We start from the raw sequence: 57,671 nt of genomic DNA, 5'->3' as shown, positions 1-57,671 counted from the left end.
ACCGTTAGTTGCTTTGCTGTTTTCAGCTTCACCTGTATAGGGATTAGGGAGTTGGCAACCCGATAATAAAAGCGCACCTGATGCGAATACAACTTTAACAACATTGCTCATTACTTTATGACTCATTATTTACTCTCTTTTTAAAACATTTAGCGGCTATTAACACCACTTTTTAACATCACCTGTAAACTTAGTACGTGGCAATGTTCGAAATGAAGGTGATTGTAACGATTACTCGCTTCTTTACTATCTTTATTACTTATGATTTTTTAGAGACATCACCTGTCTGCTGAATAAGCCTGCAAATAGTAGTAATAATACGCCCCATGACAGACTTCCCCCCTCAACTATCACCACTTCTTCAACGATGACTTCTTGATAAATTACATCACGATCACTGCTTTCTAATGCCAAGGCATATAACCCATCAGATTGATCTGCACTTAAGGTTGCAACCACATCGGTATAACCGTACTCATATAAATCGATTAGCACATCGTAATAATCAGTTTTATACCCTTGGCTCAATGTGGTCAGCACTTCAAAATCATCATCTTCTGATTCACCATAAATGGTAAATACATCGGTAGTATAATAATACTCCCAAGGCCCTCCGTTACGGCTTAAATACATTTCCGCATACACATTGGCCGGTTCATTAAGGGTATAACCATACACGTCAGCATCGAATGTCACGCTAAAGGTTTGGTAGAATCCGTCTTGATCAATATCGTCAAACAAGCGGCTATGGGCTTGATAGACAGAGAAATCGCGATAACCAACATAGGTTTGCTGTTGCTGCTGAACCTGTAATTGAGTTACCTGATTCAGTTTAGTTGCATTCTTAGTTAGGGCGGGCTTTTGCTCAGATAACTTCAGCTCAGGTAGCGCGATTGTTCCTTGTTGATATGCTGCAATACGTGCATCACGGTCTATCAATAATGGTTTACTTACACTTTGGTTGTTATTGAGTCGCTTTGCGCTTTGCTTAAGCTTTTCAATTTGATTTTTTCTGTCTTCATTAACAAAAGTCGCAGCTTGATTGTTAACCACTCGACCTTCACTTACGGCATGCGGCGTAGATATATTATTATCGGCGATAACCGATGACGATGCGCATAAACTGCCCATAATCATGCTACCAATAAGAACACCCTTTACTTGTGTCGCTAATCTTGAGTAATTCGACTGCATAATAATTCCTTAATGACTTCTCGCTTAAGTGCATTAAAGACTATTCAAAATGAATCGAAGCTGAACAAATAGAAAAATTTTATATTCAGTCTGTATTCATTTTCATTATTCGATAATCAATCTTATAGTTTGTTAACTGTTTCTAAACTGAAGAGGATCTTTTACACTGATGATTGATTTTGCAGAAAATGACTCACCATTATTGTGATCGCAGTGAATACTTCAACCGCGTACTAATTTGGCTAAATGGAATAACACATGAATCTGGCTCCCTTAAAATGCGTAATGATATTGGTATCCCTGCTGTGTAGCTTGCTATGCATTAGCTTGCCAAGTTCCGCTCAAATATCGTCAGTTGTGCTTAACCTTGCCGTGTTGCAGCAACCCGGACCACAAAATAATAAGCAGCAAAATTTAGTGATAAGAAGCCCTCAACAAGCCTCAAGTCGTGCTCAAAGCCAATTTGGTGGCAAAGTGTTGCGGGTACAGTCAAGCCAAGTGAATGGCAACCCAGGGTATAGTGTTAAATTACTCAGCAATGATGGCGTAGTGTTTTATGCTAGCGTAAATGCCGTTACCGGCGCAGTGTCGAGGAATTAACAATGCGCATATTATTAGTTGAAGATGACTTAAGCTTACAAGCCAATCTAGTCCAGCATTTACAACAGGCTAATTACAGTGTTGATGTAGCATCTGATGGTGAGGACGGCTTATTTCAAGCCCAAGAAACTCTATTTGATGCGGCGATTATCGATGTCGGTTTACCAAAAATTGACGGCATTAGCTTAATTGAACAATTACGTCAGCAAGGGATCAGCTACCCTATTTTAATTTTAACGGCTAGAGATGGTTGGCAAGACAAAGTAAAAGGTTTAGATGCTGGCGCTGATGACTACTTAACCAAGCCTTTTCAAGTAGAAGAATTATCCGCTCGTTTAAATGCACTGATTCGTCGCTCTGCAGGGCAAGCCAGCCCTGTTATCAATAACGGCCCTTTGCAATTAAATACCCGAACATTAGCGTTAAGCCTTCTGCAACAGCCAATCACCCTAAGCAGTTCTGAATTTAAACTGTTTGAATATTTGATGTTGCATCAAGGTGAAGTCATTTCAAAATCGACCTTAATTGAACATATTTACGACCAAGACTTTGATTTAGATTCTAATGTTATTGAAGTGTTTATTCGCAGGCTTAGAAAAAAACTCGACCCCGACAATCAATATCAATTGATTGAAACCTTGCGTGGCCAAGGTTATCGCCTGCGTTCTTTGCAAGATTAATCACCATGACAGCAACTAGGCATTGGCGACATTCACTCAAAGCCCGCTTTGTATTAAGTGGCTTGTTACTGATAGTGGTTTTATTGCCAGCTATTGGTTTTACGGTCAATAAAGCCTTCGAGAGACAAATCGCCTTATCGATAGAAAACCAGCTAAATGCCTATATGTATAGCATATTGGCGGTCACAGAAGTCGACAATGGCGACGTCAACATGCCTCCTCATTTGGTCGAAAATCAATTCAATGTTATTGGCTCAGGTTTATATGCATTGGTCAGTAATGTACAACATAAAGTGGTGTGGTCTTCAGGGTCTTTTTTCGGCCTTAAAACCCCAACGCTACAACAACCACCGGTCGGTGAAAGCCAGTTTTACCGAATTAAAATAGATAAAACTAAACATGTTGTGTTTAGTTTTACCGTTAGCTTTGCCCTTAACAAGCAACTTATTCCCATAACAATCCACATCATTAAAGATGAATCAGATTATCAATTACAGGCCCGTGAGTTTAATCGTACTCTGTGGAGTTGGATTGGTATATTGATGCTAGTTTTAGTGGCAATTCAAGCTATTTGGCTGGCATGGACACTTAAGCCTTTACGCCAGTTCAGCGATGAAATAACCCTGGTTGAACAAGGTAAACTGACTGAACTTAATCAACAATATCCCAATGAATTAAGCATTTTAGCAAAGCAGCTCAATGTGTTGCTGCATACTGAACAACAACAACGTAAACGCTATCGTAATGCCTTATCAGATTTAGCCCACAGCTTAAAAACCCCATTAGCAGTAATTAAATCTCAACCAGAACTAAATCAAGATAGCCATGAGCAGCTTGATCATATCAATCATATTATTGGTTACCAGCTGAAAAAAGCCCAAAGCGTCGCCGCAAATGCCTGGCACTTAGGGGTTAATGTCGGCGACACCGCAACAAAGTTAGTCCGTACCTTAAGTAAAATTTACCATGACAGTCACAAGGATATTGATTATCAGCTCTCGCAACATAATGACCAAGCTGCGATTTTCAAAGGCGACAGTACCGACTTAAGTGAAATGATAGGCAACTTACTTGATAACGCCTGTAAAGCAGCAAAATATCAAGTATTACTAACTGTAGAAACCACCATAGATTCCTTACATATCATTGTAGAGGATGATGGACCAGGGCTAACTGAAGTACAGCAAACCTTAATATTTGAACGCGGAGCGCGTGCTGATACTTATCAGCAAGGTCACGGTATTGGGCTGGCGATAGTGAGTGACTTAGTCAATAGCTATCAAGGAAAACTGAATGTCGGTAAATCAAACGATTTAGGCGGCGCAAAATTTAGCCTAACATTTACATTATAAAATTCTGCTTTCAGCTTATGTTCATTTTCAGTTTTGTATTATCACCCTAACTTAGCCAGAGTGTTGGAGATAATATGAAATGGACTAACTCACTACCGTCACTATTTATACGCATATTTGCGATAATGTCAGTTGTCATTATTGCCATGCCATTGTTTAGTGCCCACGCTGCTCAATCAACATCTGAGCAAAGACAACAAGGTATCGCTGAAGAGACTATTTCAGAAGCTGAACTTGCGCAAATACTCGCCCCTATCGCGTTATACCCTGATAGTCTATTAACTCACATTCTGATTGCCACTACCTATCCATTAGAGCTAGTCCAGGCTAATCGCTGGGTGAAAAAACAAAAAGATGTCGATGTCAGCACCAGAATGCAGTTAGCTGAAGGTCAGTCATGGGACCCTAGTGTTATCGCATTAACCGCTTTTCCTAGCGTATTAGAAAAGCTAAATGACGACCTTGATTGGGTTCAAAACCTAGGCGATGCCTTCTTGCAAGATGAAGAAGCCGTACTAGCCATGGTGCAAACCTTGCGCCGCCAGGCGGATGACGCTAATAGCTTTGATAACATGGACAATATGCGAGTCACCAAAGTAGAGAAACAGATCATTATTGAGCCTGCTCAGCCAGAAGTGATTTATGTGCCTTACTACGACACTCGAGTGGTTTATGGTAACTGGTATTGGCACGCTTATCCGCCAGTATATTGGTATACCCGTCCAGTCTATGCATACCACAGACCCATTTATTGGGGACCAAGCGTCTATGTTAATTTTAACTACTTCTTTGGCTCTGTACATTGGTCTCAACGTCGTGTGGTTGTGATTAATCACCGTCATAGCAATTACTATCAACCTTCACGTAAAATTGCCTACAGCAGTGGTGCGAAGCGCTGGAAGCATCAACCTACTCATCGCCATGGGGTAGCCTATCGAAGCAGCTCGGTGAGTAAACGTTATGATTCACCACAGCGTTATCAGCAACACCAACAGGCGAGAAGCATGCGTAATAACACGCAGCAAGCACAAAGCAGAACACTGAACAAAGAGCCACGTTCACATAACAGTCAAGCGGCTTATAAAGTGGATAATTCACCTCAGCATAGAGTGAATCAATCATTACAGCTAGCGGGCAAAGAACGCCAAAATTATTCAAATAATAAAATGACTCGAGACGATGCATTCACCGGTAATCGCTCGGGCAGTATCGATGAGCGCCAATTAAAGAATAGAGAGTTAAATAATAAACAGTTGAACGATAAACAGCTGAATACTAAACCCAATACTACTCCTGGCCAACACGACCGAGTCAGTCGCGAACTGCAGCGCCAAAAGGAACCTGCACAATATAAAAACAATGATAGAAACACCAGAACGTATACACAAGTTACGCGTACACAAACCAATAACGCTGACCAACAGCCAGCTAAAGCGTCGAGGGAACTGAATAATACCAGAGAGCTGTCGCGTCAAAAACCGAGTAATCAGAGCTTTAATAACCAAATATCAAGTAAGCCGAGCCATCAGGTAGCACAGCCGCCAGCAAGACAAGAGATTAACAGGCAGGCCAGTAGTAATAGGCAAGCAGATAGCAGTAGGCAGTCATCGGCGAGAACTGCGCCACAGAGACAACCTAGCCATAATACCAGTGGTTCAAAATCGCGTGGAATCGAGCGTTGATAATAATAGTTAAGTGCAAAAAAGCTAACACGATTGTGTTAGCTTTTTTTGATCATTAATTTGGCCCATAATTAGCAGACTTTACTAACCCGTTATAGTTCAGCTTCAGCGCTAGGCTAATATTAACATCATAGCGCCATCGTCGTGGTGACAATAAAAAAGCGAATTAAAACGGATGATCAACCATTATCCACACATTAGTGCCTTCATCCGATTTTGCTAAGTCAGTGCGGATAACTAATCCAGCCATCAAGGCTCGAATTGATACCCCATAATCATATTTTATATCACTTAATAATTCACTCGTCTTATACGACTCTGCCACTCGCCCTGCTTCAACAAAACCCACTAACTGAAACCAATCTAAGTGCAAAAAACGTAACCAACGGATATCTTCGATTGGGTTGCCCTTCAAGGTATAACGATACTCAGCAGTGCCATAAATAACCGCTTTATCATGAAAACGATTTTGATCGTAGCCGCGCATACGATAAAAACCACCTAAAGTAGCCCCTTCATTATAGGGGGCGCTATTTGTGACTCGGCGATCATTATTGTCATTATATTCTAACTCCCAGGACGGCGAGTAACCGGTCCAGAAATTCAAAGCAATGACCCTTTGGCTAGCATATTCAGAAGGACCTATAGAGAAGTACTTACTAACATCTAAATTGATAAAAGACCACTGGCTATCTGACTCTAACCATCCTGCATCATGGGAAATGGATAAGTATTGACTGCTACCGTATGACGGGTTAATCGGAAAATCAGTATTGTCGTATAAAATGCCTAACTCGATAGCATGGACTGCCCCATCGAGTTTGTCATTTTCAAATTCAAAACTCTGGTAGCGGTTAAATTGCCTAAGCACTAATACCGAAGCGCCAGTGGTTAATGGGTTCCATTCACTGCCACCGCTTGGCGCTGAAACTAATAAACCATTTTTAATCTCATAATTGACCAAGCCACCTGCTTCCGTTGCTCCCCAAGGTAAAGCGTATTCTAATTTAATATCAAACCAATTTGACGAGCCATTAGCTTCTAAATATTGCTCCGCAGAAGAATGATTACTACCTGAAAGTGGCATATGTTGATCAATAAAACTTTCTCTAGGATCAGCATAAGCGCGCTGCTGTGGATAATAGCCGATCATGCCGTAGACACTTAAAAAAAAACGATCGGTTTTAGGTAACATAAAGTTCCATACCCCACCACCAATCCCGCTACTGACATCACCGGTAAAACCCGTTAACCCCAGCGTCATTTGATCTTGATAGTAACCACTTGACATGGCACCCACACCTAAATTAACTCCCATGGTATCGGTGCTAAAAGCATAAGGTAAAATGAGTTGTTCTCTCACTTTTGCGCTATTGTCTATCCGATTCACTGAAGATTTAACATTCGCTGCAGGTGCGGCATGAATCATCCCAGGATAGAGAAAAGCCAAAACGATTAATACTCGGTATTGTCTGTTCATTAAACTCCCTAATGGCTAAATCTATAGAGACTTAAAAAATCACATAAAATATTGAAACTCTGAAAAATATATTAGCTATCATCGAATCATTATACCGCTTCAGTAGCCCATACTAGAAAGCTTGATTTAATATGAACATCATTAAGCTTTATCTAATAAGCAGACTAATAGGCAGGCATGTTAAAAACAAAAAAGCCTGAACAAGTCAGGCTTTTTATGAATCACAATCTTATTTACGATCACGAATATGGCTAGTAGCACGTTTACGACGACGCTCTTGGCTTAAAGTTAACTTCTCGCCACGGCCTTCAAACGGGTTAGCACCTTCATGGAAACGTAATTGAATTGGCGTACCAACCACCTTCAATGAACGGCGGAAATAATTCATCATATAACGCTTATACGAATCGGGTAACTTAGTTACCTGGTTACCGTGTATCACGACGATTGGCGGATTATAACCACCAGCATGGGCATACTTAAGCTTAACTCGGCGACCATTCACCAATGGTGGCTGGTGATCATCTTGAGACATTTGCATAACACGAGTCAACATTGAAGTACTCACACGGCGTGTCGCACTATCATAAGCTTCTTCAATAGATTCATACAAATGGCCTACACCCGTACCATGAAGTGCAGAAATAAAGTGAATACGCGCAAAATCGATAAAACCTAAACGGCGGTCTAATTCGCTTTTTACGCGGTCTTTAATATTTTGATCAATACCGTCCCATTTGTTTACCGCGATCACTAATGCCCGGCCAGCATTTAGGGTAAAACCTAACAAACCTAAATCTTGCTCGGCAATACCTTCATGGGCGTCAATAACAAGTAACACAACGTTACAGTCTTCAACGGCTTTAAGGGTCTTAATAACAGAGAATTTTTCAATGACCTCATGTACTTTACTGCGGCAGCGAACACCTGCGGTATCGATAAGGACATACTCACGACCTTCACGTTCCATCGGAATATAAATACTGTCACGGGTGGTACCAGGCTCATCATAAACAACAACCCTTTCTTCACCTAAAATACGGTTAATAAGCGTTGATTTACCGACATTGGGTTTACCAATAATCGCTAACTTTATCGGCAAGCTTTGTAAGCGAGCTTGTTCAGCCTCAGCTTCTTCTTCAGTATATTCACGCTCTACAACATCACCAGTATCTTCTTCGATACGAACAATGCCCATAGCTTCAGCATAAGGTGTTAAGGCGTAATCAATCATATTGGTAACGCCACGGCCTTGAGCCGCGGCCATTTGATACACTTGACCTAAACCAAGCGACCAAAACTCAGCACACTCAGAGTCACCGTCAATACCATCGACTTTATTAGCCACAACAAAGGTGACTTTATCGCGACTACGTAGATGTTGAGCGATAGCTAAATCAGCAGCCGTTAAGCCTGCTCTTGCATCGGTCATAAACAAAACAACATCAGCTTCTTCAATAGCAGCTAATGACTGCTCTGCCATTTTAGTTTCGATCCCCTCTTCTGAGCCATCGATACCGCCGGTATCAACCACAATGAATTCATAGCCAGCTAAAAACGCTCGGCCGTATTTACGGTCACGAGTTAAGCCAGGAAAGTCGGCGACTAATGCATCACGGGTACGTGTTAGACGATTAAATAACGTCGATTTTCCGACATTGGGTCGCCCAACAAGGGCCACTACAGGGATCATGATTTTGCCTCTAAAATACTTCTCAATAAAAAAGCCCCCGGAAAGCTTCCAGGGGCTCTAATAGAGTACATTATACTCTATTGTCTAAAAATTGCTGCTGCGAAATTATTCGTCAGCAGCAACTTCTTCGTTTGTTGCAACACTGCCGTCACCGTTTAGGGTTACAACAGCTAATGTACCATTGCGAGTTTGTAGATAAATTTTATCATCTACAACCAAAGGTTGGCCATATAAGCCATCGCTATCAACTTCAACTCGGCCAACAACGGCACCGTCTTCACGATTTAATACATGAAGATAACCTTCAAAATCGCCTACAATTAAGTACTGACCAATAATGGCTGGTGAAGTAAGTTCACGATTTTTAAGGGTCGAATTGCTCCAAAGTTCCAGTCCATTGCGGCGATCAACCGAATAAATTCGACTACGATCATCCACTAAATATAAACTTAAACCGGCTTCTGCAAGTTCGTTGAAACTTGAATACTTACGTGACCAAATCACTCGACCAGTGCGTAACTCCATGGAAACTAAATTACCGTTATAGCTAATGGCGTATAAATTGTCCCCTAAAATCAATGGCGTCATATCCACATCAGCCATGCGGGTAAATTCATTACCGCCAGTTGGGGTAAAAATAGCTTGCTCCCAAGCAATTTGGCCACTGTTTTTAACTACAACAGCAATTTTACCATCAGCAGTACCAATAAAAAATCCACCAGCTTCATATGCCGCCGACCCTGTACCGCGTAGGGTTAGATTCGGAAGCTGCATGTCATGGCTCCATAACTTTTCGCCACTGTCGATATTAAATGCTTCAAAAGCACCTTTACTACTGTGAACAGTCACGACATCTTCTGCAACTGTGGGCGCAGATAATAATTCACCGTTAGCTTGTACTGACCAAACAACATCACCTGTTGCTTCATCCAATGCCACTAACAGACCGGTTTCACCGCCCACAAACACTTTGTCACGTGCAGCGGTAATACCGGCGGCTAAACGTATACCTTTGGTTTTAATGTTCAGTTTTTCTTCAAACTCGCTAGAAAAGTCCTTTTCCCATACTAACTCTAGGGTTTGCTGATCATAAGCACTCACATTGCCGTTGCGATCTGCTACAAAAATTTTGCCATAACGTATTGCTGGACGAAGTTGTGAGTAATAATCACCTACGCCATTACCAATACTGGTACTCCAACTCACTTGAGGGAATACACTTGCTTGAATTTCGACTAGCTCACTAACCGGCTCTTCTTCAACATCGTTTGAAGAACACCCAGAAATAAGGGCCATACCTAACCCAACGGCAAGGAAATTTTTACACCATAACTTCATTGGGTAATTCCTTATGCTTTGTTTAGGTTATCTAACTTCATTGTCAATGCTGGATTAGTTAATGCACCGCCATTATCAATTGCTGTTTGATATGCCTGTTTTGCACTGTCTACATCGCCTTGACGAATCAAAAAATCACCTTTTAATTCTTCGCGTTGCGATTTGAACGCATCATCAGTGACAGCCTCCAAAGTTTTTAATGCAGTGCCAACATTGTCTTGCTCAGCTTGTAAGCGTGCTAAACGGATCGTTGCCACCATATCTATACCTGAGCCAGGCTTAGCAACAATAACGCGCTTATAAGCATCTTCAGCCTTAACAAAATCACCAGACTCAACAGCCGCTTTCGCTGTCATTAATTCCAGTAATGCTTGGTAACCTTTTTGATCATGAGCTTTAACGAAGCTTTCAGCACCTTCAATAAATAATGCTGGATTGGCTGCATTAACAACCAATTTATCAAAAGATTCAGAGGCTTCTTCTGATGCGGTCACTTTCATATCAGAATAAGTATTCCAGCCATATAAACCGCCTAAACCTACTACAGCGCCGACTATAATAGATGCGCCATAATCTTTACCGAACTGCTTGATAGCATCTACTTGTTGTTCTTCTGTGCTATAAATTTCCACGCGCACTTCCCCTTTCTAAATCAGTTCTGCAATTTTAGCTACCAGCTCACTGCGGGTAACTAATTGTTGTTCGTTATTGTTTCTTAACGGCTTAATAGCCACTTGATTATTGGTAATTTCATTCTCACCAATAATTAACGCAAATTGTGCACCGCTTTTATCAGCACGCTTCATCTGCTTTTTAAAATTACCACCGCCACAATGACTCATGACTTTAAGGCTTGGTAGCCCCTGACGCAACTCTTGCGCGACTTTAATCGCTTCAACAAGACAATTATCGCCCATTGCCGTGACATAAATATCAACTTCTGGAGCAATATCATCATTAAGCTCTAAGGTTTCAAGCAGCAATACAATGCGCTCTAATCCCATAGCAAAACCCACTGCGGGAGTATCTTTTCCACCTAATTGACCAACTAAGCCGTCGTAACGGCCACCGGCTAATACAGTACCTTGCGAGCCTAAACTGCTTGTTACCCATTCAAATACTGTGCGATTGTAATAGTCTAATCCACGCACTAAACGCGGATTAATGGTGTATTGGATACCCACAGCGTCTAAGAGTTCACATAATGTTGAAAAATGTGTTTTCGAGTCTTCACCTAAGTAATCCATTAACGCTGGCGCATCGGACAATAAAGCCTGCACTTGCTGATCTTTAGAATCGAGAACACGAAGTGGATTAGTATACATACGACGCTTGCTGTCTTCATCAAGCACATCTTTGTGTTGTTCTAAAAACGCAATTAATGCATCACGATACGCGGCGCGCTCTGCTGGATCACCTAAGGTATTTAATTCTAATGATACGTGATCTTCAATGCCTAACTGCTGCCATAATCGGGCTGAAAGCATCAAGACTTCTGCATCAATATCGGCACTGCCAATACCGTATATTTCAACGCCAAACTGGTGAAATTGACGATAACGCCCTTTTTGAGGACGTTCATGGCGGAACATAGGCCCCATATACCACAAGCGCTGCTCTTGGTTATAGAGTAAACCGTGTTCATTACCTGCACGCACTGTTGATGCAGTACCTTCAGGTCGAAGCGTTAAACTGTCGCCATTACGGTCTTCAAAGGTGTACATCTCTTTTTCAACAATATCGGTCACTTCACCAATAGAACGTTTGAAAAGCTCAGTACTTTCTACAATTGGAGTTCGAATTTCGCTATAACCAAAAGCACTGACTGAAGAGCGAATAATCGACTCAACTTTTTGCCAAACTGGACTTTGGGTGGGTAGAAGATCATTCATACCACGAATTGCTTGGATTTGTTTTGCCACAGGTAACTCGTCCATTCTGTTGCTAAGCTAACTGCATCTCAGTTAGCTGATAAAAAATCACCAATGCTTGAACCCTAAAATAATTTAAGGTTTAGCATTGGCACAAAATTATTCGGTTTTATCGCTAATAGCAATTCTGTTAGCCATTAAACGGGCTTTTGCACGAATTTTAGCTTCTAGCCCATCAACAATATTATTATTGTCAAAACGCTCTTTTTGACGTTCACCATCATCATAGTAGCCACTTTTGTTACTGCCACCCGTTAGGCCTATGTGGGAAACCAAGGCTTCACCTGGTCCATTAACGACGCAACCAATAATGGATACATCCATAGCTGTTGTGACATCTTCTAGGCGGCGTTCTAATTCATTTACTGTTGCTATCACATCAAACTCTTGACGAGAACAAGATGGACAAGCAATAAAGTTAATACCACGACTGCGAATACGCAGTGACTTTAAAATATCGAATCCGACTTTGATTTCTTCAATTGGATCTGCGGCTAACGAAATACGTATTGTATCGCCAATACCTTCGGCGAGTAACATGCCTAATCCAACTGCTGACTTAACGGAACCAGAACGTAAACCACCCGCTTCAGTAATGCCTAAATGCAATGGTTGTCTAATTTGCTTAGCCAATAAACGGTAAGATTCGACCGCAAGAAATACATCGGAGGCTTTTACGCTGACTTTAAATTGATCAAAGTTAAGACGGTCTAGAATATCTACATGACGCATAGCCGATTCAACTAGCGCTTGAGGTGTGGGTTCACGGTACTTATCCATGAGATCTTTTTCTAATGAACCACCGTTAACCCCAATACGTATTGGAATGTTTTTATCGCGTGCGCATTCTACCACACTGCGGATACGGGCTTCATTACCTATATTGCCGGGGTTTATGCGTAAACAATCTGCGCCGTATTCAGCCACTTTTAATGCAATACGATAATCAAAATGAATATCGGCCACTAAGGGTACATTCACTTGCTGCTTAATGAGTTTAAATGCTTCGGCTGAATCCATAGTCGGTACTGAAACACGTACAATGTCAGCGCCCACTTTTTCAAGGGCAAGAATTTGCGCAACTGTAGCGGCTACATCATCGGTTTTTGTATTGGTCATCGACTGCACAGCAATGGGTGCGCCGTCACCAATCGGGACGTTTCCAACATAAATGCGTGTTGAAGGTCTGCGGATAATTGGAGATTCGTTATACATGCAATATTGCTCTACTAATTTTTGTCAATTTGGTTTTATCAATTTGGCTATTCAATCAGCGCAAAAAATTGATTCATCAGAATGCATAAGCAATTGAGTTAGCAAAATAACAGCAAACCCAAACTAGGACTATGGCTTAGTTAACGTTAATCGCGCCACACGGCCATTAGTATACTCAGATAAATCAATATTATTGCCATCAACGGCTAACGTTACCGACTGTGGCGCACCTAAAATCAACTTGAAAGGCGCTTCACCTGTAACTTTAACGTTATGCCCTGATTTTTTAACACCATCGATCAAGACTTTACCAGTAACATCGACAAGGTTAATCCAACAATCAGCTGTCACATCCATAGTTACAACTGAGGTACTAGCACTAGAAACAGTATTATTGTCTGCCGTAGCAGATGGTATTGAAGCTATAGGCGCTGGCACAATGACACTAGGCTGTTGAGTCGCGCTTAGGTTATCGCGATTAGCAGAACCATTGTTACTAGAGGCATTACTATTGCTAACAAGGTTATCAGTTTGATTGACTTCACTTGCACCTAGATTAGTTTCTGCAGCATTTTGAATTAATTCATTCTCTGTGATACCTAATTGCTCAGATTGCGGATTAGTAGGTTCAATTACCTCGATGGAACCAGTCGCGACATCTCTTTGAGTCGGCACTAACACCCCAGATTGAGTATTGGCAGTTTCAGCTTGTATTTCTTCAACTGTTGGTAAAGCGAAGTTAGACTCAGTTAATACATCTGATTTCTGTACCCACCATAACACCAACATAGCGAGCAAAATAATCACAATCGCATAGGTGACCAAGTTTACTCGGCTATCCCTAGCTTGACGGGTTGTTTTACGCGAGAAACTTTGCATCGTTGGGGGGACATATTCAGGTATTTGCTGATCTAGGCATTGCTTTATTAAAACAATATCGGCATCAACAAAACGCGCGTAGTTCTTGATATAACCACGTGCATAGGTATTAGATGAAATATTAGTAAAATTATCAGCTTCAATATCGTTCAGAATTCTGGGACGTAAATGCAGCTGCAATGCTGCCGCCTCAACAGTAACACCTTTTTTCTCACGCGCTGCTTTTAGTATTGCCCCGACGGTGGCAATGTCATTTAATACTGCTGCTACTTCAGTAGTTTCGTCTAATTGTTCTTTTATCATTTAAGCAAGTTTGCTCTATATTCTTTGGCTTGAGAAGATGTTGGAAATTTGGCTATCAAGGTAATACCAAATCGTTTCATGGCGTTAATGTCGCCAATTTCCTGTTCTATTTTTATCCCTAACGCTAAGCTTTCTGCAGTTTCATTCGCAACCTGATGATATCTTGATAAAATATTGCGAGCGTCTGCATAGTCGGCATCATCCATGGCCAACTCTGTCAATCCAATTAATGTGTTGCCTCGACGCGGATCGTATTTTAACGCCATCTTAAAATACTGTCGCGCTTTTTCTGGTTCACCGTTATTACGGCTACACACACCTAAATTTTCATAACTTGATGCGACTCGGGTATATTTAGGTGTTTCTATCGCCTCTAGTAGCATGGTTTCAGCGCGGGCATATTTTTTCTGCTGGCATAAAAACACACCAAAATTATTTTTAGCATCACCAGATGCATCACTGGCTTTAATTGCATCACCATAGGCGTCTTCTGTGCGTGTTAAATCACCCACAGTTTGATAATAATAAGCCATAGCAACATGAACTTCACTTATGTGTGGTGCAAATTCAATCGCTTTATCTAAATTATATTTAGCTTGCTCGCCATTACCAAGACGTAAATACGTGAGCCCTAATTGCATACGTTCACGCGCTGCAGCAACTTTATCAATATCTCGCTCTGCAACAGGTATGTCTGTACCGGTGTAAGTTCGTTCGGTAACACAGCCACTTAAAGATGCACCTAATAAACCCACTATTGCAATGTACTGTATTCCTTGTTTCATTTTATGGCCTATTTATTGTGCAAAACAAAGAGTTAATCCATTGTGACTGAAATCTGGTTTTGTTGCATTTGTTTTTTTGCTAAACGTTTGGTGCGGTCGCGGATATCACCAGCAAGTTGACCACATGCAGCATCAATGTCATCACCACGGGTTTTACGTACAATCACAGTCAAACCGTACTCCACAAGGACTTTAGAGAAACGATCTATACGTGAATTAGAAGAGCGACCATAAGGTGACCCAGGGTAAGGATTAAATGGAATTAAATTTATCTTACAAGGGGTGTCTTTTATTAGTTTGGCTAATTCGTGTGCTTGATCAGTACTGTCGTTAATATGATCGAGCATGACATATTCAACAGTGACTCGACCACGATTAGCATTAGACTTAGCTAAATAACGACGAATGCCGGCTAAGAACTCTTGTAAAGGATATTTTTTATTAACTGGAACAAGCACATCACGTAGCTCGTCATTAGGCGCATGAATGCTAACGGCTAACGCCACATCGATTAAATCACCTAGTTTATCCAGTGCAGGCACAACACCCGATGTTGATAGAGTTACTCTACGCTTAGAAAGACTAAACCCAAAATCATCTAACATAATGTCCATTGCAGGGATAACGTTAGCAAGGTTTAATAACGGCTCGCCCATTCCCATCATTACTACGTTAGAAATAGGACGGTCGCCGGTATCCTTATGAAAACCTAAAAATTGCGATACACGCCAAACTTGACCGACAATTTCAGACACTGTTAAGTTACGGTTAAATCCTTGCTGCCCAGTAGAACAGAAAGTACATTCAAGTGCACAACCTACTTGAGAAGACACGCATAAGGTTGCACGTCCTTCTTCAGGTATATAAACGGTTTCAACTTCTTGACCTTGACCGACGTCAATAGCGAATTTAATTGTGCCATCATTTGATTTTTGAAAACTGGCAATTTCAGGTGCAACAATTTCACATCTAGCAGCAAGTTTAGCTCGCAATGCTTTGTTTATATTGTTCATTTCTTCGAAGTCGCTAACACCAAAGTGATAAATCCACTTCATTAATTGATCGGCACGGAACGGTTTTTCACCCATTTCGCTGAACAATGCTCGTAGTCCTTTACGATCAAGATTTAATAAATTGATTTTCTTTTCACTCATTAGCCTAACCTCAAACACCTAAAACCTGTAACAGGGCGGCGAATTATACAGGCAGCGTCACGTTTTAGCCAGTATATCTGGATTTAACAATATGAATATATGATAATAGCCCTTGGCAATATTGCCTGCTATTAGGAAGTTTTCACCACATATATGTTAACTCTGTTTTTTATTGTATTTATCGCTATTGCGATTTCGTTTTTTTGCAGTGTTTTTGAAGCGGTTCTTTTATCTGTAACCCCCAGCTACATTGCCAATTTAAGAGAATCCAATCCTAAAATTGCCGCTTTGCTTGATAAGCAAAAAAAGAATGTCGAATCTCCTCTCGTATCAATTTTAACCTTAAATACCATCTCTCATACTGCCGGCGCAGCGGTTGCAGGTGCTCAAGCCTCTGTGGTGTTTGGCAGTGAAATGCTTGGGGTATTTTCTGCAGTATTAACATTTTTAATTTTATTCTTATCAGAAATTATTCCTAAAACATTAGGCGCCAATCATTGGCGTAAACTTGCGCCAACAGTGTCAGTCTGTTTATTTTGGATGGAAAAATTAACCCTTCCACTTATTTGGATGTCACAAAAAGTAACCAGTCTTTTAGGCAAAGGCGAACAAGGCCAATATATTCGTCAAGAACTCAGCGCTATGACTAAAATGGGTAAAGACAGTGGCGAGTTGGGTGAGCAAGAGTCACAAATTTTAATGCAAATGCTGTCAGTCAAAGACATGAGTGTTGCTAATATAATGACGCCTAGAACGGTAATTTTTAAACTGCCCACTCACATTAGTCATTCAAAGTTTATTGACCAACACCTAACCAGTCCTTTCACTCGTATTCCTTTATATGAGGGTGACCGTGACAATGTGATTGGTTATGTTAATCGTAATGATATTTTGCTCTCAGCCCGCCAGACACCAGAAACGCCAATTGGCGATCTGCTAAAAAGCTTACTGGTTATTCCTGCATCCGCAAAAGTACTGCCACTGTTTCAAATGATGATAAAACGTAATGCAAAAATGGCATTAGTGGTTGATGAGTATGGTTCAAGTGAAGGCATTGTCACTATTGAAGATATTATCGAAACGTTAATTGGTTTAGAAATTGTCGACTCCAAGGATTTAGCGCCAGACATGCAAGCATTAGCGCGAAAGCTATGGTTACGTCGAATTGAAAGTAAAGGCATAGTGCTATCAAATGATGGCGAAACCCATTAATTCATAATCAAATAAGATTCAGATAGCGTATAGGCTAAACTGAATCATAAAGCTAAGTTTATCCTTGCTTAACGGTATCACAGCTAAAGTATCCCTAAGATGATACCGTTGAGTGAGGTAAATTAGTACCTGCTGATCTAAAAATGCTAGCATAAGGGCAATCAGCTGAGGAAAAAAATGCCAAAATCTTACCGTTTATCCATTGCCCACATTAATGATACCCACTCTAACTTTGAGCCAAGCCAGGTCAAGTTTACCCTGCAACATCAACATCAACAGCAAGCTTACAGCCTAAAAGTCGATACAGGCGGATATGCTCGGCTGGGATATCGCATTGAACAAGCGCGCCAGCAAGCACATGCTAAACAACAGCCGTTCTTATTTCTTCACGGTGGCGACAGCTTCCAAGGCACACTGTATTTTCGTGAATTTCAAGGTTCAGCAAACGCCCATTTACTCAATTTACTTAAACCCGATGCTATGGTACTTGGTAACCATGAAATCGATGCTGGTAACAGTCCAGTAAAAGCCTTTTTAAATCGCATCGAATTTCCGTTAATGGCCGGTAATATGGACTTAAGCCAAGAAGAAACCGAAAAAGAAGGCGTACTGCGTGATCACCCTCAATTATTAGATTACAACGTTGAGCAAGGCATTGCTAAAACCTTAATCAAGCCTTTTTATGATACGCAAATGGCCATTATTGGTATTACGTTAGATCAAATGCCGCTGATTGCCAGACCTGATCCTGACACCTTGTTTGTCAACGCTATTGAAACGACTAAACGTACCGTAGATGCATTACATCAACAAGGGATAAAACATATCCTAGTGTTAAGCCACTTAGGGTTAGATCAAGACCGAGAACTTGCCAGTAAAGTCGATGGTATCAGTCTAATTATTGGCGGTCATTCACATACCTTACAAGGTGATTTTAGTGCCGTTGGCATGTCTCACCTTCCCTACGGCGAAACCGTTAATAACACTCCTATTTTTCACGCGGGAAAGTATGCCGAAACCATAGGTCTACTTGAGCTATCTTTGGATAAAGAAGGCAAAGTGTGTCAATTTACTGGTGATAATTACTTTATGCTCGGTAACAAGGTGGAAGTGAGTCAAGCATCTGATGAGGTGGTAGCGGACACACTACAACACACACTCATCAATACTCTTCGCCAGCATCCGAATATGCTTAACGCTGCGCAAGATAATGCCATTGATGAGGTGATTCAATCACAGTATCGTCCTGCTTTAGTGGCATTAGAAAGTCAAATATTGGCCCATATTCCAAAAGACTTTATTCATACTCGCCTGCCCAGTAAACATTTTCCCCACGGCAGTGAAATTGCGCCTTGGGTCAGTAGAAGCATGTTTAAAGCGACTCAATTAGTTGAGCCTAAATTGGATTTTGCACTGCACAATGCCGGTGGCGTAAGGCAATCACTCAGTAAAGGTCAGCTTTCCGTAGCCGATGTATTTGGCCGTATATTACCTTTTGAATTGCCCTTAGTGACCTATCAAATCAAAGGCGAATACATAATTGAGGTGCTAGAGTCGACCATTAACGCCGCCACCAATAATGGTGTAATAGGCACAGGTGCAGGCAGTTTTCCATACCCATATGGGATCCGTTATAGCTATGATGGGACCCAACCTTTAGGCGCCAGAATTACCCTTATTGAAGTGTATCGAAACGAGCAATGGGTGCTATTACAGCCTAATGAGCTTTATATCGGGGTATCCAGTTCTTACACTGCGACTGGACGTGAGGGATATGGTGCACTTTTAAAAGCCCTGTGGCAGCAACCGGTAGAAAGTAAAAACCTACCTGAAGCATTTATTGACTTTGTTTGCCAGTATGGTTACAAAATAGGTCAGCAACAAATTGTGAATATTAATTACATTAGCCATAGATAATTTTTGGCTTGGATCACAGACGGTAGCTACCTCGCGTGTTTTAATGACGCCAATACTAAAAACAATTAAGGAACATTAATGAAAACAAAATTGATTAAAGCACTCGCCGCTACAATGCTTGTTTTAGGTGTGTCATCGGCTTGGGCTGAAGGTGTTGTCCATCAAGGTGAAGTTATTGATACTATGAATGGCGGTGGTTATACCTATGTTCAAGTTAAAGAAGCCGATAAAACTTATTGGGCTGCGGGTCCTCAAGTTGAAATAGTGAAAGGCGACAATGTTGAAATGTCTGAACAAATGTGGATGAGCGACTTTAAAAGCGCAAGCCTGGACCGTACCTTTGATGAAATTATGTTTGTCGGTCATATTATTAAAAAGTAACCATCAATTTACGGCTGATACTGCAAAAAATTTATACTTTAATGATCGGTTAATCCTAGCTAAGTTAACTTAAACTGAGTTGACCGATTTTTTATAACCCTCCTGATAAAATACCATGACCCAACTAAACATCGTTAGTTTCCTACCTAGCTACGCTGCTGATATCAGCCATATTTATCATCAGTCAGTGCAAGCCATTAACCATCCTAGGTATAATGATGCCAAAAAAAATGCTTGGTCTGCAGCGCCTCGCTCAACCAAGTATTGGCTGCAGCAATATAAACTTAGCAAAGCTTGGGTCATTGAAGATGAATTCAAAAACGTATTAGGATTTATTGGTCTTGAAACAACATACCAAAGCCGAGGATATATCGATTGTCTTTATGTCCACCCAGGCTACCAACACCAGGGTTTAGCAACTCAGTTGCTTCAACACGCGCAGCAATGGGCGACTGCGCAACACTATAACCAACTCAGCGTTGATGCATCATATCTATCTAAACCCCTATTTGAGAAAAATGGCTTTGTATTAGTTAAATCAAATTTACGGGTAAAGAAAAATCAAACTTTAGCAACGTTTAACTTAATCAAATCGTTGTGAGTTTTTATTTAAAAGTGGTTGTAGCATGCCTTCAAGCCCATTCAACTTCACCTCGTACATTAATGCTAACTGCTGACCTAACTTACCTTCAGGAAACCCTTTGGCGTGAAACCAGACTAAATAGGGTTCGGGTAATTCTAATAACTTTCGCCCGGCATATTTACCAAAAGGCATAGTCTGGTTAATCGCTTCAAGTAGCTGCTGCTCATTCATGTGTCTGCTTTGCCTCGATATAAAACAATTATTTATATTTTTTTGAAATAATAAAATAGAAAATAGTTACATTTGATTATATTAAAACAATCATTCTATTCAAGCACCTTAATTTAATAAAATCGTTTTTTAAAATATCCGCTTCAAGCAACTCATTTCATTAACCTTTTGGCAACATTGACACTGTCTTCCCATCAGGGTCAATTTTTTGTCTAACAATAGAATAGCGTCAACAAAAAATCATCTAGACAGTTTATAAAAAGTGTCAAAAATCAGCTAATTGACGTGCTATACCACACAAGATTAAAGTAAGGTATATCACTCAATGATGAGGGGCAGGTAAAATGATTATTCTAGTTGGTGGCGAAAAAGGCGGTAGTGGTAAAAGCTGTCTAGCCCAAAATATCGCTGTATTTCTTACCAAAGAAACAAAAGCCAGTGTCATTATGGTCGATTGTGACCCACAACGAACAACATCAGATTGGATCCAAGCGCGTAACAATAATCCACAACTACCGCCGATTAACTGTGTGCAACTTTACGGAAAAATCCGTAATGATTTATTAAGTCTAGAGCAGCATTATGACTATGTTCTGGTTGATTGCGGTGGTCAAGACAACCTTGCCCTTAGAGCAACAATGTCAGTGGCATCACATGTACTCATGCCACTTAGGCCAAAACGACGTGATCTTAAAACCGTCAGCCACATGGATGATATTGTGTCTACTTGTATGATGATCAATCCTAAAATGCGCGCCGCCTTTGTGATCACTCAATGCCCTAATTTACCTAATCAAGCTGGGCGAATTCTAGAAGCGAAAGATGTCTGTCGTACCTATGACATTGACGTATTAGAGGCAATTAATTACTGCCGTAACATTTATGATGACAGCGAAGAGTCGGGTTTATCGGTTATTGAAATAGAACCTAATGGTAAAGCGGCTGAAGAAATGCGCGCAATAGCATGTGAGTTACTGCAAGCTGAAAATGCTAAGCAAATAATGGAACAGCGGTTATCGCCGCGAAATGTCACTTCACTGAGGGGGAATTATGGCACTGGCCGATCTCAAGAAAAACGCCTCGTCATGTAAATCGAGTTTTAAGAGGCAGATGTCTGTTGAAGAGTTTATCGACACTGCCAGCTTATATGCACTAGGGCAAACCCATGAGTTTGCTCGGCCCAGCAACGTTGTCGACTTTTTACAATGTCGTGATAACAAACGCGCAATAGCGTCTATTAATGTAAAAGCTGAATCAGTAACTCAGGTCAGTAAACAGCCTTTTAGACGTGCCACATTTACCTTAAGTGAACAGGCAATTAATCAATTGGCGCAGTTTAGCCAGGCGAGTCAATTAGCTAAATCAAAATTAATCAGGCATTTGATCGCAGAGCACAACCTGTTATCTGATGAAGATAAACAAAAGCTTTATCAAAAGTTTGAATTAGAAACTCAACTTAAATCTATTCCTACATAGTCATAAAAGTAGTATTGCTCTATCCCCACCCTTTTTACTGGCAGCATTAATTGTATGCCAGTTTTTTTATCTGCTTGAAAATTGATTAACATTACCCCATCTCTTGTTTATCACCTAAATTTGAGCGTGCTCATGATTGCCATTATAATTGTCTCCATTATTGCTACTGCAGCAATAGGTTGGATAACCAGCGCCTCATTTAGACGAGAGCGTCATCGCCAAAATGTTTGCCTGCAAGCTTTCCCTAAATCATGGCGCATTATATTGCGTCATCGATTTCCGTATTTTAAAAGCATGCCAACTGATTTACAGCTACAGCTTAAGAAACATATTCAAATTTTTATAGATGAAAAACAATTTATTGGCTGTGACGGACTGATGATTACCGATGAGATGAAAGTCACGGTTGCAGCACAAGCTTGTTTACTGCTGCTTAATCGTAAAACGGACTACTACCCTAACCTCAAGCAGATTTTAATTTACCCACACGCATTTATCGTAGAACAACAAAAAGTCGATTTTGCTGGCGTAACATCACAGCATAGAAGTGTCTTATTAGGTGAGTCGTGGGGAAATGGTAAAGTTATTCTGTCATGGCAAAACACGTTAAATGGCGCAGCAGACCCTTATGACGGTGAAAATGTGGTGATCCATGAATTTGCTCATCAACTCGATCAAGAAAATGGTCCCGCAAATGGCGCGCCGGCATTAAGACAAATTAAAGATTATGCCCATTGGTCATCCACGCTAGGTAAAGAATTTAATCAGTTACAGTATTGCGCGTCACAGCAAATACCGTCATTATTCAATTACTATGGTGCGACTAATCCAGCAGAGTTTTTTGCGGTGATAAGCGAAACCTTTTTTGAAAAACCAAAACAGTTCTTTCAACAACATCCTAAACTGTATAACGAGTTAAGTCAGTTTTATCAATTAGACCCAATACATTGGCACTAAAAGTATCATTTACTCAAGGCTAATATATCGCCATATACTTATCAAAAATACTGAACGTCTGTTTTTTTACAAACAATAACAATGATAACAACACAACATTAGTTTTATTTAGCAGGGATAACCATGCAATCAATTATTCATAAACTTGGCTTTATCGCAGTATTACTCACAACGGTTAGTGCATTTGATATTAATGCTAATTCGCTACAACATCTCGATAGTGAAACCACTGCAGAGCAAGCGAGTAAAGCGGTAACAAATAAAAGTAATCAACAAACACTTGCAAGTGAGCTAAGCAGTGATGAAACGCCAGCTGTTATCACAAACCTAAACCAAGTTGACCAAGCATTAGATAGCCAAGGCTTAACAGAAGAAGATAGTCACAATGTTAATGGCTTACTGAACCAGCTACATGAAAGTGCCATGTCGGCTGACTGGGAAAGCTATTTTAGCTTATATCACCCAGATGCGATTTTTATTGGCACTGACGCCAATGAGCGTTGGAATATGGAGCAATTTAAACAATATGCAACACCCACTAATGGCTGGCGCTATGATCTTCAAGCTCGTCATTTACTTCAAATTGGCGATGTTATTGTATTTGATGAACAGCTTTATAGCCCCTCGTACGGCATTAGCCGTGGTACTGGTGCGCTAATTAATACTGAACAAGGCTGGAAGATAGCGCAATATCATTTAAGCTTTCCCATTCCAAATGATAAAGCCAAACGTATCACATCGTTAATTAAACAATAACACGGCTATTAGTAATCGAAAAAAACTCAAATTAGTTATATTAAAAAGCCCTTAGTGACTTATCATTAAGGGCTTTTTTTAAGTCGATAAATAATGTAAAACTTATTTCATTGCCACGCTAAAGCACACATTAGCAAGTTGTGAAAAATGGGTAAAAGCATCAAAATCAGCTTGTTCAAATCGTCTAAATGAAGCATGCCTATCAGCATAAAAAACACCTAACACCTTAGTGCCAACCATTAGCGGTGCAATTAAAAAGCCTTCTCGCGACAAGTCTTCAGTCAGATCACTAGCCAAACTTTGTGGCTCAGACCCACTGACTTGAGATACCCAATAGGGTTTCTTTTGTTCAATACACTGGGCAAAAATAGATTTGTGATCCGTTAACTCAATAACAAAATTAGTTTTCATGGTTTGCGCATCATCACCCATGGCGACTCTTGGCAGCAGCGTTTTTCGATTAGGTGACAATAACAACACCCCGCAACGGTCTACCCCTACACCGGTAAATATCCCTTCTAACGCAGTTTGCATTACCTGATTAAAGTCGGTTTTAGTAATAGCAAAACCCGTTAACTCACGTAGTTTAGTCAACTGAATCGATAAATTGGCCTCACGCAGTATGCTTTCAGGTTGAGGAGCATCAAGTGATTCAAACACTTTTTCAGTATCGGGAATAAATTCAACTAATATTTTAGCACCATAATCGACCGCTAATTTATGGGTAACTTGATTACAACGCACTAAGCGTAAGTTAAACTCTTCAATGCTAATATCAAGCATATCAGCCGCTTGCTTTAACCGTTTTTGAAAACCTTGCGGATCTAACTGAGGCTGGGCAATAGACTCAGCCAGTTTATCGGCAATAAAAATACACCGAATTTCAGGCATACGTTCATCGGGGTTATTCAATGCTTTAAGTAGCATGCCACCTAAGCCCCAGTTTCTGGCAATGCCTTGGGTTAATTGATTAAATGATGTCCCAAGCTCACCACGGATAATACTTAACTGCTCAATACTATCAGGATTGGATAGCAATTTTGCATCCAATTCATCCACCAATGTGCCACCCGTACTCCAGAAAGCACTTTCACCAATGCGATAGAGTAATGTAGCAATAAACACTTCTTCTCTTAAGGCTTCATCACGATCGCTCACCATCATACGGGCGATCATTGCCCCATGAAACGATTGGGCCATCAGCTTTAATAAGCGTTTAAATACACTGTCTGAAAGGTTATGACTTTCAAGTAAACTGGATAATAATCTAGCAGTTAGGCAGATATTTCTAATGGTATCAAACCCTAGTACCACAGCCGCTCGGCTAACGGTAGACACTTGATTAATACCTTTATTGTAAATTGCGCTGTTAGCAACCCGTAAAATGCGTGAAGTTAATGCATTATCGTGCATCACACTGCGACCGAGTAACGATAAAGAGGAGACGTCATCCTTGGCAAGCTGCTCTAAATCTCTAACGGTTGAACATAGGGCTGGCATCTCTTGATCACTAATGCGCTTGGTCCAATATTCAACACCTTTATGAGATTGATTGGCTGTCATAGTTGTCTTTTTTGATTAAATAATTGTGGATATATTGTGACAAGTATACTCAAGATCACCCAGTGATGGAGATCTTATTAATACCCAAGTTGATATTATGTCATTTAGCATAAAAAAGCGGCCCATAAAGGGCCGTAACACAAACGAATTGGTTAAAAACTTACGGGTAGGAAGTACACCAACAATAAGAATCAACGACAAAGCTTATGGGCTTATGATCCAAAAGGTCGGATAAAAGTCCCGTGCGGCCTGTAGGAGAACCGCACGGGGTTACAACAGTCGCAAAGCGACTAAACTGTAAAACGGTACATTTAAAACTTAAAACGGCTCTTTTTCAGTTGAACCAGTTAGTGCTGTTACTGAAGGCTTACCACCTTGAATACAGGTTGTGGCTTGGTCGCAATAACCTGAACCCACTTACTGCTGGTGAAACACTAACGTATTACTTTTTCTCTGCGACTGCGAGTCAGTTATCACGGCAGCACCTGAGATTCTATAATTAAACATTTGTTATATTAAGCGGTTAGTAGCTCATATCCTGGTAACGTTAAAAAATCCACCAATTCATCTGATGTAGTAATTTGCTCAAGTAATTCAGCGGCTTTTGCAAACTGGCCAGCTTGATAACGTTTATCACCTAATTCTTGTTGAACATTCACTAGCTCTTCTACCAGCATGCTTCTAAACAAATCTTTAGTGACTAATTTATCGTTAGATAATGTTTTGCCATGCTGGATCCACTGCCAAATTGAGGTGCGTGAAATTTCAGCGGTTGCAGCATCCTCCATCAAACCGTAAATTGGCACACAGCCATTACCTTGGATCCAGGCTTCTATGTATTGCACAGCTATACGAATATTAAGACGCATGCCTGATTCAGTGCGTTCACCGTTGCATGGTTCAAGTAATTCAGAGGCAAGAATTGGCGCGTCAACATCACGGGTAATGTGCAATTGGTTAGTTCTATCGCCGCCAATATAATCATTGAATATTTTCATTGCGGTATCAGCTAATCCTGGGTGTGCCACCCATGTACCATCATGACCGTTACGGGCTTCTAGCTCTTTGTCACTACGCACTTTTTTCAGTACAAGTTCGTTAGTTGCTTCATCTTTTGCTGGAATAAATGCCGCCATACCGCCCATGGCTAGTGCACCACGTTTGTGACAGATTTTAATCAACAAGCGTGAGTAAGCGCTTAAAAATTTGGTGTCCATGGTCACCGCCTGGCGATCAGGTAAGACTCTGTCAGCATGGCGTTTTAAGGTTTTAATATAACTAAAAATGTAATCCCAACGGCCACAGTTAAGTGCAACTATGTTTGAACGCAGTTCATAGAGAATTTCGTCCATTTCAAACACAGCAGGCAAAGTCTCAATTAAACAGGTACATTTAATCGTGCCAGGTTTTAAGCAAAAACGTTCTTCAACAAAGGCAAACACTTTTGCCCACCAGCGCGCTTCAACATGACTTTCAAGTTTAGGAAGATAAAAATAAGGACCTGAATTATTAGCCAATAGCTGGTGATAGTTATGGTAAAAATATAAGGCGAAATCCATCAAACCGCCTGGAATAGCTTGGCCTTTGTATTCAACATGTTTCTCTTTTAAATGAAGACCACGAACACGGGCAATGAGTACCGCAGGATCGGGGGTTAGCTTATATTGTTTACCATCTGGCGAGGTAAACTCAATATCACCACGAACCGCATCACGCAAATTGATTTGCCCTTCAACCACTTTCTGCCAGCTTGGCGCTAATGAGTCTTCAAAGTCCGCCATAAACACTTTAACGTTAGCGTTTAAAGCATTAATAATCATTTTACGGTCCACAGGACCGGTTATTTCGACACGACGATCGGTTAAGTCGTGTGGAATACCACGAATAGACCAATTACCATCACGTATTGCACGGGTCTCAGGTAAAAAGTCAGGTAATTCACCGTTATCAATACGCGCTTGTTTTTGTTTACGCTTTTCAAGCAGCTGTGGCACTTCTGCGGCAAAACGACTACATAAGCTATTAAGTAATGCTAATGCACCTTCGTTAAACACATTTTCTTGTCCTGCTATTGCTGGACCAGTAATCACTAGATCTGACGAGCCGCGGGGCTGTTCAGATGTTGTCTTACTGTACTGTGCTATTAATTGCTCTGCCGTCATAACCAGGCTCCCTTGACGCGACTGTCATTGTTTTTCAAACTGGTTGAACATTTCTGTTTGGATTACCGCTTTGAATGAAAAGTGACTAATAAACTCAATAATTCAGAGTAACTAAAGTTGTTTGCTTAACATGCTGCAAATTAATCTGAGCGACTTACGTTTACCGGTAAAACTTTAATTCAAATAAAACCATCAAATGTTCGTTTCGAAGTAAAAAATACGCAAAAACAGTTGTATTTGCAACAGTTACCCCTTTACCAATTCGGTAAAAAACCATCAACGCCTTCAGTTTTAAAATGGTCATACCAAAAGAGAACTTTCTCAACAAACTATTGAAAATAAACAATTTAAATTAATTTCAAACTGTATAATCAACCCTGTAAAATTAAATGGTCTTACCTAATTACCAATAAAAAAGATAGGTAATAACACACGTAATAAAAAAACATGTCGTAAATCAATAATTACAAAACTTTAGTAGAACAAACCTTTACAGCAATAGCCTCTGCGTTTTGTACTCACCTTAAGGTAACCTAATTTTTATCAATATAATCATATACTAATACCCTAACCAACAACTATCAAATTAAAACACTCGTTTTAATCTTACGTTAACGTAAAGTGGAGGTTTTGCGAGAACTTAATCACAGCAATAAAGATGAACGTTATCCGATCATCAACTCTATTCTTTGTGGTTTTATTGAAAAATAAGTTAATTTATTTTCATTTTTTTCGACTTTTTAGTCATTTAGCTTAGTATTTAAGCAAAAAGCAGACTTAACACGATTTTCAGCGGGCGTATTTGTTACTATTTCGCAACATCAACTCAGTAGAAATACCCCGTCGCACGTAGCATTAATATACCTGCAAATATCATTCAATGGCTGATAGATCATCAAACAGATATAGGTGCTTCCTGCAAGCCACACACTGAGGACCATGCTATTTGATATAACAGCCAATTCAACACACTAAAAGGATCAAATAACTCTCTGAAAATGTTAGCTGTGGTGACTGGCTATAAACACCAAAAACATATCAATTTGAATAGTCGAAAGCTGTATGATTGGATGATTGAGTTATCGAGCTACTCGACGAATGGGCTAGTAAATAAATTAATCAGCCGATAAAGCTGCTAACGATTAACCTTGCCTATTAGATATTAGCAATGATGGGAGAATGACAAACATAAACAGTGATTAGCAAGTGAAGGGTTATTTGATAAAAGTCGGCTTTCTGAGGTCTTTTTAGGCTTTTTCTAGGCACTAGTCAAAAGCATGCACCCACTATATATTCTTAATGCTAGTAACTTGCAGAATTGTAAAGAGAGTTAAATAAAGCAGGTTTTAGGCGAAGCTAGGATGATATACCAGCACTTTATTACGTCCTTGATGCTTACATTTATACAAGGCAATGTCAGCACGACTTAATAATGGGTCAATACTTAAATCATCACGCGTTAACGAGCTGACGCCTACACTCAAGGTTATCGAAAAGTTATGACCAGAATACTTAGTATTAATGTGTTCAACTTCTTTACGTATCGATTCAGCTAGTTTAAAGGCTGTCTTCTCGTCGGTATTAGGTAAATAAAGTACAAACTCTTCACCGCCAAGCCGACAAAAAATATCGCTAGGACGAATAACATCTTCAATAACTTGAGTCACTTTTTTTAATGTCCAATCGCCAGTTGCATGGCCAAAACGATCATTAATTGACTTAAACAAATCCAAATCTAATACCAGTACAGAAAAGTGGCGATGATTAGATAACGCTTGTACCAATTCATTTTCAGCTAAATCTTGACCTGTTTGGCGGTTAAAAATTCCGGTTAATCCATCCCGCTGGGCCTGGCGCATAAATTGATTCCGCTGCAGCCATGCCGTTAACAGTAAAAGTAATAAGCCAATACACACCCCGAACAACAGAGTCGAAAACATAATAGATGAGCTTTTCTCTTTTAAAAACAGATCTTTTTGCTGCACCATTAATTCATGTTCTTGCAACAAATTCTTATTTTCACGATTTTTCTCAGCACTATCAAAACGGGCCATTTGATAAGCATTTTGTTTATGATTATTTTCATCTAAATCTTGTAAATCTAACGCATGGGCTACTACCTGATACTGATAGGCTTTAGCATATTCCCCATCTCGGCTGGCTAACATGGCCAATACTTCATTGGCTTGCTTTTTAACATGATTATTAGACTTATCTTCTTTTAATTCGTTAAGTTCATTAGCATATAGCGCCGCTTTTTGATAATCGCCCTGGTAGAAATAAATTTTACTCAAAAAGGCTTTCACGCTGTGTATTTCAACTTGAAATTGAAATGAAAAATACCCTTCAAGAGCAGCTTCAAACAGCGGCTTAGCCAGGTCTAGTTGGCCTGATTCAAAATAACTCTCCGCCTGTCCCTTAATAGACATAATTTCTATTAACGGCTGCTCATTACTGGCGCAATACATTTCAGACTGCTTAAATAAATCATTCGCCTCGCTATAGCGCCCTAACCTTAAGGTGGCTACCGCTAAATAGACTTTGGTATAGCACTCATGTTTAGTGTCTTTACCTTGATTAAGGTTTAACACTAACTGTGCGGTACTGAGCATTTCTTCATAGGCATTTAAATCAAGCAAGATATTTAACAGACGAACATAAGAAGCGACTTTAAGGCTGGTGTCTTCAACACCTTCAATGCGGGCTAGATTTATTTCCAACATAGCAAACGCTGCTTCATAATTTTTAAGCATCAAAAACACAGTTGTTTTATAAAGATAAATTCGAGTAAGCGACTCTTCCGGCGGGGAGTAAGTTAACGCTAAGTCAAGTGCTTGGTTGGCTTGTTCCAATTCTGATAAATAAACGTATTTTGAACTCAGCAGCGTATAAAACTCAGCCAACTGAGGATGGGACAACTTATCAAGCGAACTCTCTATATCTAAAATCGCGGACTCTGCTTGAGTAAAATCTGTTTGCAGTAATTTTTCAATTCGACTTAAAGACTCATCGTAATTTTCAGATGCAAAAGCACAATTGGTCAATACCAATTGTGCTAATAAACAGAAAACTAAGCCTTTATATTTCATTTGTTATTCAGTTGGCGTTGCAACCATCACATAAGACTGCATTAAACTATCGCCAAGTAGTGCTTTTAAAGCATCTAAATCACCTAACATCACTAAATCGGCCTCTTGAGCTGTTAAGCCATGTGCCAACATAACGCCTCGAGGATCCGCTTTATAAGCTTCTAGTAACCCAGCATCGACCGATAGCGCTTCGGCAAATTTTTGTAACTTTGACATGACATTCCTTTATCGTTTTTGTAATTATTTTAAAACTAGCCGATAGTATCAGCTGTTATACCTAATTTATCTAAAATCTGTTGATTTAATGTTAACTTCTTTGATGGAGGTATCATTAAGGTACTAATTGACCTAAGTTCTGCAAAAGGTAAATCACTCAAAGCAATGGTGTCAATTCTGGGTTGTTGAAATGGTAAGGTAGCCGCTTCATAAATCACCACGGGATGATCTAATGGATACCACTGGCTTAAATGGTCAACCAAAATTTCAAGTTTTGCAGTAGTGGTCGAAAACTGGGTCAAAGTATGTTCACCCGCCAATGCAATTTGCCATAACAATAAGTGAGTGCAATTATTGGGGATATGGTTATAAAGTAAAAACTGCGTCGCCTCAAAACTTTGATGACCGACATTACCGGGGTCTATACCTAAATCGGCCCATAAACAGGCTTCAGCAGAAATACCTGGTAGCATATTCGACTCAAAACCCTCTGCCCGAGCTTGTTTTATGGCCATATGTGCCACACAGGCAAAAATACCTGGATGACCGTAAAATGCACACACCACCAACTTGCCTTTACGTACTTCAGTTAATATAGCGTTTACCATTTCACTATAGGTATCACGCCGATTTTTAACTTCATCAGGTTTGGCATAAAAAGACTGCAGCGATCGCACATCAGCGTTTATAGCATCTAGCCACCGCGCGGCAAAGCCATCGGTTACCAACGAAAAAACCACATCGGCTATTTCAATATAACTTTTACTTAAGGTGCTAATTTGACCCGCCAAGTGCATGCCTGTACCCACGCACACCAATCGGCCGACATTTTTTGACGGTTCAGATTTAGATGTTATTTCAGTATTTTGGTCTTGCAACATGACACTATTCATTGTTTATTCATTTTGTTTATTAAAATACCGTAAGGCAGTGCTAAATAACATTTAATTTATTGCTAAAACTAAACAATTTGAGTAAAGATTCCAATATTTTTTTACTTAAAAACATCATGTTCTATTGAACTTATGCCAATTGAACCAATCAAATTAGCCGCAAGTCACATCCACCCCTTGTCATGATAGGGTTTGCTTGGGTATGATGACCAACAGAATTTAGGAAGTAGCACAGACAATGATTAACAAAAAACAAAGTCTTACTCTGTTAAGCGCAGTAGCATTATCTATCTCATTAAGCGGTTGTGGTGTATTTGATTGGCTAATTTACAAGCCAGATGTCCCGCAAGGGAACTACATGGAAAGCCAGCAGGTCGATAAATTACGTATCGACATGACAAAAGAACAAGCTGAATATATTTTAGGTCGCCCAGTTTTACGTGACAGTTTTGCCGACGATACCTGGTATTACGTGTATCACTTTAAAAGTGGTCGTGATGCAAGCATTATCCATAAAGAGTTAATTATTCACTTTATTGATGACAAGGTTAACCGTGTTGAAGGTGATTATGATTTAAGTGCAGATTTTAATACTCCACTAGATCAAAGCAAACTCCCTTCAAGCAATGAGCCAGAAGATGATCCGCTTATTCCGGAAGCTCGCCCAGACGCTAAACCTTTAGTTGAAGAACAACGTGGTTTAAACGGCACGATTAACAATAAAAAATAAACCTTAACTTAACGTTACAGGACATAAAAAAGCAGGGAGTCCATCCCTGCTTTTTTATATCTGAAATTCAACAGCCTTTAACTCAGCTTTGCGCCGGTAATTTTATTAATTCGCCCTTCATCTTTAGCTTTTTCAGCGCGCTTACGACGTACATCTTTTGGATCGGCAATAAGCGGCCTATAAATTTCAACACGCTGACCAGGCACTAAAACCTCATCATGTTTCACCTGGCGACTAAATACCCCAAGCTTTACCTTATCTAAATCAATTTCAGGGAAAAAAGCGCAAATATCACTTTGCCTAACCGCCTCAATAAAACTGCAACCCGGTGCAACCATCACAGTAATAATTTTTTGTTGGGTTGGCAGCGCATAAACCACATCAACAGCAAACGGTTGTTGTTCAATTGTCACGATAAATTACCTTAGCTCGGTCAGTAAATGCGGTCACCATAGACAACATTAATTGTTTAAATACCCGCCCGAAAGCTAAATCAGACAGCGGATTAGCGAATTCAAAATCCAAATCAAACTCAACTTTGCACGCATCATCGGTTAGCTCAGTAAACACCCACAAACCTTGCAAGCGTTTAAATGGGCCATTTTCGAGTGTTAAAGTAATCCGTTTACCTGCTTCCACATGATTACGTGTCGTAAAAGTCTTTTTGATGCCAGCTTTACTCACATCAACCGATGCCACCATGGTTGTGCCATCAAACTCCAACACTTTACCGCCGACGCAACCGGGTAAAAAAGCATGGTAAGACTCAACATCATTAACCAACTCATACATCTGCATGGCACTAAAGCGCACCAACACACTCTTGGAAATCTTAGGCATCCGCACTCACTTTTACGAAATAATAACGCGATTTTATCACGATAAATGAAAAAGGCATCTGTTGCAGTACAACATAGACGTACACAAACCAATAATTTAGGTATAATCGTTGAATTATTAATACTCTCCCCCCATATCTGTTGTAGAACTGAATGAAAAAGTTAACACAACAGCGCTTTTAAAATGGGCAAATTGCAGGCGATATACGCCTAGATGGTAAAAAAAGCATGGTAAAGAAATCGGCAAAAAATCCCTCAGCAACTATCGCACGTAATAAACGCGCGACATTTGAATACCGCATAGAAGACAAAGTCGAAGCGGGATTACAACTTATGGGCTGGGAAGTAAAATCTATCCGCATGGGTAAAGTTAACTTATCTGATTGTTATGTATACATAAAAGAGGGTGAAGCCTTTATGCATGGTTGTACTATACAACCCCTTAATACCGCTTCAACCCATGTAATATGCGATCCAATAAGAACCAAAAAACTGCTATTAAAGCGCAGTGAAATCGACAAACTTGCTGGGTTAATTGAACGTCAAGGTTACACCCTTGTGCCCTTGTCCATGTATTGGCGTAAAGGTGCGTGGGTTAAAGTTGAAATTGGCTTAGGTAAAGGTAAGAAAGATCACGATAAACGTGAAGACACTAAAGAACGTGAATGGAAAGTAGAACAGTCTCGCGTAATGAAAAAGAGCAGACTGGACGGATAATAACCAAACGATGATATTTTGTTAATCGTCGCTAGGTATTAACCAAACAACACGTTATGATATTACTAATTGGGGGCGATTCTGGATTCGACAGGATTCACGAAACCCAAGGAGCATGTCGAGGGGCGGTTGGCCTCGTAAAAAGCCGCACCGTTATAGTTGCAAACGACTCTAACTACTCTCTAGCAGCTTAGGCTAGCTAGCCATCACCCACACGTTTCGCACGTGGACAGTGGATCATGATGGTCATATTACAGTGTGCTAGCGAGGGAACTCCGTCCGGGGGTGAACCGCGAAACAGTACCGGACTCACCAAGTAGCATCCTGTCTTTCGGAGACTCCTTGGTTAAATAAAAGAGAGACTAAACATGTAGTGCCGAGGATGTAGGCTTTCTGGACGCGGGTTCAAGTCCCGCCGCCTCCACCAATTTATAGAAGGGCTTAGCAGCAATGCTAAGCCCTTTTTGTTTCTGTTTTTTACTTATATTGTTACAGCGAAAATCACTTTCTATTTTGATCCGATTCAGATGTGGCGGCGGGACTTGAACCCGCGTCCTATTTGTATCGCTAAACCTCAATAACTCCTTTAAACCTTGCAAAGGTATTCATTGAGGTTGTTGATAGCATGTCTTGATAATCTGGATTATTGGCACTTAAAGTGTACTGACCTTGCCCCAGTTTTTTCACTTTACGTAATAAATATTGGGGATCACCGGTTTCATCTAATAATTCAATCGCAAGAGTATGATTGGATATTGAGCCCGCACTGGTTGAAGTAATCCACTCAAACAGTAAATAATCGCCATCACAAATAGGCTGTTTACCTCCATTCATTGAGTCGCCCTTTGCGCGCGCGATGAAGTGTTTCTGAGGATTTAAGTTGCCATAGTGTGCTGGGACTTTAATGGTACGAACTTGTTCGGCTGAACTGGTTTTAAAATGTCCGCACGCAATTTTTAAATCTTCATAGAATGGAAGGTATATAACATTATCTTGGGGTGCATCATTTAGCATAGACAACGCACTGGTTGATAAATGCAGCGAGGTTAAATCTGATGGTTTTAATATAATATCGAGTTTGGCGTAGTAATCTTTTAAGTCAGCTAGCATTTGTTTATTAATCTGCTTTAGATCGCTCTCTTCAAGCTTTTCCCATAGCACAGTGTCAAAGGACATTAAACTGAGTTCATTACACTGATAAAAGAACCGTTTCCGCTCAAATTTTTCAAATGGATTACTGCCTATACTGCGTTTAATATAAGCATTATCAAATAAATTTTCATGGCGGTTAAGCGGATTATGCTCTTTTTCACTTCGACCATATTGATCTAACATAGTCTGGTAAAAGCCGCTGTAATGTTGAACCATTTTATCAATGTCGACTTCACCTTGCGGATTATGATGGTTAATCATGATCAGCATAAAGATGATTTTATATGAATAGGTATAATCTCGTTTTTCAATAAACTCTATAAAATCAGCTTTACGGGTATCTTGGGTACGAATAGGGATATTTTTATCTTGTCTAAGATCATCAAGCTTTTGCTGGCTGAAATAATTTAAGGTTTTACTGCCAAAGGGAATCGTTTTACTTGCAATAAGTTCACCTTTTCTCATCCACGCTTTAACAGTACCCGTTGATATAAAGAGCTCTCGTGCAAGTTGCTCTTCATTGAGTAAATCACTAAATTCTTTTTCAAAGTTAAAGATATTAATTGGCTCAATTCTTCGCTCAGACTCCCACAAGCCATCTAGGATAATCAGATCATGCTGTAGGGTGCCATGGACATCTTTTACCACATCACCAAAGGGTTGATAAAATCCTAAATTAAACAATCCATGAATTGACCAAGGCTTAATCACAGCGCCATAACTATCAACAACGTCAATCACATATAATGCTTCTTTTCCTGGATGATTTCTTGTTCCCCGGCCTAACTGCTGGGTATACAGCACCTTTGACATAGTTGGCCTTGCCATGACCAATATACTGGTTTGTGGGGCATCCCAACCTTCATTCAGTAACTCGCATGCACAAATTATTTGTACTTTCTCTTGCTGGTATAAAGCAAGGCCTGAGCGATCTTTACCGCTAACTGCCACTGCTGTTATGCCTGACTGATTCAACAATGCAGCCATTCGTTGAGTATGTTTAATATCCACACAAAAGATAACGCCCTGCTGGGCACTAATTTTGTATTCGCTATGATGAGTAAAGAAATATTTCTTCAACATATCAACAATGAGTTGATCCCTTGAAGGTAAGATGACTGTTTTTTGTAAGTCACTTTTAACAAATTCTTTGCCATTAAAACGCACTTTTGAAAAGTCGATATTTGACTCTAGTCGAAAAGCCCTTATCTGAGGAACTAGCTTTTGCTGAATAGCTTCCTCCAGTGTCATTTCAACTTCATACTGACCAAAAATATCAGCCAATTGACGCTGATCATATCGCTGATCCGTTGCCGTTAAGCCTAATAAGGTTTCTGGAGAGAAATAACTTAACACTTGCCTTAACCCGTCTGCACCTGCTCGATGAGCTTCATCAACTACAATATAGTCAAAATAATCTTTAGCTAATTTACGATAATGCCGCAATACATAGGCGCTTGTTTGCACCACAATATCCAATTGAGTATTTGATAACTCAAGACCAACGTTGATATTTGGTAGACGCTTTTGTATTCGCTCTATTAATTGCTGACGTAAATCTCGGGTAGGTACTATGGCAAGTACCTGTTTAGCTTTGGATTGCTGAAACTGTAATCTAAAGTCTTCGATAAAGACTTCGGTTTTCCCCGTTCCAGTTGGCAACACGACTAAAAAGCTGTTTTGACCGTTTTCACGTTTAAAAATGAGATTATCTACTGCATCTTGTTGATATTGATATATCTCGAAATTGTATGCTCGTTGTGCCCTATAAAGCGGCGACTTTTTAAAGCTATTTGCATCACCAAAATAATCTTTTATTTGGTCTTCAAATTTAAACTCGTCACTCATCCCCCTATCAGACCATCGATAAACCAAGTAACCATCTTTAACTAATGAGTTCTGCTTAAACAGTTGTGAGCGGTATTTATTTTCAGTCACTAAAGCAGATAAAGGGTGATGATAAGTTTCACCATTGAGTTCAATAGCAATGGGATTAGTGGTGCGTTGGAGAATGTAGTCGGCGTAACGTTTATGACCTAACCTATCAATATAGGGTGCTTCTGCTTGCAAGGCATGGATAGATGCCGCACCATAAACTTGTTCAAATAACTCGGCAAACTTATATTCTGGTGGCGTTGGGTCAATATGATCCTCAGATCTATTCGCACCAAACTTTCTTAGTTCAATATCTTCAATTTCATCAAGTAGAAAGTCTTGCCAATCATTGAGTAATTGCAGCTTGTCAGATGCACAAAAACGATAAAGCCCCTGATATCGATGCATGAGTTTGTTTTGATAACTTGTATAGCTTACATAATGAAATGACGTTGGTGATAAATCGTATAATGTGTGATCAACCAATACAGCAGGTTTATCTAAAGCAGAATATTGACTTCCTCCACCTGTATAAACATACAAACGACCAACATCAACCACATCTTTAAGTTGATACTGAAAACCAGCAGCTATGTTATCTATGTCATTTCCAGTGATAGCCATGGTGTTACCGTTTTATCAAAATGGCATTAAGCCACTTATCATCTTGCCTATCGGGTCTGACATCCTGAGTTATCCATGTTTTGTTTATTGATAAATTAGAGTTAACAATAAACGAAGCTAATCTTTGTTCATTAGCATTGGTAAAGAAGCGACCGCCTCGATTTATATCATCATCACCATACTTAAATGAGCAATAGAAAATCCCCCCAACGGCTAAATGTGAGGCTAAACGCTTAAAAGTATTGGCGATTAAAGGGCTAGGCACATGTAATAATGATGCACATGCCCAAATGGCATCAAATTTCAGTTTAGTGTCAAAGCTATCAAAAGTGGCGAGTGAGACTTCAAGGCCTGTATATAATGTCGCTTTCTTAACTAGGGCTTCGCTAGCGTCAAATGCGGTGACCTTAAAACCCTGTTGAATGAAGTAAGCACTGTCACGACCGCTACCACAACCTGCATCAAGGATATGTCCAGTTAACGGAATGAGCGGAATAAACTCATTATAAAGGGCTGTCATATTCACATTAACAGTATCAGAATAAAAAGCATCAGAATGCTGGTTGTAGAAATCTATGGTCATACTGAGTTTAGTTATTTTAGGCGCTAGACATAATTCCAAGATTAACATAACCAATTGAAAGGTATAGTAACTAATTCATATTACCGCAACAAAAAAATACCTGCACTTGGCAGGTATTTTCGTAAGCTTAAAAAGAAGCAAGGGTAAAGTATTAACCCATACCTTATTTCACTAGCTCTGCTTTTTAACAAATTTCGATTTCAACATCATTTGGCCGTTGCCATCTACTTTACAATCGATGTCGTGGTCACCTGCGACAAAACGGTTGATTACCGCTTTAGTGCCGACTTTTAATACCAAAGAAGACCCTTTTACTTTTAGATCTTTGATTAAGGTGACTTTGTCACCTTCAGCAAGCAAGTTACCTACCGCATCGCTAAGAATGATAACGTCTGGGTCTACTACCACTTCATTTGGGTTCCACTCATTAGCGCATTCTGGGCAAATTAATAACGTGCCGTCTGAATAGGCGTATGGTGACTCACATTTAGGGCATGGTGGGATTGTATCGCTCATCACTAATTCTCTTTAATTAACATACTGTAACAGCCAGAACTTTATATGCGATGCTGACTCAATAACGAGTCTATTGGGCTTTAAGCTGCATTCTGACCAAAATGATAATGGTATTATAATGAAATTATCATTTACACTCAATCCAGCATCATCTTTTAAGTCTGAAAATGATGGTTAGCTCTTCACTTTTGGGTTATTAGTCGGCTGTTGATCGCCATAGCTCACATCATGTTGTTCAAGATAACCGCGAATTAGCTGACGTACAACTTGCGATGGCGTTAGGTCTTGCGATGCGCACAGTTGCTCAAATGCCTGCTTTTTACTTGGATCGAGTAGCACAGTAAAGCGTGCCGTTTTATTTTCCATTAGGGTCACTCCCATTAAAACATTATCATTTGATGATAATACCCTATATGCAATTATGCAGATACTCATTTACATAAAAGCACTTTTTTTTCAGTTCAACTACACTGATTTTTATCTTCCGCAGGCCCATCATTCTAGCTGCCAATTGCAACTTGTATTACCACTCTTATGGCAGTAATTGGCAAACTAAAATATCAGGTTAGGATGTTGTTTTTAGTTAATACTAGGCTTGACCGAATCAGTTTTGCACCGCATATTACAAGTAACAAAATACTTACATTTGATTTTCTGGTTAGTCTATCCGTCAGATGTTCTATTACTCGTATTAAGGATGGCATGTGTCGCGGTTTCATTCGATAATTTTTGACTAAGTGATGACACTAAATGATTGCCATAGGCGTTGCCAGTAAATGAGTTTAATTGCCCATTATTTACATAAGTGGAAATTCAGAGTAGCCATATTAATTGGCTTATGTTTACTGTGGCCGATACAAAGCATTATCATTAGCGCCTTACAGTCTGGGGCGCTTGAACCCTATCGTATTCAGTTGCCGGTCAATGTTGATAACGCCACTCGTGATAAGTGGGGCATAAAGCATGATGCAATTATTGAAAAGGTCTTTGTGAGTGGCAGCTTCAGCGACTGGCATATTGACGACACTTTCTATCAACTAACACAACAAAACCAGCAGTGGTACTTTGACTTACCGGTCTACCCTGGGGATCTTGAATATAAATTAGTGCTTTTTATTCAAAATAAAGTCGAACCGGTGTGGATTTTAGACCCTAATAACCCTCAAACCAGTGTTAACCCCTGGGGTGGCGAAAATTCGCTTATACGGATAGCTGATTGGCCAAAAATCACTTTAATTAGCCAAATTCTTACCGCAGCGTTATTAGGTACATTTTTACTCTTTTGTATTCTCGAACCCTTTCTTTACTGGTTACTGCACCAAAAAATACCGTTTCATCGTAAATTAGTACTCAGTAATATTCTGATATTGGCCTGCGCGCAACTATTATTTTTCAGTTATCAACTGCATCTAAATAGACAATTAATTAAACAAGGTTTAATCGATAGCGTGCACGCTATGCATCTGATTTTACATGGTGAGGGAGTTGATTTTGAACAACTGGACACACAAGCAAACAATATCAATAGGGGGTTAAGTCAGTTTTTTGTCCCTGCTACCACGCGCATTGATAAAACCCAAAGTAGTTTATTTCAAATTACCCTTTCCGATTTTGCTGTGTTGGATAAAAATGGCCAGTTAATTACCCTGCGCCACCGTGGGCAAAATGCACAAATCCAACAGTCTCGGGCTGAACAACTGGGTTTTAATAATAGCCGCGACTACTTCGTTGACGGTATGTGGCGTGACTTGCTGCCCAAAGCAATAGCTGAAGCGCAAAAAGGCCAGATAGTAATAATGTCACGACCGCAGAATATGAATGGGGTTGAAACATCGCGCACACGGACTGCTGAGTTGATACTTGGGTTTAGTCAGTTTGTGCAGCCGATTGTATATCGCGGCCAGTTAAAAGGCTTCTATGCGGGGTCTATTCAAGTAAAGCTTTACGGTGACGAACTGCTAAGAATGTTTCTATTTCAGTTACTCTTGCTTGGCGGGGTAATTGTATTATCGAGTTGGTTATTCACCCGTGTGGGTAAAATGGTCACTGAAGATATTTTAAAGTTAACCAAGTGGACTCAAAATATTGTTAAGGGCGATTTGTCACAGGTGTTAACCATCAATAGCCAGGATGAAATTCAGCAACTGTCTGAAAACTTCAATAACATGCGCCAGTCTTTACAGGACAGTTTTACCCAAATAGCAGAGCAAAATAGTAAGTTATATCAAGAAGCATATTTTAATGGTTTAACGGCGCTACCTAATCGAAAAAAATTATATAGTGATCTTGCAGAGCAATCTATTGGCGCTTTGCTGGTGATTAACATTAACGATTTTGGTGAGTTTAATGACTTTTATGGTGTCGATACCGGTGATGAGATTTTACTTGAGGTTGCCAATCGATTAGCCGCTAAAAATAGGCCGATTACCTTATATAAAACTGGCCCTGATGAATTTGTCGTAACATTAACAACTCAAATATTAACCTCAGACACAGTATCAAATTTAGTATCAACCGAAAGTTCAAATAATCATCTACAATTGGCAAAACTTGGACAGCTTTTATTTGACGATGTTTGTCAAAAACCTCTGCTTATCAAAGATAGTGAATATTATATCTCCGTCAGTATTGGCGGAGCACTGTTATCGGTTAATCAGCAAGTATTAGCTAAAAATATACCTGGTTCAACCATAGCTAATTCAAGTTCAACAACTTCAGCAAACCAACTACATCGGCATGCTGATTTAGCAAGGCGCTTTGCTAAAAAACAACAGCTGACTTATTGCTGTTTTAGCAGCGAAATGGCTAATTCAGCAGCATTTGAAGAAAACATGCGCCAAAGCAGAATGCTAGCTAAAGCAGCACAAGAGCAATGGGTAGTGCCCTATGTTCAACTTATTCAGCCTTTAATTGATGCGCCAATAAAGTTTGAGTGTTTGATGCGGCTCCAACTACCCGATGGGCAAATATTAGCGCCACACCAGTTTATGGCAGCAGCCAGACAATCACGCATTTATCCGCAGTTAATGCGCTGTATGCTGCAAAAGTCAATTGCACTGTTTAAAAATCAGCCCTATGAGTTTTCTGTTAACATCACGTTAGATGATATTGCCATTGCACAAAATTTGGAGGCTATTGTCAGTTTACTTAAAAGTGAACCGGACACCACGCAGCGGATAACCTTTGAATTATTAGAAAGTGAAGAAATAACTAACTACGAGGCGGTGGAGCATTTTATTAAGTTAGTCAAACCGTTAGGCTGCAAAATTGCGATTGATGATTTTGGCGCAGGTTATTCGAACTTTGTGCATTTGCTCAGTTTAGATATTGATATTATCAAAATAGATGGATCATTAATCCGCCATTTAGATAGCGATCCTAAAGCGCAGTTGTTGGTTGAAACCATAGCTATTTTCGCCCATAAAATGGGTAAAAAAACCGTCGCTGAGTTTGTCGAAAACGATGCTATTCTCAGCTTACTTAACCAGTATGAAATTGATTATGCCCAGGGATACTTACTGGGCGAACCTGCAGCATCCATAGCTCAAGCATTAGCGATTTATTCAGCTGAGTAGCTGTTTCAAAATCAGCTCAAAATCAGGCCGTTGTAATACATCCCCTTGCATGCAAGTCTTTGCTAATATTGCTAATTCAGCATACTTGGAAGTTGACTGTTGTGGATGTTCTGGCTTAATTAAGCGTAACAAATCATCAATCAAACAACCTAATGCACGCACTTCAATTTTGTGCATTTTCAGGCGCTGTTGCGGCGGTAAGTGAGCTAAATTAGACGCTGCGCCAAAATCACCAAATAACACCTTAAACTCATCATCCACCATAATATTATGTGCATAGATATCGCCATGACTAACCTGCTGCTGATGCATATGGTCCATGGTGTGACTCATTTGTTTTGCAATATGCGCTATCGCCTCTACAGAATACTGCGTATCAGCGTTAAAAGTGTCTCGGGTACAGGTACTTAATGAGGGTGGCAGGCCTAAATTTTGATAACCCTCTGGAATAAGCGCCATTACTAACCCCAGTTGTTCACCATGATGAATTTGGCCTATGGCGGGAATTAAATTGTTATGTTCACCCGTTGTTAAACAACAATCCAGCTCATCTGCTGGGTAACCGTCGCTGGTGATAGCGCCTTTAAACATTTTCACTGCTACATTGTCGGGCAAATGTGCTTGGGACACGGGTTTATCAAGCCAATGCGCTCTATATATAATGCCCGATGCACCCTGGCCAATTTGGGCGCTAAAATGCAAGTGTTCTGGGTGGATCATTGGCACGCTGTTATTCAAACATTCATCAACATGGCTAAAAGGGTTACCCGCAAACGCTAACCAACTGAGTTTGGGTAAGTCGAATAACCAATCAGGTAAATGGCTCAGTTTGTTGGCTGATAACCGCACTAATTCCAACTCACGACAGTTAGCCATACTGCCCGGTAATTCAGTTAGTTGATTACCGGCTAGCGCCAGTTTTTTAAGCTGGGTTAAGCGGCCGATTGAATCTGGTAAATGGGTTAACTGGTTATCAGTTAATATCAACCAACGTGTATGGTCGGGTAAAGCCTGTTCACTCACGTGGGTAAGTTGATTGGCTTTAAAACCAATCATTTCAAGCTTAGGGCATCGACCTAATACTTCAGGTAATTCAGTGAAGCAATTTTGTGACAAAAACACGATGCGCAGCTGGCTTAATTGATCAAAGTCATCGGGTAGGCTTGATAATTGATTATTCGATAAGTCTAAAATTTCTAAACTGTCAGCTAATGAGAATATCGCTCTTGGAAACTCGGTCAGTTCTGCCACTATTTGCACACGTGCAAGCCCTTTAAGTTCGCCTGATTCAAGCTGAGCTAACGTATGCATAATGATATTCCTGTCGATGTAGTAATGTGCTAAATGAAGGCGGGATTGTAAAGAAGCTGTTGCTTGATAGCAAATGTCATCAGATTCATATTGGAATGGCGGCTGAAATGACAGGCAAAAAAAACCACTGCATAGCAGTGGTAAAATGGATACTAAAATTGTCAATTGGGGTTGATTTTTAGTTTTATTTTCATCTGAATGAAAATAATATCCTAAGTGATCTCTAACAAAGCAGATCAAACAATGGTGTTAAATAAGTTCAGCCAACATAGCGTCGTTGTATTCAACAACCGCTTCACCTTGACGCACTTTGGCTACGTAATCTGGGTTAGCAATAAATGGACGGCCAATAGCCAGTAAATCAAATTTGTTGTCTGAAATAGCTTTTGCGCCTGAGTCCGCAGTGTAACTGCCCACACCCACTAAGGTTTTTGGATACACTTTACGTAAGTAGCTAGATACACGGCCATCTAAGTAGTCAAACTCCATTGAGTCATCAAATATCCCAGCATGAACAAAAGCAATATCACGTTTGGCAACCTGTGGTAATAAATAATCGAATACCTCACGGTCACGTTTGTCGCCTGCCATATTGAAATAGGCGCCCGGTGATAAACGAAGACCTGTACGATCTGCGCCAATACGTTCAACAATTGCGTCAAGCACTTCTAATGCAAAACGAGACATGTTTTCAGGGGTTTGGCCATATTCATCATCACGACGGTTACTGTCATGGTGTAAAAATTGATCAATCAAATATCCGTTAGCACCATGAATTTCAACACCATCAAAACCGGCATCAATTGCATTCGCTGCAGCCTGGGCATAATCTTTAACTAACTGCACTATATCTTCTTTAGTGGCAGCTTTAGGTGTTTGGTATGTCAGTTCTCGCATTCTTGGGACACTGCCCTCAACCGCAACGGCTGAAGCAGATAACACATCACCACCACCAAAAAAGTGTGGATGCGCTACACGACCGGTATGCCATAGTTGGGCAAATATTTTGCCACCATTTTTATGCACCGCATCTGTTACCACTTTCCACCCTTGAATTTGTTCAGGACTGAATAAGCCAGGTGTATTTGGGTAACCTTGACCGTCAGGTCGAATAATAGTGGCTTCACTAATGATCAATCCAGCTTCTGCACGACGTGCGTAATAGTCAGCAATTTGTTGGGTTGGTACTAAGTTGGCATCGGCCATACAACGCGTTAATGGCGCCATTAAGATTTTATTGGCTAAGGTTAATGAATTATTTAATGAGTAAGGCTGGAATAAATTGGCTGACATGACAGTCTCCGTTCTTGAATATGCGTTCAAGATAATCTTATTTGAATATTCATTCAAGTAATTTTTGAATGTTTATTCAAAATTGGTTAAACTCACCCAATAATTACTAATGCTAAAGAGAACGCCATGAGAAATGCAGAGTTTGATCGCCAAGTTGTACTGCGTGCGGCCATGCGAGCATTTATGATGAAAGGTTATGCGAAAACCAGCATGGCGGATTTAACCAAAGCGACTGGATTGCACCCAGGATCAATTTATTGTGCATTTGAAAACAAAAAGGGCTTACTGCTAGCGGCAATAGGCCAATACCATGCTGACCGCAGCGCGCAATTTCAACTATTGTTTACCAATAACAATAACCCGTTGCACAACTTAAAAACTTATTTAGCGGGCATTGTAGAAGAGTGTTTGAGTTGTGATGCCACCCAGGCTTGTTTGCTAACCAAAGCGTTAAATGAAGTGGGTGAGCAAGATGAAGATATTAGTCAGTTGATTAATACCAACCTTAACGCCTGGCAATTCGGCATTGAGCAGGTGTTTGAAGCGGCAAAATTACAGGGACTAATCGACAGCGACACTAATAGCCAATTACAGGCACAGTTTTTAATGATGGGCATTTATGGTTTGCGCACATTTGCCCATACACACCCAACAAAAGAAGTGTTGTTACCACTAGCTGACAAATTATTTAATAGCTTACTTTAAAAACAAAATGACGCCTTTAGCGTCATTTTTATTGAACTCCAATATGGGTTTAGTTTGCTATTAACCAATTACTTTTTGAGAAAATACTCGCTCGCCCAAAGCGTTCAAAATAGTACACTCGCCATCTAATACCGCAATAATCGATTTTCCGCGACGAAAAGCTATCAGGGATCATCACCCGACCAGACTCACTAATGGTTAAATCAGTTAATACTGTGTTATGCATTTCAAGCCCTGCGGGTGCTTCATAAAATAATATTGTCACAGTGGCTAATGACGGTTTATCGCTATTTGCATCTTGCTTTGATTCAGATTTCATTCTTTACTCTCGTACCAGTAGACACTAGTTAAGTGAAGGATTAATTAGCCAATATTCCGTATTCAGTCTATCAATCTTTTTCATTTATATACTGTGATGTGATTAAGTCATAACAAAAATCACATCACTTTTAAGTTTAATAATATGCTTTTTACCGCGTTAATCCTATACAAAAAGAAACAAAGGTAACCAAAATGTTGCCAAAATCATCTTTGTTGATTGAATATAACCTCGCTTAAACCGACATATGTTGATTTAAATATAGATTATCTACACGTTTTTTAAAGTCTGATCTAAACAGCTTGAATGATTCCTGCTAGAATCGACGACAATTTTTAGCATTAAACATTTAATAAAACGAGATTAAGATGGGCAGAGCATATCAAAATAAAAAAGAGTCCATGGCGAAAACCGCTGGCCAAAAGACTCGCATTTACTCACGTTACGGTAAAGAAATTTACATTTGCGCTAAAGGCGGTGTTGACCCTGATGGCAACTTAGCACTACGTAGCTTGATTGCCCGCGCGAAGAAAGATCAAGTTCCAGCACACGTTATTGAACGTGCTATTGAAAAAGCCCGTGGCGGCGGTGGTGAAGACTACGATACGGCTCGCTATGAAGGTTTTGGCCCTGGTGGTTGTATGGTGATTGTTGACTGCCTAACGGATAATGGTAACCGTACTTTTACTCAAGTTCGCCAGGCGTTTGTTAAAAATGATGCCAAGCTAGGCGGTCCAGGTACTGTTGGCCATATGTTCGAGCATCAAGCGGTATTTGTGTTTGATGGTGATGACGATGAAGCGATTTTAGAACTGCTTATGATGGCTGATGTTGATGTTGCCGATGTAGAACTTGAGGATGGCATTATCAGTGTATTTACACCGGTATCTGAATTTAACAATGCCCGCACAGTGTTAACTGAAGCCTTCCCAGAAATTGATTTCAAGGTAGAAAACTTAGCTTTTGTACCACAAACCATGACTGAGATCAGCGGCGAAGATATCGAAAGCTTTGATAAGTTTTTAGCGGCATTAGATGATTGTGATGACGTACAAAACGTGTATCACAATGCTGAGATTAGCGAATAACTCTTTTATGGCATCACACTGAATTCAGTTTGATGCCATAAACAAAAAACGCAGCTTAGGCTGCGTTTTTTATTAGTGTTGGATTTAAAAACTAATTAACGTAAATCCATCTCTTGTACTTTTTCATAAGCAATTTCTGGCGCGGTAACTTCAGGCTTAGCATGCAAATCTGCTTTTAAATGGCCTTTACGGTGCTTAAGTGCTGCGTCTAATTTTTTAGCTGCACTTGCAATAGCGGGGTACATCACTGAATCAAGGCCTTTAGCGGCAATTCGAGTACCTTCATAATTAGTGCTAACTTCTACATCATATTCGCCGTGTTCTTTCGCGATAATAATGTCTAATGCAATAAGGGTTGGAAAATGGTTAGCAAGCTTGGCGAACTTTTCTTCTACATGTTGTTTGACAGTGTCAGTAACATCTACATGGTGACCAGAAAGATTTATTTTCATAAAGTGTCCTTAGCGTTATAACGTTTCTTTAATGTCGTATTAATTGACTGTATAAAAGAGAACTTGGGGCATTTACTGTAGATTTCAAGAGATTAAATCAAAAAGTGTCAAAATAAGCATAAAGTCACATCTGTAATTTAATTCTATATTGCTTGCATCAGTAAAGTTAGCTCCAACTTTTTGAACAATCTTGTTCTCAATTTGAGTTAACATCACCATACACACTTAGTATAGACATAAACAAGTAACTTTGTTCACTACTTTTACTCGCTTTACAACACAGCTCACAAAGCCATCTAATAAGTGGCTTTTTAAGTTAAAATTTAACCAGTTAAGTTAGTTGTACCCTACTTTAATAAACTTAAATTAATCTATAGGTTAACCCAATGTCACTCAAAACCCTGCAAATAGATATTGTCTCAGATGTTATGTGTCCCTGGTGTATCGTTGGCTATAAGCGACTTCAGCAAGCCTTAATCTCCTTTACTGATCTTGAGGTGCAAATCACTTGGCACCCTTTTGAGTTAAATCCCAATATGGGCAAACAAGGTCAACACCTTGGTGAGCATTTAGCTGAAAAATACGGTTCGACACCGTTGCAAAGTCAGCAGAATCGGGCCAATTTAACGGCTATAGGTAAAACACTGGATATTGAGTTTAACTTCACCGACCAGTCGCGTATTTACAATACCTTTAATGCACACCAGCTGCTGCAATGGGCAAAATCATTTAATAAACAAACTGAGCTTAAGCTCGCCTTATTTGATGGCTATTTTACCCAGCAGCAAAACCCTGATGATATTGCAGTATTATTAAACCTTGCCGACAGTGTTGGATTAGACCGTGCCGAAGCTGAGCAAGTATTAGCATCACAGCAATTTGCCGAGTCGGTTAGACAAGAGCAGGCCTTATGGCAAAGCCGAGGCATAAGTGCTGTACCAGCGATTATATTGAATCAAAAGTATTTGATCTCAGGTGCACAAAGTGCGGATTACCTAATTGAAGCTATTAAACAGTCGGCAGCAGAGTAAATAAACTCAGCCTCAGCTTGCTCTACTTTAGTTTACTCAGCCTAGCCCCATAAAAAAACCAGCTTGCGCTGGTTTTTTGTTATTGATATTTAATCAACTTTGTTGCGTTATATCGGTTAATTCAATTTAGTCACATTCAAGGTAGGTGAGTCGCTACTTGGCCCGGTTACCGTAAAGCGATAGGTTGCATTACTGGCGACAGATAACTTCATGTTAGCGCCCTTCTTAGCTAAGGTTTTAATCGCACCTTCAACAACGGTTTCATCAGCGGCAATAGCACCAAAGTCGACGGTAGACCAATCACCTGTGGCGATTTTGAATTCATAATTACCGGCGGTAATGGCGATATCAACCGTGTAAACAGATGAGCCTTGATAAGCAAGCGCATCAACTTCCCCCCAACCATTCATGCCACCGCGAATATAAACGGTATTACCGGCAAACATATCGGTTTTATCTATGGTTAAGATAGGTTCGTTACGGTTACTCATGTCGAATGTGAAACTGTACATGGCATCGCTTTCAAAATTAAAGCCTAAATTAGCGCCTTTTACCGCTAACGCTTTAGGCTGTCCTAATTGAACCGTTCCGTCAGCATCTGCGCTACCATAATCTACGCTGCTCCAGTCACTTGAGGCAATTTTAAAGCCTTTAGTGCCTGCTGTGACCATAATTTCAGCGCGGTATAAACTGCCACCTAAATAAACCATTTCACTGTCAGTAGACCAACCATTCATGTCACCGCGTAAGTAAACCGATGTACCAACAAATGGCTCTTCATTGAACACAGTTAGTACTGGGTTATCTTTGTTTGCTGCATCTAATGAGAACACATAGGTGGCATCTGCAGCGGCGGTAAAGATCATGTTGGCCCCTTTAGCGCTCAGTTGCTCTGCGATATCTTCATCCACCGCTGCAACATCGGCCGACACTGCACCAAAGTCAACAGTACTCCAGTCAGCAGAAGCTATTTTGAACTCATAACTGCCTGCGGCTAATGTAATCGCAATGCGATATTCGCCTGCGCCTACATAGGTGAACTTATCCACTTCACCCCAGCCATTCATGCCTCCACGCACAAAGACATCTGTGCTGCCATAAGGCACAACATCGGGTGCACCTGCGGTCGCATTGGCACTTAAGCCTTCGCCTTGAGCATCACCTTGAGTTTTAACAAATACTGCTGTGGTGTAAGCCGGCACAGTAAAGGTGCCGTCAGCATCACCTTGGCTAAAACTTGCGTCTTGCACTGTGCTGTCAATCGACATCATTTGTTTAGCATGTAAGCTAAAGCCCGCTGCGGTTGCTATGGTATGCGATTGGGTTTGTGCGCTACCGTTTACCATCACCACTATGGCGTCAACTGCGGGGTCAATATCGGTTAGCCCTAAGCCGTCGTCGATGCTCATGACTATCACGCCCTGCTGCTGGTTTTTACCAATATTATGGAAACCCACTCGGTCGATAATGTCTTGCGCTGTGGTTAAGCGGAACAACTTGCTTGATTGACGAATCGATAGAAACTCATTAAACACACTTGATGCAAAATCAATTTCTGACATTGACGCGGCGGCATTAGGATTAGCTGAAATACCGCTAATCACCGACCATTTATCTTTATTGTCTTGCGCTAAAGGTAAGCCAACATTCCAGTTATTACTGTTTTTGCTAAAGTCGACCCAGTTAAACCAATCGCCGGCATCGTAGGTGTTACGGTCCATTGATTTTGAGCGCAGCATTTCACCGCCCATTTGGAAAAATGGAATACCTTGGCTCATTAACGGAATGGTGGCTGCAATATTCTGCACTCGAACACGGTGTTCTAACGATAAACCGACGTTATGCTTATATTGTAAAATGTCCCATAGGGTTTCGTTATCATGCTTTGACACATAGTTAATACTGTCTGCTGGGTCTAAGGTGTAACCTGTTGGTTGGCTGTTCCAGCTAAAACTACTGCCTTTGGCTGAATTGCCGTTAAAGTCTTTTAGGATGTAGTTTTGTAAGTTACCCGCCATAGATAAGCGCAGTGTATCTTGGTCGCGTAAGTAATCATCTTTTTGGTCTGTGGCAAATAACGCACCACCGCGCACGGCTTCACGGATACGATCGTTAAAAGTGCCCACTTCACTGCCAGCCATATTGGCTTGGGTTGCCTGTTCGAATAATCGATTATCAGCCACCTCACCAAAGTTCCAACCTTCACCGTAGAAGTAGTTATCGGCATCAACCGCTTGAACCGCTTCTCTAGCCGCTAGAATACTGCTTTTAGGCATATGGCCCATGACGTCAAAACGAAAACCATCATAGCCATATTCTTTGGCTAAAATCACCATTGAATCAGACACAAACTTGTCCATCATTCTATGTTCTGTGGCGGTATTGTCACAACAGGTTGATGATTCAATTTTGCCGCTGATTTCGTTATATCTGTGGTAATAACCCGGTACCACTTTATCGAGTACTGAGTTGTCCCATAATCCTGATGAACTGGTGTGGTTATACACGACATCAAGTACTACGCGTAAACCGAGCTCATGCAAGGCTTGGTTCATGGCACGTAACTCTTTTACTCGTGCAACCCCTTCAGGGCTTGAAGCATAACTGCCTTCTGGTGCAATAAAATGCTGTGGGTCATAACCCCAGTTAAAACCATCGTATCCACGCATGGCATTGACTAGATCTTGTGCATCCCCAGATCCAGGTAAAAAGTCCGCTAATATATCAACAATTTTGGCGGCTTTATCTTCTGTTTTACAGGCTTTAGCATTATCAGCAATTTTGCTGCATAACATGCCTAAGGTATCGGTAATTTCAATCCGCTTAGTCACATCTTCTTCTATGGTGGCAATATCGGTTACTGGCAATACATGAAAATGGGTAACACCGCTTTCAGCAAGTTGACGTAAATGCTCAACCGGCGCGCTGCCTTGCTCAGTAAAGGCTAAATACTTGCCACGATTAGCGGCAGATGTTGTTTCATCTCTGATACTAAAATCACGTACATGACCTTCATAAATAACGATATCTTCTGGATTTTCTACCGTTGCAACACTGTGCCCGTCCCAACCATCGGGTTTGGTGTCATCGTCAGATAAATTAATAAACTGACTATAACGGCCATTGGTTGATACATTGAGTGAATAGGGATCTGTGGTTTCCAGTGTTTCAATTTTTTTCGATACTGGATGATAGACTTTTACTTCATAGCGATAATATTGACGGTCTAAGCTCATGTCGCCACTAAATGACCAAATACCGCTTAGGCTATCTAAGGTCATGGGCTCAGTTTTAGTTAGCTTTTTAGCACTGTCATAAACTTTCAAATTAACCGATTGCGCTGTTGGCGCCCACACTTTAGCGCTAATGCCGTTGTCATACATGATACCTAATGAAGCTTCATCGGCATCCATATCACCCCGGGTATAAAGTGCATCTAACACTTTAGCCACTTGAACATGAGTTGCGGCAGCGGGCTTGTTATCACTGTCGTACGCCACTAATACTAATTGTTCTTTGGCGATATTTTTCGCTTCATCAAGGCTAAAGTTAGCTTCATAAGCAGGCCATTGTGCTAAATGCGGCACGAAGGCTTTTTGCTCGTCAGTCAGTGTTGCTTCGGTTAATTCAACTTGAATACCGTTGATCTTACTGTCGTTATCAGCTTCAATACCTGCGGTGGCTGAATGGTGTAATACAAATTTAGCGATACCCTCTGGCGATTCATTCCACACAAAGGTGTTTTGATCTAACCAATGAGCGCTGGCGCCATCAATGGCAAAGCCGACATCTAAAATAGGATAGTCATACACATCACTTTCACCGTGAATGGTGAAGTTAGCACGGTTAAATTGTGCTTCAGGGGCAGAGTCATCGGCAAAAGACTTAAGGTTCATCACTGAATCGCCATCGCCTAATGCTTTGCCTGAACCTTCAGTGCCGATATGAATGATAAAGTTAGCGCACTCGCTGTAACCTTCTTTTAAATTGATTAACCAGTAAGCACCGTAGTTTGGGTCGATACCATCAAAAGAGTGGCCATTAGCCCAGTCAGTTGAATCAAAGGGTGGCGCATAGGCGTCACAGGTATCATTGTTCCATGAATGGAGCTTATAACCGGGATAATTAGTATTACCACTGCTGTTATCTTTATCTTTAATGCGGTTGTAATACAACACAGCCTGATTAGGCCCAGCAAGTACAGAAGGCATAGGCAAGTCGGGGTTGTAACCGACAATACAGCTTTCATTATTAGCATCGGGAAATTTAGGTGCAGGGCAACTTAATGGTGGTGGCGGCACACACTCTGTTCCCCCTGCATTAGGTACGTTTGGTACATTGCAAGTTAGTAATACTGTGCCTGGCTCGGTTGAGTCACTGCCACACCCCATTAGTGCTGTCATACTCAGTGCAAATACACTGAATGTCGTAATTGTTGACTTAGTCATCATGACTGACTTCTCCCCATCACTTTTTGCTGTAGAGCAACCGCTTGGTTGGTATTTGTTGTTATTGTTATATTGGTAACTTTGATAATTGCTAATTGATTACATCGCATAAGTGAACCCCATATAGAATTCGCGACCAAAGTACTGCAAGGTGCCGGTTTTGTTTTCGGTGCCGAAGTAACTTCTTGTCGGCTCGTCGGTTAAGTTATTCACCTGAAACAACACCCCTAGACCGTCAGTGACTTGGTATGACGCCTGGTAATCAATCACGGTTTCGCCGTCAAAGTTAACCACTTGCTCATTAATAGCGACCTGTTCCGAGACAAATTCATCACGGAAACGCGCACTTACGCGGGTTTCAAAACCTTCATAGGAATAAAACAAGGTGGCACTGACAACGTTATTAGACAGACCAGGTAAAGCTTGGGCTGTCGTATCGCCGCCAAGGTTAGTGATTGATTGCACTTCAGATTCGGTGTAGGAGTAACTTGCATTAAAGCCTAATCCAGACCAGGCATCGGGCAGCGAGGCAAACACTTGGGTGTAAGCCAGTTCCAAGCCTCGAATGTAACCGCCTTCAGCGTTGTTCACTGCTGTGGTGTAAGTACCATTGGTGGTGGCAATTTGCTCACCGCTGATTTCATCAGTGATATATTCAGGTACGTTGAATCCATTGCCTTTAAAGTCAAAGTTTTCAATCGCGACGGTATCAATGAATGAATCAATGTTTTTATAGAAAATGGCCGCAACAAATGCACCTTCATCAAAATACTGCTCAAAGGATAAGTCGTATTGATCTGCATAAAATGGCATTAAAAATGGGTTGTTGGTGCTTGAACCATTAATTTTGCCATCATCGGATACTGATGCACTGATATCACCGGCTAAACGATTGATCGGTGGGCGTGACATCACTTTGGCTGCCGCAACCCGTATTTGTGAGTCTTCAGCCACTTTGAAGTTCAAGTTAATCGATGGCAGATAATCGGTATAGCTAACCCCTTGCATCGTTGGCGCGTAGTTTTGGTTAATAATGCCAATGCTGTCAGCAATATTTTGCGCGCCGAGATTTACATCACCTTCAACGTTTTGCAGCATGGTGGCAGATTGATCGGTATCAACCATACGCACACCAAAGTTACCAGTAACAGGAATACCCGCTATTTCAGAATCGATGTTAGCCATCACATAAGCAGATAATACTTCTTCATACACTTCACCGCTTTGTAGCATGGTCCACGAGTAGTTAGTGGTGTAACCCTGAGGGTCGATAACGCCACCCGCATTGCCCCAGGTTTGTACCGGTTGTGGCACACCATTTGGGAACCAGGCATTTAACGCGGAATCTAAGTCAATGGCTAAATAAGATGGGAAGTAACTAAAGTCACCTTGCCAATCGACCACTGTGGTCATGTCGTCGGTAAGTTTTAAGGGTGGCTGAGATTTAGAAAACGCACCATCGTTACCGTATTCAAATACCGAGCGGTCATTTGAATAGTTACGGTCAGAATAACGCGCGCCAAACTCAACGCTGGTAATCACATCCATTTCTAAGTCGTATTTAAAATCAACACGATAGGCTTTAACTTCATCTTCATTCAGAAAAGGATAAATACCGTATTTACTGACCATTACGCGGTCTATATCAGAAAAAGCATCGGCTTGATTAAAACCCACATCGGGTAAATCTAGGCCATTGAGTAAATAACTGATTGACACATTTTCATCAAAAATAGGGGTTTCTGCATTAGCATCTTGGGCGACATTGGCCCATAACAAACCGTTGCGAAAATCACTTTTAGCCGATGATAACGACACGTCAACATTCACATTTAAACGGTCAGTCACTTGCCAGTCGGCATTAATGCCAAAGTTGTTTACTTCATCAAAATCTTGATTGTCATCGTTAACAATTTCTACTCGGGTATAGCTTTTTGAGGTGCGATTAAACGTACCACCAACGACGCTGTTACCGTCAAATACCGGATTAGCAACACTGGCATTACGGCCGCCTAATTTGGCGCGAAAACCGCGGGCAAACGATTCACTGTCAAAACGAGACATAAACGCATCGGCTTTAAGCACAAAGTTATCTACTGGTGCCCATTCAATGGCGCCCATATAACCATTGCGGGTTTCAACGCCGCCTAAATGCTGCATTTCAAAACCTTCACTAATATATTCATAGCTAGGGTTATCAACTGGGCCGTTGGTGTCGTTCGCTAGGCCATCTATTTCTTTAGAATCGTTATAAGCTAAACCAATAAACTGTGTTGCTACGCTAGGCTGTTCTAAACGAGCATAACCGACGGCAATACCTACCGTGTCTTCTAAAAACTTGCCTTGATATGAAAAACTTAAGCGACTACCGTACTCTTCTGCGCCAAACACTTCACTGGCGCGATCATTATGCATACCGCGGGCGTTGACGACAAAACTATGGTCTTTATCTATGCTTAAAGGGCTAATGGTTTGCAGCTCAACCGTACCGGCTACGCCGCCTTCAATAAGTGATGCTTTAGGGGATTTATAAACCGCAGCAGAGCTAATAAGCTCTGATGGATACTGATCAAATTCAATACTGCGTGAACCACTAGTAGACACTTGTTCGCGACCATTAAGTGTTGAAAACACAAACCCGCCAGACATACCGCGAATGTTAATTTCAGCGGCCTGGCCACCGGTTCGTACCGCGGAAATACCCGGTAAACGCGTTAATGCATCGGCCATTGAGACATCGGGCAAGGCGCCTAAATCATCGGCAGATAATTGCTCGGACACCGTGTCACTAAATCGTTTAGAGTTAAGTGAATCAATAAGGCTGCGGCTGTAGCCTTTGACGGCGATGCGCTCGATTTCTTGATCATTTTCTGCAAGCGTGTCATCTGCAATAACATCACTGTCAGCTTGATCACTGGTGGTTTTATTCACTTCAAGGCTAGCATCAGCTTTAACTGTTTTTTGTTGCACTATGGGCTTTATATCATCTGCTGCATTAGCGCCATAAGACATGAACATCACGCTCATACCTGCTGTTGCTAAAGCCAATGATAAAACACTGGGTTTACTTTTGAGCATTGGTTTTCCCCTTCACCTTTAAGGTTTTTATTGTTGTCCAATACTCGGATATACCACCCACATTATGCAGAATACCGGACACTTATTATTCCGATATACTAGGCTTCTCCCCCTTTTGATAACAATACAATGCATACGTATTCATAACATATTGGTAACAATTGAATTTTCAACATCACAGCTAAAAAGCTAACTTGTGTATTTTTAGTGTTATAAATTAATACTTTGTAATTAATTTGGGGTGCGTCATATTCTTTTGTGTTAGCTCTCATATGAAAATCATTTAAACCGAGCGCCTAAAAGCATAGATAAAACATGGACATTAGCGTCCAGTTAGTGTTGAATCAGCACCGAATAACGCATTGTGAATGCAATGTGGTCGCTCAAACTAGGAGTATCAGATGGGTTTTAAAGTCACTGTTGATTGGCACACTTCACCTGCACCAGAGGGTGAGTTTAATCGTGACCATCAAGTCAGTTATGGCAGTGGTCAAGCGGTTCAAGCTTCATCAGCGCCGGAATATAAAGGCAATGCCGATAAAGTTAATCCAGAGGAAAACTTATTAGCTGCGCTGTCTTCTTGTCATATGCTGACTTTTCTGGCCATTGCACACCTAAAACGTTTACCGGTTGATAGCTATACTGATAACGCCATTGCTGATTTAGGTAAAAATGATGCAGGTAAAATTGCAGTGGTTAAAATGACCCTTTATCCTCAGGTTGTGTTTGCCGATGGCCTTGAAGTAAGCGAAGAAACCATCGCTAAAATTCATGAAAAAGCCCACGCCAATTGCTTTATCGCTAATTCTTTAGCCTGTGAAGTTGAAATTAAACACTAAATTGTGTGTGCAAAAATTGAAAAAGCCGCTATTTAGCGGTTTTTTTATCAGTTTTGCACAGTAGATTACTCAGATTTTTGCATGAAATCGTGTCTAAAATCCGTTTTCCAATACTTGTAACCTTGAACTGTGGCCTGAGCAGCTGCAAACATTAAATTCACTTGGTAGGTTTTCACGCCATCAATATCAATCGACTGATTAGCAGAAGCTTGCGCCATTATCTTCATTTGAGCACCTTTTTACACTATGACAGACTAAGCCATACACTTTTGTATGGTCATTTTGATAACCTCTGTTTACTATGTAAAAACGGTTTATTAGAAGTAATATGTATGACACAATTATTTGAAAACTATCAGTGGAACAGTGCATTATTTAACTGCCAAAGTAACGACTTGCAACAATTTGAGAGGTATTTATCTGCTCAAGTTAAGCGTCTAAACATGCAGGCAATACGATTAGGCTTTGTTGATGATAGCCACCAGCAATATCCTCTTTTTCTATATCAATCTGCAAACCTCTGTTCAGAAAAACCATCTATTCTAGTCTGTGCGGGATTTCACGGTGAAGAGTCGGCTGGGCCATGGGGATTAATCAGCGCCTTAGCTCAACTTGGCTCTAGCGTGCTTAACAAAGTTAATTTGAGTATTTTACCTCTAGTTAACCCAAGCGGATTCAGTATAGGAAACCGATTAAATCTGTTTCAGCAAAACCCTAATCGCGGTTTTATATATCAATCAGGACAAGTCGTGTCGAATCCGCACACGTCGGTCG

50 protein-coding genes, 1 other RNA gene and 1 pseudogene (2 of these 52 cut by a window edge) are annotated in these 57,671 nt (G+C 40.5%); 21 read left to right on the top strand and 31 right to left on the bottom strand.

The features are described from left to right. Nucleotides 1–126, bottom strand: the start of a protein-coding gene (locus ACRWQN_RS07605) for an OmpA family protein (protein WP_434928677.1). 552 nt of this gene lie to the left of the window's left edge; only the first 126 of its 678 coding nucleotides appear in the window; the start codon lies at nucleotides 124–126; its stop codon lies beyond the left edge, outside the window. Between the two features lie 129 nt (nucleotides 127–255). Further along, nucleotides 256–1,194 carry a choice-of-anchor H family protein gene (locus ACRWQN_RS07600; RefSeq protein WP_434940359.1) on the bottom strand — a complete coding sequence of 313 codons (939 nt, stop codon included), beginning with the start codon at nucleotides 1,192–1,194 and terminating at the stop codon, nucleotides 256–258. A gap of 258 nt (nucleotides 1,195–1,452) precedes the next feature. On the opposite strand from ACRWQN_RS07600, the gene ACRWQN_RS07595 reads away from it, so the two are divergent. The 4 genes from ACRWQN_RS07595 (at nucleotide 1,453) to ACRWQN_RS07580 (ending at nucleotide 5,508) form a co-directional block, all read left to right on the top strand. Next, on the top strand, nucleotides 1,453–1,794 hold the full coding sequence (locus ACRWQN_RS07595; RefSeq protein ID WP_434940358.1) for a PepSY domain-containing protein: 342 nt from the start codon (nucleotides 1,453–1,455) through the stop codon (nucleotides 1,792–1,794). A gap of 2 nt (nucleotides 1,795–1,796) precedes the next feature. After that, a complete protein-coding gene (locus ACRWQN_RS07590) occupies nucleotides 1,797–2,474 on the top strand; it encodes a response regulator transcription factor (RefSeq protein ID WP_434928674.1) in 678 nt (225 codons plus the stop codon). Between the two features lie 5 nt (nucleotides 2,475–2,479). Next, nucleotides 2,480–3,826 carry an ATP-binding protein gene (locus tag ACRWQN_RS07585; protein WP_434940357.1) on the top strand — a complete coding sequence of 449 codons (1,347 nt, stop codon included), beginning with the start codon at nucleotides 2,480–2,482 and terminating at the stop codon, nucleotides 3,824–3,826. A 74-nt stretch (nucleotides 3,827–3,900) separates the two neighbouring features. Continuing rightward, nucleotides 3,901–5,508: a DUF3300 domain-containing protein gene (locus ACRWQN_RS07580; RefSeq protein WP_434940356.1), complete on the top strand. Its 1,608-nt coding sequence runs from the start codon at nucleotides 3,901–3,903 to the stop codon at nucleotides 5,506–5,508. 166 nt (nucleotides 5,509–5,674) lie between these two features. Here ACRWQN_RS07580 and ACRWQN_RS07575 read toward each other — a convergent pair whose 3' ends face one another. From ACRWQN_RS07575 to ACRWQN_RS07535, 9 genes are all read right to left on the bottom strand, one after another. After that, nucleotides 5,675–6,988: a BamA/TamA family outer membrane protein gene (locus ACRWQN_RS07575; RefSeq protein WP_434940355.1), complete on the bottom strand. Its 1,314-nt coding sequence runs from the start codon at nucleotides 6,986–6,988 to the stop codon at nucleotides 5,675–5,677. A 229-nt stretch (nucleotides 6,989–7,217) separates the two neighbouring features. Then, nucleotides 7,218–8,681 carry a ribosome biogenesis GTPase Der gene (der, locus tag ACRWQN_RS07570; RefSeq protein WP_434940354.1) on the bottom strand — a complete coding sequence of 488 codons (1,464 nt, stop codon included), beginning with the start codon at nucleotides 8,679–8,681 and terminating at the stop codon, nucleotides 7,218–7,220. A 105-nt stretch (nucleotides 8,682–8,786) separates the two neighbouring features. Continuing rightward, complete coding sequence (gene bamB / locus ACRWQN_RS07565) at nucleotides 8,787–10,019, bottom strand: outer membrane protein assembly factor BamB (protein WP_434928669.1); 1,233 nt, start codon at nucleotides 10,017–10,019, stop codon at nucleotides 8,787–8,789. Between the two features lie 11 nt (nucleotides 10,020–10,030). Then, nucleotides 10,031–10,651, bottom strand: coding sequence for a tetratricopeptide repeat protein (locus ACRWQN_RS07560; protein ID WP_434928668.1), 621 nt, complete (start codon nucleotides 10,649–10,651; stop codon nucleotides 10,031–10,033). Between the two features lie 15 nt (nucleotides 10,652–10,666). Continuing rightward, nucleotides 10,667–11,941, bottom strand: coding sequence for a histidine--tRNA ligase (hisS, locus tag ACRWQN_RS07555; RefSeq protein ID WP_226410535.1), 1,275 nt, complete (start codon nucleotides 11,939–11,941; stop codon nucleotides 10,667–10,669). A 108-nt stretch (nucleotides 11,942–12,049) separates the two neighbouring features. Continuing rightward, nucleotides 12,050–13,165 (bottom strand): flavodoxin-dependent (E)-4-hydroxy-3-methylbut-2-enyl-diphosphate synthase, encoded by a 1,116-nt coding sequence (gene ispG, locus ACRWQN_RS07550; RefSeq protein WP_226410536.1) that lies wholly within the window; start codon nucleotides 13,163–13,165, stop codon nucleotides 12,050–12,052. A gap of 129 nt (nucleotides 13,166–13,294) precedes the next feature. Then, complete coding sequence (locus tag ACRWQN_RS07545; protein ID WP_434940353.1) at nucleotides 13,295–14,347, bottom strand: RodZ domain-containing protein; 1,053 nt, start codon at nucleotides 14,345–14,347, stop codon at nucleotides 13,295–13,297. Continuing rightward, the gene (gene pilW / locus ACRWQN_RS07540) at nucleotides 14,344–15,132 is read right to left on the bottom strand and encodes a type IV pilus biogenesis/stability protein PilW (RefSeq protein ID WP_434928666.1); all 789 of its coding nucleotides are present in this window, start codon (nucleotides 15,130–15,132) and stop codon (nucleotides 14,344–14,346) included. The genes ACRWQN_RS07545 and pilW overlap by 4 nt, the downstream gene beginning before the upstream one ends. Nucleotides 15,133–15,164: 32 nt before the next feature. Continuing rightward, a complete protein-coding gene (locus ACRWQN_RS07535; protein WP_434940352.1) occupies nucleotides 15,165–16,286 on the bottom strand; it encodes a bifunctional tRNA (adenosine(37)-C2)-methyltransferase TrmG/ribosomal RNA large subunit methyltransferase RlmN in 1,122 nt (373 codons plus the stop codon). Nucleotides 16,287–16,439: 153 nt separating this feature from the next. Between ACRWQN_RS07535 and ACRWQN_RS07530 the strand changes: the two genes are divergently transcribed. The 4 genes from ACRWQN_RS07530 (at nucleotide 16,440) to ACRWQN_RS07515 (ending at nucleotide 20,397) form a co-directional block, all read left to right on the top strand. Beyond that, nucleotides 16,440–17,498 carry a CNNM domain-containing protein gene (locus tag ACRWQN_RS07530; protein ID WP_434928664.1) on the top strand — a complete coding sequence of 353 codons (1,059 nt, stop codon included), beginning with the start codon at nucleotides 16,440–16,442 and terminating at the stop codon, nucleotides 17,496–17,498. Nucleotides 17,499–17,675: 177 nt separating this feature from the next. Next, the gene (locus tag ACRWQN_RS07525) at nucleotides 17,676–19,415 is read left to right on the top strand and encodes a bifunctional metallophosphatase/5'-nucleotidase (protein WP_434940351.1); all 1,740 of its coding nucleotides are present in this window, start codon (nucleotides 17,676–17,678) and stop codon (nucleotides 19,413–19,415) included. A 78-nt stretch (nucleotides 19,416–19,493) separates the two neighbouring features. Beyond that, nucleotides 19,494–19,796: an NrfJ gene (locus tag ACRWQN_RS07520; RefSeq protein ID WP_434928662.1), complete on the top strand. Its 303-nt coding sequence runs from the start codon at nucleotides 19,494–19,496 to the stop codon at nucleotides 19,794–19,796. A gap of 115 nt (nucleotides 19,797–19,911) precedes the next feature. Beyond that, nucleotides 19,912–20,397 carry a GNAT family N-acetyltransferase gene (locus ACRWQN_RS07515; RefSeq protein WP_434940350.1) on the top strand — a complete coding sequence of 162 codons (486 nt, stop codon included), beginning with the start codon at nucleotides 19,912–19,914 and terminating at the stop codon, nucleotides 20,395–20,397. On the opposite strand, the gene ACRWQN_RS07510 is transcribed toward ACRWQN_RS07515, so the two are convergent. Continuing rightward, nucleotides 20,380–20,610, bottom strand: coding sequence for a DUF3820 family protein (locus tag ACRWQN_RS07510; protein ID WP_434928660.1), 231 nt, complete (start codon nucleotides 20,608–20,610; stop codon nucleotides 20,380–20,382). The two genes, ACRWQN_RS07515 and ACRWQN_RS07510, sit on opposite strands and share 18 nt — an antisense overlap. A gap of 344 nt (nucleotides 20,611–20,954) precedes the next feature. On the opposite strand from ACRWQN_RS07510, the gene ACRWQN_RS07505 reads away from it, so the two are divergent. The 4 genes from ACRWQN_RS07505 (at nucleotide 20,955) to ACRWQN_RS07490 (ending at nucleotide 23,799) form a co-directional block, all read left to right on the top strand. Then, nucleotides 20,955–21,701 carry an AAA family ATPase gene (locus ACRWQN_RS07505; RefSeq protein ID WP_226410545.1) on the top strand — a complete coding sequence of 249 codons (747 nt, stop codon included), beginning with the start codon at nucleotides 20,955–20,957 and terminating at the stop codon, nucleotides 21,699–21,701. Between the two features lie 19 nt (nucleotides 21,702–21,720). Next, complete coding sequence (locus ACRWQN_RS07500) at nucleotides 21,721–22,086, top strand: CopG family transcriptional regulator (RefSeq protein WP_434928658.1); 366 nt, start codon at nucleotides 21,721–21,723, stop codon at nucleotides 22,084–22,086. Nucleotides 22,087–22,218: 132 nt separating this feature from the next. Then, nucleotides 22,219–23,043, top strand: coding sequence for a M90 family metallopeptidase (locus tag ACRWQN_RS07495; protein ID WP_434940349.1), 825 nt, complete (start codon nucleotides 22,219–22,221; stop codon nucleotides 23,041–23,043). Nucleotides 23,044–23,166: 123 nt separating this feature from the next. Then, entirely contained in the window at nucleotides 23,167–23,799 is a 633-nt protein-coding gene (locus ACRWQN_RS07490; RefSeq protein WP_434930214.1) for a nuclear transport factor 2 family protein, read from the top strand. A gap of 102 nt (nucleotides 23,800–23,901) precedes the next feature. Here the strand turns inward: ACRWQN_RS07490 and ACRWQN_RS07485 are convergent, their stop codons facing one another. From ACRWQN_RS07485 to ACRWQN_RS07460, 6 genes and pseudogenes are all read right to left on the bottom strand, one after another. Further along, nucleotides 23,902–25,362 carry an HDOD domain-containing protein gene (locus ACRWQN_RS07485; RefSeq protein WP_434940348.1) on the bottom strand — a complete coding sequence of 487 codons (1,461 nt, stop codon included), beginning with the start codon at nucleotides 25,360–25,362 and terminating at the stop codon, nucleotides 23,902–23,904. Nucleotides 25,363–25,680: 318 nt separating this feature from the next. Continuing rightward, nucleotides 25,681–25,815 (bottom strand): annotated as a pseudogene (locus tag ACRWQN_RS07480) (isocitrate lyase); the annotation flags it as partial. Nucleotides 25,816–25,877: 62 nt separating this feature from the next. Next, nucleotides 25,878–27,524, bottom strand: coding sequence for a malate synthase A (gene aceB / locus ACRWQN_RS07475; protein ID WP_434940347.1), 1,647 nt, complete (start codon nucleotides 27,522–27,524; stop codon nucleotides 25,878–25,880). A 1,346-nt stretch (nucleotides 27,525–28,870) separates the two neighbouring features. Further along, nucleotides 28,871–30,613: a tetratricopeptide repeat-containing diguanylate cyclase gene (locus ACRWQN_RS07470; RefSeq protein ID WP_434940346.1), complete on the bottom strand. Its 1,743-nt coding sequence runs from the start codon at nucleotides 30,611–30,613 to the stop codon at nucleotides 28,871–28,873. A gap of 3 nt (nucleotides 30,614–30,616) precedes the next feature. Further along, nucleotides 30,617–30,829 (bottom strand): hypothetical protein, encoded by a 213-nt coding sequence (locus ACRWQN_RS07465; protein WP_434940345.1) that lies wholly within the window; start codon nucleotides 30,827–30,829, stop codon nucleotides 30,617–30,619. 35 nt (nucleotides 30,830–30,864) lie between these two features. Next, on the bottom strand, nucleotides 30,865–31,710 hold the full coding sequence (locus tag ACRWQN_RS07460; RefSeq protein WP_434940611.1) for an SAM-dependent methyltransferase: 846 nt from the start codon (nucleotides 31,708–31,710) through the stop codon (nucleotides 30,865–30,867). A 250-nt stretch (nucleotides 31,711–31,960) separates the two neighbouring features. Between ACRWQN_RS07460 and ACRWQN_RS07455 the strand changes: the two genes are divergently transcribed. Then, a complete protein-coding gene (locus tag ACRWQN_RS07455) occupies nucleotides 31,961–32,452 on the top strand; it encodes an outer membrane protein assembly factor BamE (RefSeq protein ID WP_226410554.1) in 492 nt (163 codons plus the stop codon). 77 nt (nucleotides 32,453–32,529) lie between these two features. Here ACRWQN_RS07455 and ACRWQN_RS07450 read toward each other — a convergent pair whose 3' ends face one another. Beyond that, nucleotides 32,530–32,865 (bottom strand): RnfH family protein, encoded by a 336-nt coding sequence (locus ACRWQN_RS07450; RefSeq protein WP_434928649.1) that lies wholly within the window; start codon nucleotides 32,863–32,865, stop codon nucleotides 32,530–32,532. Beyond that, nucleotides 32,855–33,292 (bottom strand): SRPBCC family protein, encoded by a 438-nt coding sequence (locus tag ACRWQN_RS07445; protein WP_226410556.1) that lies wholly within the window; start codon nucleotides 33,290–33,292, stop codon nucleotides 32,855–32,857. Before ACRWQN_RS07445 ends, ACRWQN_RS07450 begins: the two co-directional genes overlap by 11 nt. Nucleotides 33,293–33,519: 227 nt before the next feature. Here ACRWQN_RS07445 and smpB point away from each other — a divergent pair, with 227 nt between their 5' ends. Further along, nucleotides 33,520–34,008, top strand: coding sequence for an SsrA-binding protein SmpB (gene smpB / locus ACRWQN_RS07440; RefSeq protein ID WP_226410557.1), 489 nt, complete (start codon nucleotides 33,520–33,522; stop codon nucleotides 34,006–34,008). A gap of 71 nt (nucleotides 34,009–34,079) precedes the next feature. Continuing rightward, nucleotides 34,080–34,435, top strand: a transfer-messenger RNA (tmRNA) gene (gene ssrA, locus ACRWQN_RS07435). Nucleotides 34,436–34,575: 140 nt separating this feature from the next. On the opposite strand, the gene ACRWQN_RS07430 is transcribed toward ssrA, so the two are convergent. From ACRWQN_RS07430 to ACRWQN_RS07415, 4 genes are all read right to left on the bottom strand, one after another. Then, the gene (locus ACRWQN_RS07430) at nucleotides 34,576–37,659 is read right to left on the bottom strand and encodes a DEAD/DEAH box helicase family protein (RefSeq protein ID WP_434940344.1); all 3,084 of its coding nucleotides are present in this window, start codon (nucleotides 37,657–37,659) and stop codon (nucleotides 34,576–34,578) included. 4 nt (nucleotides 37,660–37,663) lie between these two features. Continuing rightward, the gene (locus ACRWQN_RS07425; RefSeq protein ID WP_434940343.1) at nucleotides 37,664–38,242 is read right to left on the bottom strand and encodes a class I SAM-dependent methyltransferase; all 579 of its coding nucleotides are present in this window, start codon (nucleotides 38,240–38,242) and stop codon (nucleotides 37,664–37,666) included. A gap of 171 nt (nucleotides 38,243–38,413) precedes the next feature. After that, on the bottom strand, nucleotides 38,414–38,758 hold the full coding sequence (locus ACRWQN_RS07420) for a zinc ribbon domain-containing protein YjdM (protein ID WP_226410605.1): 345 nt from the start codon (nucleotides 38,756–38,758) through the stop codon (nucleotides 38,414–38,416). A 174-nt stretch (nucleotides 38,759–38,932) separates the two neighbouring features. Then, nucleotides 38,933–39,124 carry a ribbon-helix-helix domain-containing protein gene (locus ACRWQN_RS07415; RefSeq protein WP_226410606.1) on the bottom strand — a complete coding sequence of 64 codons (192 nt, stop codon included), beginning with the start codon at nucleotides 39,122–39,124 and terminating at the stop codon, nucleotides 38,933–38,935. A 410-nt stretch (nucleotides 39,125–39,534) separates the two neighbouring features. Here ACRWQN_RS07415 and ACRWQN_RS07410 point away from each other — a divergent pair, with 410 nt between their 5' ends. Beyond that, nucleotides 39,535–42,333 carry an EAL domain-containing protein gene (locus tag ACRWQN_RS07410; RefSeq protein ID WP_434940342.1) on the top strand — a complete coding sequence of 933 codons (2,799 nt, stop codon included), beginning with the start codon at nucleotides 39,535–39,537 and terminating at the stop codon, nucleotides 42,331–42,333. Here the strand turns inward: ACRWQN_RS07410 and ACRWQN_RS07405 are convergent. Continuing rightward, nucleotides 42,322–43,644, bottom strand: a complete 1,323-nt coding sequence (locus ACRWQN_RS07405; protein ID WP_434940341.1) for a leucine-rich repeat-containing protein kinase family protein — start codon at nucleotides 43,642–43,644, stop codon at nucleotides 42,322–42,324. The two genes, ACRWQN_RS07410 and ACRWQN_RS07405, sit on opposite strands and share 12 nt — an antisense overlap. Nucleotides 43,645–43,893: 249 nt before the next feature. Continuing rightward, nucleotides 43,894–44,937, bottom strand: a complete 1,044-nt coding sequence (locus tag ACRWQN_RS07400; RefSeq protein WP_434940340.1) for an alkene reductase — start codon at nucleotides 44,935–44,937, stop codon at nucleotides 43,894–43,896. 126 nt (nucleotides 44,938–45,063) lie between these two features. On the opposite strand from ACRWQN_RS07400, the gene ACRWQN_RS07395 reads away from it, so the two are divergent. Beyond that, complete coding sequence (locus ACRWQN_RS07395; RefSeq protein WP_226410610.1) at nucleotides 45,064–45,642, top strand: TetR/AcrR family transcriptional regulator; 579 nt, start codon at nucleotides 45,064–45,066, stop codon at nucleotides 45,640–45,642. Between the two features lie 49 nt (nucleotides 45,643–45,691). Here the strand turns inward: ACRWQN_RS07395 and ACRWQN_RS07390 are convergent, their stop codons facing one another. Beyond that, the gene (locus tag ACRWQN_RS07390; RefSeq protein WP_434940339.1) at nucleotides 45,692–45,961 is read right to left on the bottom strand and encodes a DUF2375 family protein; all 270 of its coding nucleotides are present in this window, start codon (nucleotides 45,959–45,961) and stop codon (nucleotides 45,692–45,694) included. Between the two features lie 368 nt (nucleotides 45,962–46,329). Here ACRWQN_RS07390 and ACRWQN_RS07385 point away from each other — a divergent pair, with 368 nt between their 5' ends. Beyond that, nucleotides 46,330–47,049: a YebC/PmpR family DNA-binding transcriptional regulator gene (locus ACRWQN_RS07385; protein ID WP_434928636.1), complete on the top strand. Its 720-nt coding sequence runs from the start codon at nucleotides 46,330–46,332 to the stop codon at nucleotides 47,047–47,049. 95 nt (nucleotides 47,050–47,144) lie between these two features. On the opposite strand, the gene hpf is transcribed toward ACRWQN_RS07385, so the two are convergent. Continuing rightward, the gene (hpf, locus tag ACRWQN_RS07380) at nucleotides 47,145–47,501 is read right to left on the bottom strand and encodes a ribosome hibernation-promoting factor, HPF/YfiA family (protein WP_434940338.1); all 357 of its coding nucleotides are present in this window, start codon (nucleotides 47,499–47,501) and stop codon (nucleotides 47,145–47,147) included. A gap of 386 nt (nucleotides 47,502–47,887) precedes the next feature. On the opposite strand from hpf, the gene ACRWQN_RS07375 reads away from it, so the two are divergent. Further along, nucleotides 47,888–48,532 carry a DsbA family oxidoreductase gene (locus ACRWQN_RS07375; RefSeq protein ID WP_434940337.1) on the top strand — a complete coding sequence of 215 codons (645 nt, stop codon included), beginning with the start codon at nucleotides 47,888–47,890 and terminating at the stop codon, nucleotides 48,530–48,532. Nucleotides 48,533–48,648: 116 nt separating this feature from the next. Here the strand turns inward: ACRWQN_RS07375 and pulA are convergent, their stop codons facing one another. Continuing rightward, a complete protein-coding gene (pulA, locus tag ACRWQN_RS07370; protein WP_434940336.1) occupies nucleotides 48,649–52,983 on the bottom strand; it encodes a pullulanase-type alpha-1,6-glucosidase in 4,335 nt (1,444 codons plus the stop codon). 96 nt (nucleotides 52,984–53,079) lie between these two features. Next, nucleotides 53,080–56,058, bottom strand: coding sequence for a TonB-dependent receptor (locus tag ACRWQN_RS07365; protein ID WP_434940335.1), 2,979 nt, complete (start codon nucleotides 56,056–56,058; stop codon nucleotides 53,080–53,082). A gap of 401 nt (nucleotides 56,059–56,459) precedes the next feature. Here ACRWQN_RS07365 and ACRWQN_RS07360 point away from each other — a divergent pair, with 401 nt between their 5' ends. Further along, complete coding sequence (locus ACRWQN_RS07360; RefSeq protein WP_434928632.1) at nucleotides 56,460–56,897, top strand: OsmC family protein; 438 nt, start codon at nucleotides 56,460–56,462, stop codon at nucleotides 56,895–56,897. Nucleotides 56,898–56,962: 65 nt separating this feature from the next. Here the strand turns inward: ACRWQN_RS07360 and ACRWQN_RS07355 are convergent, their stop codons facing one another. Then, nucleotides 56,963–57,124 carry a hypothetical protein gene (locus ACRWQN_RS07355; RefSeq protein WP_434940334.1) on the bottom strand — a complete coding sequence of 54 codons (162 nt, stop codon included), beginning with the start codon at nucleotides 57,122–57,124 and terminating at the stop codon, nucleotides 56,963–56,965. A 105-nt stretch (nucleotides 57,125–57,229) separates the two neighbouring features. Here ACRWQN_RS07355 and ACRWQN_RS07350 point away from each other — a divergent pair, with 105 nt between their 5' ends. Further along, a protein-coding gene (locus tag ACRWQN_RS07350; protein ID WP_434940333.1) for a M14 family metallopeptidase crosses the window boundary here: on the top strand, nucleotides 57,230–57,671 show its 5' portion. The gene runs 395 nt beyond the window's last position; the window shows 442 of its 837 coding nt (coding positions 1–442); its start codon is at nucleotides 57,230–57,232; the stop codon falls past the right edge of the window.

Origin of the sequence: Shewanella sp. HL-SH8 (assembly GCF_051165765.1) — a bacterium.
GTDB classification, from domain to species: domain Bacteria; phylum Pseudomonadota; class Gammaproteobacteria; order Enterobacterales; family Shewanellaceae; genus Shewanella; species Shewanella glacialimarina.
Note: the sequence above shows the minus strand (reverse complement) of the source record. Positions and strands in the feature narration are given on the sequence as shown.

Coding starts and splice junctions, on each gene's coding strand:
- ACRWQN_RS07425 (WP_434940343.1), bottom strand. CDS start 38,242: ATGACCATAGATTTCTACAACCAGCATTCTGATGCTTTTTATTCTGAT.
- ACRWQN_RS07415 (WP_226410606.1), bottom strand. CDS start 39,124: ATGGAAAATAAAACGGCACGCTTTACTGTGCTACTCGATCCAAGTAAA.
- ACRWQN_RS07520 (WP_434928662.1), top strand. CDS start 19,494: ATGAAAACAAAATTGATTAAAGCACTCGCCGCTACAATGCTTGTTTTA.
- ACRWQN_RS07535 (WP_434940352.1), bottom strand. CDS start 16,286: ATGAGTGAAAAGAAAATCAATTTATTAAATCTTGATCGTAAAGGACTA.
- ACRWQN_RS07585 (WP_434940357.1), top strand. CDS start 2,480: ATGACAGCAACTAGGCATTGGCGACATTCACTCAAAGCCCGCTTTGTA.
- ACRWQN_RS07575 (WP_434940355.1), bottom strand. CDS start 6,988: ATGAACAGACAATACCGAGTATTAATCGTTTTGGCTTTTCTCTATCCT.
- smpB (WP_226410557.1), top strand. CDS start 33,520: ATGGTAAAGAAATCGGCAAAAAATCCCTCAGCAACTATCGCACGTAAT.
- pulA (WP_434940336.1), bottom strand. CDS start 52,983: ATGATGACTAAGTCAACAATTACGACATTCAGTGTATTTGCACTGAGT.
- pilW (WP_434928666.1), bottom strand. CDS start 15,132: ATGAAACAAGGAATACAGTACATTGCAATAGTGGGTTTATTAGGTGCA.
- ACRWQN_RS07505 (WP_226410545.1), top strand. CDS start 20,955: ATGATTATTCTAGTTGGTGGCGAAAAAGGCGGTAGTGGTAAAAGCTGT.
- ACRWQN_RS07515 (WP_434940350.1), top strand. CDS start 19,912: ATGACCCAACTAAACATCGTTAGTTTCCTACCTAGCTACGCTGCTGAT.
- ACRWQN_RS07385 (WP_434928636.1), top strand. CDS start 46,330: ATGGGCAGAGCATATCAAAATAAAAAAGAGTCCATGGCGAAAACCGCT.
- ACRWQN_RS07580 (WP_434940356.1), top strand. CDS start 3,901: ATGAAATGGACTAACTCACTACCGTCACTATTTATACGCATATTTGCG.
- bamB (WP_434928669.1), bottom strand. CDS start 10,019: ATGAAGTTATGGTGTAAAAATTTCCTTGCCGTTGGGTTAGGTATGGCC.
- ACRWQN_RS07545 (WP_434940353.1), bottom strand. CDS start 14,347: ATGATAAAAGAACAATTAGACGAAACTACTGAAGTAGCAGCAGTATTA.
- ACRWQN_RS07375 (WP_434940337.1), top strand. CDS start 47,888: ATGTCACTCAAAACCCTGCAAATAGATATTGTCTCAGATGTTATGTGT.
- ACRWQN_RS07445 (WP_226410556.1), bottom strand. CDS start 33,292: ATGCCTAAGATTTCCAAGAGTGTGTTGGTGCGCTTTAGTGCCATGCAG.
- aceB (WP_434940347.1), bottom strand. CDS start 27,524: ATGACGGCAGAGCAATTAATAGCACAGTACAGTAAGACAACATCTGAA.
- ACRWQN_RS07600 (WP_434940359.1), bottom strand. CDS start 1,194: ATGCAGTCGAATTACTCAAGATTAGCGACACAAGTAAAGGGTGTTCTT.
- ACRWQN_RS07430 (WP_434940344.1), bottom strand. CDS start 37,659: ATGGCTATCACTGGAAATGACATAGATAACATAGCTGCTGGTTTTCAG.
- der (WP_434940354.1), bottom strand. CDS start 8,681: ATGATCCCTGTAGTGGCCCTTGTTGGGCGACCCAATGTCGGAAAATCG.
- ACRWQN_RS07420 (WP_226410605.1), bottom strand. CDS start 38,758: ATGAGCGATACAATCCCACCATGCCCTAAATGTGAGTCACCATACGCC.
- ACRWQN_RS07355 (WP_434940334.1), bottom strand. CDS start 57,124: ATGAAGATAATGGCGCAAGCTTCTGCTAATCAGTCGATTGATATTGAT.
- ACRWQN_RS07455 (WP_226410554.1), top strand. CDS start 31,961: ATGATTAACAAAAAACAAAGTCTTACTCTGTTAAGCGCAGTAGCATTA.
- ACRWQN_RS07460 (WP_434940611.1), bottom strand. CDS start 31,710: ATGTTGCAAGACCAAAATACTGAAATAACATCTAAATCTGAACCGTCA.
- ACRWQN_RS07525 (WP_434940351.1), top strand. CDS start 17,676: ATGCCAAAATCTTACCGTTTATCCATTGCCCACATTAATGATACCCAC.
- ACRWQN_RS07365 (WP_434940335.1), bottom strand. CDS start 56,058: ATGCTCAAAAGTAAACCCAGTGTTTTATCATTGGCTTTAGCAACAGCA.
- ACRWQN_RS07500 (WP_434928658.1), top strand. CDS start 21,721: ATGTCTGTTGAAGAGTTTATCGACACTGCCAGCTTATATGCACTAGGG.
- ACRWQN_RS07490 (WP_434930214.1), top strand. CDS start 23,167: ATGCAATCAATTATTCATAAACTTGGCTTTATCGCAGTATTACTCACA.
- ACRWQN_RS07390 (WP_434940339.1), bottom strand. CDS start 45,961: ATGAAATCTGAATCAAAGCAAGATGCAAATAGCGATAAACCGTCATTA.
- ACRWQN_RS07410 (WP_434940342.1), top strand. CDS start 39,535: ATGAGTTTAATTGCCCATTATTTACATAAGTGGAAATTCAGAGTAGCC.
- ACRWQN_RS07465 (WP_434940345.1), bottom strand. CDS start 30,829: ATGTCAAAGTTACAAAAATTTGCCGAAGCGCTATCGGTCGATGCTGGG.
- ACRWQN_RS07590 (WP_434928674.1), top strand. CDS start 1,797: ATGCGCATATTATTAGTTGAAGATGACTTAAGCTTACAAGCCAATCTA.
- ACRWQN_RS07470 (WP_434940346.1), bottom strand. CDS start 30,613: ATGAAATATAAAGGCTTAGTTTTCTGTTTATTAGCACAATTGGTATTG.
- ACRWQN_RS07495 (WP_434940349.1), top strand. CDS start 22,219: ATGATTGCCATTATAATTGTCTCCATTATTGCTACTGCAGCAATAGGT.
- ispG (WP_226410536.1), bottom strand. CDS start 13,165: ATGTATAACGAATCTCCAATTATCCGCAGACCTTCAACACGCATTTAT.
- hpf (WP_434940338.1), bottom strand. CDS start 47,501: ATGAAAATAAATCTTTCTGGTCACCATGTAGATGTTACTGACACTGTC.
- ACRWQN_RS07395 (WP_226410610.1), top strand. CDS start 45,064: ATGAGAAATGCAGAGTTTGATCGCCAAGTTGTACTGCGTGCGGCCATG.
- ACRWQN_RS07485 (WP_434940348.1), bottom strand. CDS start 25,362: ATGACAGCCAATCAATCTCATAAAGGTGTTGAATATTGGACCAAGCGC.
- ACRWQN_RS07400 (WP_434940340.1), bottom strand. CDS start 44,937: ATGTCAGCCAATTTATTCCAGCCTTACTCATTAAATAATTCATTAACC.
- ACRWQN_RS07510 (WP_434928660.1), bottom strand. CDS start 20,610: ATGAATGAGCAGCAGCTACTTGAAGCGATTAACCAGACTATGCCTTTT.
- ACRWQN_RS07530 (WP_434928664.1), top strand. CDS start 16,440: ATGTTAACTCTGTTTTTTATTGTATTTATCGCTATTGCGATTTCGTTT.
- ACRWQN_RS07595 (WP_434940358.1), top strand. CDS start 1,453: ATGAATCTGGCTCCCTTAAAATGCGTAATGATATTGGTATCCCTGCTG.
- ACRWQN_RS07405 (WP_434940341.1), bottom strand. CDS start 43,644: ATGCATACGTTAGCTCAGCTTGAATCAGGCGAACTTAAAGGGCTTGCA.
- ACRWQN_RS07360 (WP_434928632.1), top strand. CDS start 56,460: ATGGGTTTTAAAGTCACTGTTGATTGGCACACTTCACCTGCACCAGAG.